Raw genomic sequence first — 57,236 nt, forward strand, 5'->3', positions numbered from 1 at the left:
GATGAACCCAATGATCTGTTCTTCGCTAAATCGACTCTTCTTCATTTCCGCCTCTCTTCAAAAGCGGACTTTACTAACTTCTAGATGGTACGGTCTATAGGGAGCAGGTCATTTCCTCCTTCTGCAGAGCAGACAAAGCACGGTCAAGTCTAGATTTTGAATGGACATATCGGAGTGAAAAGATTGAGCGTAGTGCATCAATAATTCTCAGTCTGGCCACTTCACGGGCCACCGCCTCTTCGAGCTCGCCGCTATGAGGTTGGATCGCCGATACCTTCATATCGCCATCTACAATTTCGTCGGGAAAATTCAGCGGCCTCATTTCGTCGCCTCCGAATTTTCCACCTTACGGTTAATTGATTCAGCCTTTGTGGGGCGGCCAACTCGGCGTGCATCAACTGATGCAGCTGCAAGATGCGGCCGTAAGTTCTCAATATACTCAAGCAGATCAACGACCCTCACCATCGGCCTGCCGCCAAATTCGACGGTCGGGATGGGATATTCCTCGTTGTAGATTTTGTTGTAGACCGTCTGTTTTGCCAAGCCACAGGCAAACCCAGCTTCAACACGTGTTAATAGAACTCGATTCTGAAGAAAATCGGGGCGCAGGTTTGCTGCCGATATATATGACATCGGTTGATTCTTGTTCGGATGTTTGTTCATGCCGCACTCCTAATAATTGGACGTGCGCGCGGCGCCGCGCGGAAAATATTTTTCGCACTTTGAATTCGACAAATTCGATTTGCAGAATGGATGCAACCGCCCAGCGCCGCGGGAGGAAGTCAGAAATTGATTCTTGATTAGAATCGCCGCCGAGAATTTAAGACGGACTGATTTGGGGAGCACGCAACTTGGTTGTAGCAAGCTGCAGCAGCTTTAGGCTTCTCGTGGGTTTATGCAGACCCACTAGATGTTAGATAACCAATCGCAAGGACCGGTGTACCTTTGTAAATCCCATCTGATGAGACTGGGATTTTGATGAATTGGGTATTTCTTTTGGGTAATTCTTGGGGTAAATCTATGTCGAGGCGAAAATCGACGGTAGCTATATTCTTAATTCTTGGCGTTCATGTCAACACCTTTCAACAACTTTTTTCGCCTTTAATTTCCCACGCCCTACCCTAATTTCTGCGCCAGTTTTTCGGCATGAAGATGCGTGTAACGTTGAAGCATCTTCAATGTCTTGTGCCCAGAAATACTGGCAATCTCAAGCATTGAGAGGTCACCGCGTTCCGATAACCTAGACAGTGCTTCATGCCTTAAGTCGTGGAAAGTGTAATCGTTGATTTTTGCGCGCTTAACTGCGGCAATGAACGCATGGTATAGCGTCATGCGTCCAAGATTGAATACCTTGCCGCTGTTGATATGAATGGGCAGGCTTTCCAGTATCGAAAGAGCTTGGCTTGATAAAGGAACCGGTCGGTCTTCTCCGTTTTTCGTTTCGCGCAGCAATGCCACACGGCGCTTTTTATTGACATCCTTCCACTGCAGATTAAGAAGTTCACCTTGGCGGGCCCCTAGTGCAACAGCGAGTTGGACACATGGCCACAAGCTGCGATTGCGACTGGCGCGGCACTCAATTTCCAGACGATCCCATTCATTTTCAGTCAGGCGCCGGTCGCGCCCCGCAGAATCTTTCGGCATGCGAACCTTTCTCACAGGATTGCCGCGAGGCAGATCAATGCCCTCTTCGATTTCCGCGAACCCCATCAGCTTGCTCAGCATGTTCAGTTCTTTTTTTACGGTGCTGCCTGAAATCGGTTTGCCGTGCCACATATCAGCCAGACGATCATCGCGATATTGCGCCACCACACGTTGATCGATAGCGGCCAGACAATATTTTCCGAGGCGCTTCTTGAGGTGTGCGCATTGGAATTTGTAAGCCTCTTTACCGTCCTCGCGTCGCTTGTATTGGAAAGGGGCATGCTCTTTCAGGAATGTGTCGATGAGATCGCCTAGGGTGGTTCGTTCCGCTTCTGATCGATTGAAGTAAATACCTTTATCCATCTTCGATTCGATGTCGCGCGACCACTTGATTGCCGCGTCTTCCGTTTCAAATGTCTTCGTTGCAGTCGGGAATCCCTTGCGACGAATTTGAACGTGCCACTGATAAGGACCTTTTTTTCGGATAGTTGCCATAGATGCGCCTCGCTGTGCCAAAAATGTGCCAAATACTCTTTTTTCAACCTAGCACAGCTTCGAAAAACCTATTTCCAATGGGTTTCAGGGCTTGAAATTACCCGGCTGGAAAGCGTGTGTGGGGTAATACCCCACCGCGGGTTCGAATCCCGCCCTCTCCGCCAGATACAGATCGCCCCATGTGGGCGATTTTTGTTTTCGCACACAGCAAGAGCGTATAGACTGGACCATGGTCCAGACTCTTGGAGTTCCGCGCTAATCCCATGTTTCAGTTGCAGGAGATCACAGGTCGCATGCCACTTCGGCTCCGCCTTGGCCGGACCGTGTCGGGCGTGTTCGCCCTATTCGCGTTAACCCTCTTGTCGATCGGAGAAGTCCACGCCGAATCCAGACAGATTCGGGTCGGTTTGTACGAGAATCCTCCCAAGATATTCAGTATGGCGGATGGCAAGGCTTCCGGCATCCTGGCGGATGTCCTGCGAGAGATCGCCCGGCAGGAGGATTGGGACATCGTCTTCGTCGCCTGCGAATGGCAGAGTTGTCTGGAGCTGCTCAGCAACGGCAAGATCGACCTGATGCCAGATGTCGCCTTCACCGAAGAACGGGAAACCCGCTTCGACTTTCACGCCACGCCGGCATTGCACAGTTGGACCCAGATCTTCCGCAACAAGCACACCAGCCTTTCATCCATGCTGGACCTGAACGGGAAGCGCATCGCCGTGCTCGATGGCGGCATGCAACAGGATCGGTTGGCGGGGATGCTGCTCAATTTCGGTATCAAGGCACAGCTCGTTCCGACGCGAAGTTATGAAGAGGCTTTCCAGCTGACGCAGGCCGGGAAAGCCGATGCGGCGGTCACCAACCACCATTTCGGCGAGTTCCAGGCGGGACGCTATTCACTTATCGATACTGGGATCTATTTCAACCCTGCCCGTTTGTATTACGCGACGGCCCACGGCAGGAATGCCGAGCTGTTGCAGGCTATCGACCGTCATCTGGTCGATTGGCAGACAGACCCGAATTCCGAGTATTTCCGGATACTCAAGCACTGGGTGGCACCCGATCCGACGGTCGTCGTTCCGGAATACCTGAAGCAATCGTTGTGGTTCCTCATCGCGTTGTTGCTGACGACGGGTGCCGTGGCGCTGGTGTTGCGGCGGCGCTTGAGGGCGCGCACCCGTTATTTGCGCGAGACCCGCTCGCAGTTGCAATCGACTCTGGATGCCCTGCCCGATCTGCTGTTCGAGGTCGATGCCGACGGCAAGTACCTCGACTATCACTCACCGCGCACGGAACTGCTGGCTCTGCCCAGGGAATCCTTCATCGGCAAACGTGTGGACGAGGTGCTGCCTCCGGCGGCGGCAGGGATCGTGAGTTCTGCCATCCTCGAAGCGGGTGAAAAAGGTTACTCCCAGGGGCGGCAGATCGAACTGGGACTATCGGATGGCACGCACTGGTTCGAGCTTTCCGTCTCGCGCAAACCTGCGGAGCCCGGGAAAACGCCGAGCTATATCGTGCTGTCGCGCGACATCAGCGGGCGCAAGGTGGTCGAAGGCAAGCTGCTGCGTATGACCAATCTTTACAACGCGCTCAGCCAATGCAACCAGGCCATCGTGCGGAGCAAATCCGAGCAAGAACTGTTCGACATCATCTGTCGGGATGTGGTGGAGCTGGGCGGGATGGAGATGGCCTGGATAGGCATGCTCGATACGAAGGATTCACTGATAAGGCCGGCGGCCGCGTTCGGCAACGGCACCGAGTATCTGGAAGGATTGGAGATCTCGGTGGACGCGGATGCGCCGAACGGGCGTGGCCCGACGGGCATCTGTGTACGCGAGCGGCGGCCGTACTGGTGCCAGGACTTCCAGCGTGATCCGGCGACTGCACGCTGGCACGAACGAGCGGCCTTGTTCGGCTGGGGGAGTTCAGCATCTTTGCCCCTCCTCTGCAAAGGGCAAGTCGTCGGCGCATTCTCGCTCTATGGCAAAGAGGTCAATGCCTTCGACGAGGCCGCCAGCGCGTTGCTGCTGGAGATGGCGATGGACATCAGCTATGCGCTGGACCGCTTCGCCGACGATGCATACCTCAGGCAAACGACCCGGGAGTTGCGCGACAAGGATGAGCTATACCGCACCGCATTCTTCACCAGTCCGGATGCGGTCAACATCACCCGTGTCCGCGACGGCATGTATCTGGATGTGAATGAAGGATTCGAGCGATTGACCGGCTGGCGCAGGGATGAGGTGATCGGCAAGACGTCGCTGGAGCTCAGCGTGTGGCACAAGCCCGAGGACAGGAAGCGGCTGGTGGAACGCCTTCAACAGGATGGCTACTGCGAGAACCTCGAGGCCGAGTTCAGGATGAAGGACGGCAGCACCATCATCGGCCTGATGTCAGCCAAAGGTGTGGAGATCAAAGGCGAACCCTGCATCCTGTCGATCACGCGCGACATCTCGCATCTGCGCCAGACCGAGTCCTCGCTGCTCAAGCTGTCGCTGGCGGTCGAGCAAAGCCCGAACACCATCGTCATCACCGATCTGGAAGCGCGTATCGAATACGCCAACCAGGCATTCAGCTCCGTCACCGGCTATACGCTGGATGAGGTCAGGGGCAAGAATCCGCGTTTCCTGCAGTCAGGGTTGACCCCTAAAGCGACCTACGACGATATGTGGGCACACCTTACTGCCGGCGAGGCCTGGCATGGCGAGCTGACCAACAAACGCAAGGACGGCACTATCTATATCGAGGCGGCGACGCTGTCGCCGGTGCGCCAGGCGGACGGACGCATCACCCATTATCTGGCGGTCAAGGAGGACATCACCAACCGCAAGAATGACGAAGCGCGCATCCTGCAGCTGTCCAACTTCGACCTGTTGACCGGACTTCCCAACCGCAGCCAGCTGAACGAACATCTAGCCTACGCGATCGGTTTTGCCCAGCGCAATCGCGAGAAACTTGCCGTGATGTTCCTGGATCTGGACCGCTTCAAGAACATCAACGACACACTGGGTCACAGTGTCGGCGACCAGTATCTGATCGAGATCGCACGCCGCCTGAAACACACCGTGCGCGAGGAAGACACCGTCTCCCGGCTGGGGGGGGATGAGTTCATCCTGCTGTTCCCCGGTGCGGATGGCGATGCGGCTGCGCAGGTGGCCAGCAAATTGCTGGATGCGGTCAGGCGGCCCTGCGTGATCGACAAGCACGAACTTACCGACACCGCGTCCGTCGGTATCGCGATCTATCCGGATGACGGCCTGACGGCGGAAGAACTGCTGAAGAATGCCGACACCGCCATGAACCGCCTCAAACAGGGCAGCCGCAACGATTTCCGTTTCTTCACGCAGGAGATGCAGGCGCACTCGGTCCGCAACATGCAACTGCTCAACGCCTTGCGCCAGGCTCTGGCGCGCGACGAGTTGCATCTGCATTACCAGCCGCAAGTCTCTTTGCTGGATGGCCGGGTCATCGGCGTGGAGGCTTTGCTGCGTTGGCACCATCCCGAGCTGGGGCCGGTCTCCCCTGCCGAATTCATCCCGCTGGCCGAGGAGAGCGGCATGATCATCCCGGTCGGTGAATGGGTGTTGCGCACGGCGACCAGACAGATGAAAGCCTGGCTGGATTCAGGCTTGTCTCCGATGATGGTCGCCGTGAATCTGTCGGCCATCCAGTTCCGCCAGCCCGCCTTGCCGGAACTGGTCACCCGTATCCTCGAGGAGACCGGGCTCGCTGCGGAACATCTGGAACTGGAACTGACGGAAGCCGTTGCGATGGACGATCCGCAATCAGCCGTAGAGATGATGGACAAGCTGCACGGGCTGGGCATACGCATGTCCATCGACGACTTCGGCACGGGCTACTCGTCGCTGAGCTATCTCAAGCGTTTCAAGGTATACAAGCTCAAGATCGACCAGTCTTTCGTGCGCGACCTGACCGACGATCCCGAGGACAAAGCCATCGTCACTGCCATCATCAATCTTGCCAGCAGCCTGGGCATGCACACCATCGCAGAAGGGGTCGAGACGGCTGGCCAGCTGGCTTATCTGCGCTTGCAAGGGTGTGACGAGGTGCAGGGGTACTACTTCAGCAAACCGCTCTCGGCACAGGATCTGGAAGCGTATCTGCGTCGGCAGTCGGCCTGACGCCACTAACGGAAGAGAATCGAATGAGCCAGAAACGTACCGCCTTCTTCGTATCCGACCGCACCGGTCTGACCGTGGAAAAACTGGGGCGCAGCCTGTTGTCACAATTCGAAGGGATCGAATTCGCGCGCATCACTCTGCCCTTCGTCGATTCGGCGGAGAAGGCACGCGAGGCGGTGCAACGCATCAATCAGACCGCACAGACCGACGGTCAACGACCCATCGTGTTCAGCACGCTGATCGTGCCGGAGATCCACGACATCATCGAAGAATGCGATGCACTCATCCTCGACCTGTTCGAGAGCTTCATCGTACCGCTGGAGAACGAGCTTGGCATGCCTTCCTCGCACGCCATCGGCCGATCGCACCAGACCGGCATGTATTACAACGAACGCATGGATGCAGTGAACTACGCGCTGAACCACGATGACGGCGGCGTCACGCGCGACCTCGGCCGGGCGGACATCATCCTGGTGGGCGTCTCGCGTTGCGGAAAATCACCGACCTCGCTCTATCTGGCCCTGCAGTTCGGTATCTTCGCGGCGAACTATCCGCTGGTACCGGAGGATTTCGAGAAGCATGCCCTGCCGCAGGCGCTCAAACCGCTGACCGGCAAACTGTACGGGCTGACCATCCAGCCTGAGCGCCTCAGCCAGATACGCGCCGAGCGCATGCCAAACAGCCGTTATGCGTCTCTGGAGAATTGCCGCAAGGAACTACAACAGGCAGAAGAACTGATGCAGCAGGCAAGGATCCCCATCCTCGATGTGACGACCATCTCGGTGGAAGAGATCGCCACTACCCTGCTCCATCTGACCGGACTGAAACGCTAACGTCTCTGGCGCGCCGCCTCGAACAGGCACACCGCAGCGGCGGCTGCAGCGTTCAACGATTCCACCTTGCCCGGCATCGGGATGATGAAGCGTTGCCGGGCTTTGGCTTGCAGCGCGGCGGTCAAGCCTGCCCCTTCGTTGCCGATGGCAAAGGCGATCTTGCCGCGCAGGTCGCAGTCGTAAAGTGACGTCTTCGCCTCCAGCGAGGAGGCGAAAAGGCTGCCATCAAAGCGCGAGGCGATATCAATAAGATCGCCAGATGCATTGATTCCAATAGTAAAGTGCCCGCCCATTGCGGCGCGCAGCACGCGTGGCGACCAGACATCGGCGCAGCCCTGAGACAGATAGACCACATCGCATCCGGCGGCGGCGGCACTGCGCAGGATGGAACCCAGATTGCCCGGATCCTGCACATCTTCCAGCAGCAAGGCGAAGTTCGCTTTGCTCGTATCGGCAGGCGGGATGTCGATCAGGGTCAGCAGGCCGTTCGGGGTCTTCAACTCGGAGAGCTGCTTGAACAATGCTTCGTCGAGCAGGGTGCAGGGGACGTTCGGACAATCCGCGCGCAACCGGCTGATCTCGACATCCTCCAGCGCCGCAGGGCTGATGAGGATGTGCGCAGGGTGTCGTCCGCTATCGAGCCAGGCGCGCAGCAGATGTGGCCCGTCCAGCAACGTCTGCCCCGCATCACGGCGTTCCCGCGACGAGGTCGTCAGTCTGAGTAGGGATTTGAAAAAGGTATTGTCGCGCGAGCTGATGCGCTTGAGGTCGGACATCAGTCGCGCGGGTCGCCGCTCTGGTCGATCAGGCTGCCCATCTCCTCCAGCGCGGGCAGTTCGCCCAGACTACGGAGATTGAGGTCGTCCAGCAGTTGTTGGGTGGTGGCATACAGCGCCGGTTTACCCGGTGTATCGCGGGTACCGATGACCTCGATCCAGTTGCGACCCTCCAGGGTTTTCAGTATCTGCGACGAAACGGCCACGCCGCGGATGTCCTCGATGTCACCGCGCGTCACCGGCTGGCGATAGGCGATGATGGCCAGCGTCTCCATCACTGCGCGGGAATAGCGCGGGGGTTTCTGCGGGTCCAGCCTGTCCAGGAATTCCTGCATCTCCGGGCGTGCACGGAAACGCCAACCGCTGGCGACGCGGGTCAACTCGATGCCGCTGTCATCATATTTCTCGCCCAGTTCCTGCATCAACACCTCGACCTGCCGATTCTCCAGCGCCACCCCGCTCAGGCGCTTCAGTTCCGCCGGAGACAAGGGTTCCTGCGTGGTGAGCAGCGCGGCCTCGAAGATGCGTTTGAGTTGGGCCATATCCATATCCACCACGGCCAGTTCACCACCGACCTCTTCGGTCAGCACCGGCAAGGATGGTGACTCCACCAGCGCTTCATCGCTCATGGCTGCTTCATTCTGCTGTGATGGCGCGACAGGTTCGGACATAGATGTTCCCCAGTGACTCGGTTTGTGTGATCTCGATCAGTGTCTCTTTGGCCAGTTCGAGGATGGCGATGAAGGTGACGACCAGCGTCGGGATGCCTTCTTCCAGCTCGAACAGATCTTCGAACTGCACGAAATCGGCATCGCGCAGACGGCGCAGTACCTTGGTCATCTGTTCGCGCACGGAAAGCTCCTCGCGTCTGACCTTGTGGCTGGCATGCACCTTGGCGCGCGTGAGCAGGGCCAGCCAGGCAGTGCGCAGGTCTTCCACGGTCACATTGGGCAGTCGTTCGACCACGGTGCGTTCAATAAGCACCTGTACCAGTTCGAAGTCGCGCCCGGCCTGCGGCATCTCGTTCAGTTTCTGTGCGGCCAGCTTCATCTGCTCGTATTCCAGCAGACGGCGCATCAGCTCGGCGCGCGGGTCTTCTTCGCTCACCTCGTCGCCCTGCTTGGGCGGGCGCGGCAACAGCATGCGCGATTTGATCTCGATAAGTACGGCCGCCATCAGCAGATACTCGGCGGCCAGCTCCATGCGGTGCTGCTGCATGGCCTCGATGTAGCCGATGTACTGCAGGGTGAGCTGCGCCATCGGGATATCGAGCGGGTCGAGATTGTGGCGGCGGATCAGGTAGAGCAACAGGTCGAGCGGTCCCTGGAACGACTCCAGCGCCACTTCCAGCGCGTCCGGCGGGATGAACAGATCGTGCGGCATCTCCGTCATCGGCTGCCCGTGGACGAACGCCACGGGCGTGGTCATCGGCAGATCGCTCTGGGAAAGCAGTTCGCTCACTTGTATTCCAGTCCCATCACTTCGCGCACATCGCGCATGGTGTCGATCGCCAGCTTGCGTGCCTTCTCGCAACCGTCGGCGATGATGTTGCGCACCAGCGACGGGTCGTCCAGATAGCGCTGGGCGCGTTCGCGCATCGGGCGTTGCTCGCTCAGCACGCCGTCGATGACCGGCTGCTTGCACTCGATACAGCCGATGCCGGCACTGCGGCAACCCTGCCGCACCCATTGCCGCACTTCGTCGTTCGAATAGACCTCATGCAGCTGCCATACCGGGCATTTGTCCGGATCTCCGGCATCGGTACGGCGGATGCGTGCCGGGTCGGTGGGCATGGTCTTGATCTTCTTCGCCACCTCGGCCTCATCCTCGCGCAGGCTGATAGTGTTGCCGTAGGACTTGGACATCTTCTGCCCGTCCAGCCCCGGCATCTTCGAGGCGGCGGTCAGCATCGCCTGCGGTTCGGACAGGATCATCTTGCCGCCGCCCTCCAGATAACCGAACAGTCGCTCGCGGTCGCCGTGCGACAAGTTCTGCTGCTCGTCCAGCAGGGCCTTGGCAGATTGCAGCGCCTCGTCATCCCCCTGCTCCTGGAAACGGGTACGCAGCTCGGCATACAGCTTGCCCTTCTTGCTGCCCAGTTTCTTCACAGCGGCCAGTGCCTTCTCCTCGAAGCCGGCTTCGCGGCCGTAGATGTGGTTGAAGCGGCGCGCGATCTCGCGCGTGAACTCGATGTGCGGCACCTGGTCCTCGCCTACCGGCACCTGGGTGGCGCGGTAGATCAGGATGTCGGCACTCTGCAACAGGGGGTAACCGAGGAAACCATAGGTGGACAGGTCCTTGCCGGTCAGCTTTTCCTGCTGGTCCTTGTAGGTCGGCATGCGCTCCAGCCAACCCAAGGGCGTGATCATGGACAGCAGCAGGTGCAGCTCGGCATGTTCCGGCACCCGCGACTGGATGAACAGCGTGGCATGCGCCGGATCGACTCCGGCCGCCAGCCAGTCGATCACCATGTCCCACACACTCTGCTCGATGATCTGCGGCGAGTCGTAATGCGTGGTCAGCGCGTGCCAATCGGCCGCGAAGAAATAGCACTCATACTCGTGCTGCATGCGCACCCAGTTCTTCAGCACACCATGGTAGTGGCCAAGATGCAGGTTACCTGTGGGACGCATCCCGGATAAAACACGATCAGCAAACATTATTTGGACTTCACATTCACAAGAAAAAGTTGATCAGATCGATCACCGCCATCACCGGTGGCGTCAATATCCAGCCCAGCAACGGCGTGATGGCCAGCCCGATGAGGATGAACAGGCCATACGGCTCGACACGCGAAAGCTGGTAGGCCTGACGATGCGGCAACAAACTGACCGCCACGCGACCGCCGTCCAGCGGCGGCAAAGGCAACATATTCAGCACCATCAGGATGACGTTGATTTTAACCCCGATCTGCGCCATTTCCATCATCGGTTCGGAAAAGTAGCCGTGCGGGAAGGTCCATGCCAGCTTGGCCACCAACGCCCACATGATCGCCATCAGCAGATTGCTGGCCGGGCCGGCGATGGCGACCCACAGCATGTCCTGTTTGGGGCGGCGCAGCGCCGAGAAGTTGACCGGTACCGGTTTGGCCCAACCGAACAGGATGCCGCCCAGCACCAGTGTCAGCAGCGGCAGCAGGATCGTGCCGACCGGGTCGATATGGCGCAGTGGATTGAGCGAGATGCGTCCCTGCTGGTAGGCCGTCATATCGCCGAAATGGCGTGCCACGTAACCGTGCGCCGCTTCGTGCAGCGTGATCGCGAACAACACCGGGATGGCCGCGACTGCGATGAGCTGGATCAGATGGTCCATCTAGTCTTCGATCCCGAACGGTGCCGCATCGCCGCGTCCGGCACGCAGCAACTGGGGCGTGGCCCCTGTCAGGTCTATCACCGTGGTCGGATCGATGCCGACGGCCCCGCCCTCGATGACCAGATCCACGCGATGCTCCAGCTGTTCGCGTATCTCGTCGATATCGGTGAGCGGGAAAGGTTCATCCGGCAGGATCAGAGTGGAACTCAGTAATGGTTCGCCCAGCTCCTGCAGCAGTGCCAGTGCCACCGGATGGTCGGGGATGCGTACCCCGACCGTACTGCGTTTGGGATGCTGCAAACGGCGCGGCACTTCCTTGGTGGCCTGCAGGATGAAGGTGTAGGCACCGGGCGTGTTGTTCTTGAGCAGGCGGAACTGCACGTTGTCCACCCGCCCATAGTTGGAAAGTTCGGACAGGTCGCGGCACACCAGCGTCATGTGATGCTGTTCATCCAGATCGCGGATCTGGCGGATGCGTGCCACCGCGTCCTTGTCGCCCAGATGGCAACCCAGGGCATAGCCGGAATCGGTCGGATAGACGATCACTGCGCCGTCGCGCAGCATCTCGGCTGCCTGCCGGATCAGGCGGGCATTGGGATTGTCGGGGTGGATATTGAAGAACTGTGCCATCAGGCTGCTTTCAGTTGTGTGTTGTGCTGCCAGTGTTCCCACACCGGGCGGCAGTTGTCCGGCAGGTCGGGCAGACGGCCGAGATCACGGTAGCTTTCCTGCGGGCCGTGGAAATCCGAGCCGCACGAGGACAACAAATGGAATTCCTCGGCGTAGCGGGAGAATTCCGCATATTGCGGCGGCGTGTGGCTGCCAGTCACCACTTCCAGCGCGCTTCCGCCCAGCTCCACGAACTCTTCCAGCAGCTCGTGCATGGTCTGCTTGCCCATGCTGTGACGGCCCACCATATAGCGTCCGGGATGGGCCAGCACGGCGATGCCGCCGCTGCCGCGTATCCACGAGATCGCCTCTCCCAGATCTGCCCATTGGTGCGGGACATAACCCGGCTTGCCACTCGCCAGATAGCGGTTGAACACGCTCTTCACATCCTTGCAGCGGCCGGACTCGACCAGAAAACGGGCGAAATGGGTGCGGCCGATCATGTTGGGATTGGTGGTGAACTTGTATGCGCCTTCCAGCGTACCGCCGATGCCGACCTTGGCCAGCTCGTCGGCCATCTTCTGCGCGCGCAGACCGCGTCCGCTGCGCACTGTCGCCAGCCCCGCAACCAGAGGCTGGTAGGTCGGGTCGATGTTCAGGCCGACCAGATGCAAAGTGTGCTTACGCCAGGAGACGGATATCTCGACGCCGTTGATGAAAGTCATGCCGATCTTTTCGGCCTCCGCCTTCGCCCTGTCCAGACCGGATATCTCGTCATGGTCGGTCAGCGCCAGCATGGTCACCCCGCGCTCCGCCGCACGCGCCACCAGTTCCTCCGGTGTCAGCGTGCCGTCTGAACAGCTGGAATGACAATGCAGGTCGATATCAAGCATCACCGCCGCCCTTCTTCATGACCTTGCCCTCTTCGGCGCGCTTCTTGCGCACCTCCTTCGGGTCGGCGATCAAGGGGCGGTAGATCTCGATGCGGTCCTTCTCGCGCATCACCACATCCGCCTTGCTCAGTTTGCCGAAGATGCCGTATTTGGCTTTTTCGGGATCGATCTCAGGATACTTGGCAAGGATGCCCGACAAGCGCACAGCATCACCCAGCGTGGTACCGACCGGCACCGGGAACTTGAGCAGCGTCTGCTCGTGCGGCAAGGCATAGACCAGCTCGATATCGATGTTTTCGGTGTTCATGCTGTGGCGTAGATCTTTTCTGCACGGTGGATGAAAGCATCCACGAAACTGTTGGCGATGTAATGGAACACCGGCCCCACCATCTTCTCCAGTAGCTTGCTGGAAAATTCATAATGCAGACGGAATTCTATTTTACAGGCTTCCTCGTTCAAGGGTATGAAACGCCAGCTACCGTCCAACTGCTGGAACGGTCCTTTTTTTAGCTTCATCATGATCAGGAACGGCGGCTCGCGCAGGTTCTCGGTGGAAAAGTGCTGTTTGATGTGGTGGTAATCGATATGCACCGTGGCATGCATGGTCGTTCCTTGCATATCGTCCACGGACGCGCCGCCGCACCAGGGCAGGAACTGCGGATATTCCTCGACACGATCCACCAGATTGAACATCTGCTCCGCCGTATGCGCCACGAGTACCGTCTTCTCCACCAACGCCATGCTTCAACTAGCCCGTCATCAAAGGCTGGTAGAATAGCGTAACCACAGGCAAAACACATCTTCCAATGAGTATCATCCAGAACAAAAAAGCCTTTCACGACTACTTCATCGAAGACAAACATGAAGCGGGCATCATGCTCGAAGGCTGGGAAGTCAAAGCCATCCGCGCCGGTCGGGTGCAGCTCAAGGAAGCGTATGTGCTGGCCAAGGACGGCGCACTTTGGCTGTTCGGCTCGCACATCAGTCCCCTCCTGAACGCCTCCACCCACATCCACCCCGACCCCGTGCGCACCCGCAAGTTGCTGTTGCACAAGCATGAGATCGACAAACTCATCGGCAAAGTGCAACGTGCCGGCTTCACCCTCATTCCCTTGGACATGCACTACAAAGGCGGCCGCGTGAAGCTGGAGATCGGGCTGGCCAAGGGGAAAAAAGAACACGACAAACGCGCTACGGAGAAAGAAAAAGAATCCAGACGCGAAGCTGCACAAGCTATGAAGAAAGAGCGGCGATAAATTGATTCGCAATGCCTTTATGATATTTCTTTTGGGCATCACCCTCCCCGCCTTCGCCCAACCGAAAGGAGCCCACATGCCCGACTCGACGACTCAAACCGCCTACCTTGCCGGTGGCTGCTTCTGGGGGATGGAAGAACTGGTGCGGCAGATCCCCGGTGTGCTGGAGACTGAGGTCGGCTATACAGGCGGCGATGTGCCGAATGCGAACTATGACATCGTGAAGACGGGGCGTAGCGGCCATGCCGAGTCGTTGAAGATCGTGTTCGATCCGGCCAGGCTGACCTATCGCCACCTGTTGTTCGAGTTCTTCCGCATGCACAACCCGACCACGCGCAACCAGCAAGGGAACGACCGGGGCACGCAATACCGGTCGGCCATCTTCTATGTCAGCGATGCACAACGCGATACCGCAGCAGAGGTTATACGCACCGTGGATGCTTCGGGCGAATGGGGTGCCAAGGTGGTGACCGAGGTCACGCCGTTCAAGGAGTTCTGGCCCGCCGAGGAATATCACCAGAAATATCTGGTAAAGAATCCGCGTGGCTACACCTGCCACGTCAACCGCGGTTACCGTCTGGGGGAATGAGCGTGAAGCTGCGTTTTCTGGATGGCACCGCCCTCACGCTCTGGGTCGGCAGTCTTTGGACGGTGGGTTATCTGGCCGTGCCCATTCTGTTCCAGGCGCAACCCGATAAACAACTGGCAGGCATGCTGGCGGGCGAGATGTTCCGCGTGCAGGGTTTCGTGGGGATCACTTGCGGCGTTTATCTGCTGCTGCGGGACGGAGTGAAGTTCGGCAAGCTGGCCTTGCGCCAACCCGCCTTCCTCGCCATCGCGCTGATGCTGCTCATCACGCTGGCCATCCAGTTCGGTATCCAGCCGTTGATGGCCGGGCTGAAATCCCAGGCCCTGCCGCTGGAGGTGATGAAAAGCCCGCTGGCGGATAGCTTCGCCATGTGGCACGGCATCTCCAGCATCCTGTACCTGATCGAGAGCCTGCTGGGACTTTCTTCCCTCTATCTTTTCCTGCGCAACGATCCGCGACACTGAGCCTGCGTTCCCGCATGCCCGCCATCATCCTCACCACGCTTAACGCGCGCTACATCCATGCCTCGCTGGGCTTGCGCTATCTCGCCGCCAACATGGGCGAGCTGGAGAGTGACACCGAGATCATGGAGTTCACCCTGCAGAACCGGGCTGAGGAGATCGTCGAGGCTTTGCTTGCAGCCCAGCCGCGCATCATCGGTTTTGGCGTTTACATTTGGAACGTGAGCGAGATCACCCGCGTGGTCGCCTTGCTGAAATGCGTGGCCCCGCAGATCACCGTGGTGCTGGGCGGGCCGGAGGTCAGTTACGAATGCGATGAACAGGAGGTCGTGCGCCTGGCCGACTACGTGATCACCGGCTGGGGAGACATCAGCTTCCCCAAGCTGTGCCGTGAGTTGATGCGGAAACATCCGCAGGCGCAAAAGGTCATCGCGGGCATCCAGCCGCCGTTGGACGAGATCAAACTGCCCTATGCGTATTACTCGGACAGCGACATCGCGCACCGCACGCTATATGTGGAAGCCTCGCGCGGCTGCCCGTTCAAATGCGAATTTTGCCTCTCGGCGCTGGACAAAACGGCCTGGGCTTTCGATCTGGATCGCATCCTCGACGAACTGGACAAGCTGTATCAGCGCGGCGCGCGCCAGTTCAAATTCGTCGATCGCACTTTCAACCTCAACATCAAGGACAGTGTGCGCATTCTAGAATTCTTCCTTGCGCGGCTGGACGACAGATTGTTCGTGCACTTCGAAGTCATCCCCGATCACCTGCCAGAGCAACTGAAAGCACTGATCGTAAAATTCCCCGCCGGCGCGCTGCAATTCGAGGTGGGCATCCAGACCTTGAACCCCGCCGTGCAGGCGCAGATCTCGCGTAAACAGGACACCGCCAAAGCTGAGGAGAACCTGCGCTGGCTGCGACAGGAAAGTCAGGCGCATATCCACGTCGATCTAATCATCGGTCTGCCCGGTGAAGATGTGGCGAGTATCGCGGCTGGCTTCGACCGTCTGATCGCGCTGAAGCAACAGGAGATCCAGGTCGGCGTGCTCAAGCGTCTGCGCGGCACGCCCATCACCCGCCACACCGAAGCGTACGCCATGCGCTACACCCCGTATCCGCCCTACGCCATCCTCGCCACCGACCGCATCGACTTTTCCACCATGCAAAGGCTGGTGCGCTTTGCGCGCTACTGGAATCTGGTGGGTAATTCGGGACGTTTTGCGAAGACGCTGCCTCTCTTGCTGGGCGAAACTCCGTTCGCCCGCTTCCTGACTTTCTCCGACTGGCTCTACGCCACCACGCGCAAGACGCATCAGATTCCGCTTCCGCTGTTGTTCGATCTGCTTTTCACCGGTCTGACCACCGCGCTTGCCGTGGCGCCGGAAACGGCACGCGCTACGCTGGAGCAGGATTTTATTCAGTCGGGCAGCAAAGAGATGCCGCCGTTCATGAGAAACGAGAAGGATCAGCCCCGCCAGAGCAGGACGGGCAATCCCGCGAAGCGGCAAGCGCGGCTGCAGGTGGAATAACACAACCTGTTGCCACAAATGAAAAGAGCCGCATGCGCGGCTCTTCCCTCGATCCAAACGTGTTGCTTTACGCTTTGAGCGCGACCAGCACCTCGTCCAGCATCTTCTTGGCATCGCCGAACAGCATGCGGTTGTTCTCTTTGTAGAACAGCGGATTGTCCACGCCAGCATAGCCGGAAGCCATGCTGCGTTTCATCACGATGGAGGTCCTGGCTTTCCACACTTCCAGCACCGGCATGCCAGCGATGGGGCTGCCGGGCTCTTCCTGTGCGGCCGGGTTCACGATGTCGTTGGCGCCAATCACGATGGAGACGTCGGTGTCAGGGAAGTCCGCGTTGATCTCGTCCATCTCCATCACGATGTCGTAAGGCACTTTGGCTTCGGCCAACAACACGTTCATGTGACCGGGCATGCGGCCCGCGACCGGGTGGATGCCGAAGCGCACGTTGACGCCTTTCTCGCGCAGGTACTGGGTGATCTCGTTCACCGTGTGCTGTGCCTGCGCCACTGCCATGCCGTAACCCGGCACGATGATCACGTTCTTGGCATCGCGCAGCAGTTCAGCCGTCTCCGCCGCACTGATGGACACCACTTCTCCCGCCGGTTGCGCTTCGCCGCCCGCCTTGGCCGGTGTGCCGCCGCCGGTGCCGAAGCCGCCCGCGATGACGCTGATGAAGTTGCGGTTCATCGCGCGGCACATGATGTAGGACAGGATCGCGCCGCTGGAGCCCACCAGCGCGCCGGTGACGATCAGCAGGTCGTTGTTCAGCATGAAGCCGGTCGCCGCCGCCGCCCAGCCCGAATAGCTGTTGAGCATGGACACCACCACCGGCATGTCGGCACCGCCGATGGCCATCACCATATGGATACCGAACAAAAGGGCGATCACGGTCATCACCGTCAGGGCGAACATGCCCGCGTCTATCGATTCGGCCTGCAGGAATATGTAGCCGAACGCGATGACGACCAGCAGGCCGATCAGGTTCAGGAAGTGACGTCCCGGCAGCAGCAACGGTTTGCCACCGATCTTGCCGGACAGTTTGCCGAAGGCGATGAGTGAACCGGAGAAGGTCACGGCACCGATCAGGATACCGATATAGACCTCAATCTCGTGGATGGCCTTTTCGGCACTCGACAGGTGCATCGACGCCATCGGGTCGATGTAATTGGCGAAGCCGACCAGGCAGGCCGCCAGACCGACCAGACTGTGCATCAGTGCGACCAGCTCCGGCATCTGCGTCATCTGCACCTTGCGTGCGGCGTACAGACCGATGCTGCCGCCCACCACCATCGCGCCGATGATCCAGGGCAGGCCGGCCATCGTGACACGCGGCCCGAACACCGTGGCCAGCACGGCGATGGTCATGCCGAGCATGCCGTAGAGGTTGCCGCGACGTGAAGTCTCGGGGTTGGAAAGACCGCCGAGACTGAGGATGAACAGGATCGTCGCGCCGATATAAGAGACAGTAGCCAAACTTTCAGACATCATGAAAATCCTTATTTACGGAACATCGACAGCATGCGCTTGGTCACCGCAAAGCCGCCGAACATGTTCACCGCAGTGAGCGCGATCGCCACCACGGCCAGCCCGCGTATCCAGTCGTCCGGGCGATCCAGGCCGAACAGCGTCGGCGGCGCGATCTGCACCAGCGCACCGAGGGCGATGATGCTGCTGATCGCGTTGGTGACGCTCATCAACGGGGTATGCAGGGCCGGCGTGACGTTCCAAACCACCATGTAACCCACGAAACAGGCCAGCACGAACACGGTGAAATGTCCGAGGAACTCGGCCGGGGCATACGCGCCGATGAGCAGGAACAGCAGCGCGGCAATGCTGAACAGGGCGACTATGGTTCCCGCAGAGGCCGGCGCACCGGTACTACCGTGGCCTTTTGCGGCGGGAGCGGGAGCCGGCTTGGCGGCAGGCTTGGCCGCAGCGGCGGGCAGTTTGGGTGCGGGCGCGGGCCAGGTGATCGCGCCATCCTTGATGACGGTCAGGCCGCGTATGGCATCGTCTTCCATGTTGACGTCGATGACGCCATCCTTGTTCTTGCACAACTCTTCGGCCAGACGGAACAGATTGGTGCCGTACAGTGTGGAAGACTGCTTGGCCAGTCGGCTGTTCAGGTCGGTATATCCGACGATGGTCACGCCATGTTTGACCACGGCCTTGCCGGGTTCGGTCAACTCGCAGTTGCCGCCTTGCTCGGCCGCCATATCGACGATGACGCTGCCGGCTTTCATGCTCTTCACCATCTCGGCGGTGATCAGTCGAGGCGCGGGTTTGCCGGGGATCAGCGCGGTGGTGATGATGATGTCGACTTCCTTGGCCTGTTTGGCGTACATCTCGCGCTGGGCCTGCTGGAAACCTTCGCTCATCACCTTGGCGTAACCGCCGCCACCGCCGCCCTCTTCCTCATAGTCGACCTTCACGAACTCCCCGCCCAGCGACTTGACCTGGTCGGCCACTTCGGCGCGGGTGTCATTGGCACGTACGATGGCACCCAGGCCGGCTGCGGTACCGATGGCCGCCAGACCGGCCACACCGGCACCGGCGATGAACACCTTGGCCGGCGGTACCTTGCCCGCAGCGGTGATCTGACCGTTGAAGAAACGACCGAAGGCATTGGCGGCCTCGATGACGGCGCGGTAACCGGCGACACCGGCCTGCGAGGTCAGCGCGTCCATCTTCTGGGCGCGGCTCAGCATGCGCGGCAAGGCGTCGATGGCGAGCACGGTGACTTTCTTTGCAGCCAGTTGCTGCATCAGTTCGGGGTTCTGCGCCGGCCAGATGAAACTCACCAGCGTGCTGCCTTCGCGCATCAGGGCGACTTCTTCCTTGCTCGGTGCGCGCACCTTGAACACGATGTCGGAACCTGCCCAAAGTTCGGCTGCGCCGCCGATTATCTCGGCACCGGCAGCGCGATAGCTGTCGTCATCGCAATTAGCCTGATCCCCGGCACCCGATTGGACCGCGACCTGGAAACCCAGCTTGATGAGCTTCTCTACGACTTCGGGTACCGTCGCAACGCGTTTTTCGCCTGCACTGATCTCCGCAGGAATTCCAATACGCATGTAACCCTCCTGTAAACCGCATACTGAAACGCCCGGTTGTTCCGGGCGCACTGAAATTGGCTTGCGATTATATACGAGCTTTGCGCCCCGCCCCAGCCCATTGATGTAACGAAAAGGCACGCCGAAGCGTGCCATGGAACCTCGCTGCGAAGAGGGATAATCAGGCGGCGATCTTCTTGCACTCCGCGTAACAGGCTGCGCAGGACTCCTTGCAAGCCTTGCACTCGGGGTGTTTCTCGGTCTTTTTGCATTCTTCTTCACAGACTTTGCACACGTCCATGCAGACCTTGGCCAATTGCGGCAGATATTTGGAATCCGCGGCTGCCATCTGCTGCAAAGCGCCGCACATGGCAATCACCTGACTGGAAGACTGCGCGCAGTTCGCCATACTCTTGTCGCCCTGTCCCAGCAAAACGATGCAATGCTGCAAACAGATGTTCGCCTTGGACACGCAATCTGCTGCGGCTGCGATGAGCTTGTCGTTTACCGTACCCATGACATGGTGCTCATGCCCCATATCCATATGTTCGTGGCTGGCACCGAATGCCGTACCGGCGGCGGCCATGGCTACAGCGCCAAGCAACAGGTCTCTGCGATTCATGAATATCTCCTTGAAGTGATAGGGCTGACCGACGGGGCGCAGTCTATCCATGACGACCTTATTTGGATAGGGTGATGAAAGAAAGCTTGGCGACACCGGCTTTCTGCGCCAGCGCCATCAAGGTCGCCACGCGTCCATAGGGCACGGCGCTGTCCGCTTCGATCTGCAACTGGAACTGCGGAACTGCGGATCGGGTGCGCAGCATCTCGGCCAATTCGCTGTCGTTCACCGGCTTCTTGTCCATTTCTATATTGCCCTGCGCATCGACCACCAGACTGACTTGCTGCGGCTTGTCGTTCTGTTGCACGGCGTCGGTCTTGGGCAGGTTGATCTTGAGCGACTGCGGTGCCAGCAAGGGTGCGGTGATGATGAACACCACCAGCAACACCAGCATCACGTCCACCAGCGGTGTGACGTTGATCTCGCTCATCATGCTGCCATCGTCCTGCTGTGAAGAGTTACCGAAAGACATGGCTCACCCTTTACAGTTTGAAATCATGCTTCTGCGCCAGACGCATGAAGTCGTGCGCGAAGTTCTCCAGGTCGGTCACATGCACCTTGAGGCGACGCAGGAAGAAGTTGTAGGCCAGTACCGCAGGCAGCGCGGTTGCTATGCCGATGGCGGTGGCGATCAGCGCCTCGCCGATAGGGCCGGCCACCACATCCAGCGAAGCGGAACCGGTGCGGCCGATGTCCTGCAGGGCATGCATGATGCCCCATACGGTGCCGAACAGACCGATGAACGGCGCGGTGGAACCGATGCTGGCCAACTCGGCCAGACCGCGCTCGTGATAGCGCTGGATGTTCTGCAACTGCTGGCGCAGCATGCGCTCCAGCACGTCCTGCGGTGCGCCGGAATGTTTCAGGTCCTGCTGTGCGGAATTCAGGTTCTTCAATTCTGAGAATCCGGCCTGTGCCAGTCTGGCGATGTCGCCTTTGCTCGATGTGCTGACCTTTTCCGCCCCGCTCCACTCCCGTGCAGCCCAGAACTCGCGGTTGAATCGCTGGTCGTGCTGGTGCGATTCATATTGCTTCCACAGTTTGAACAAGGCGATGGACCAGGTCGCGATGGACAGCACGATCAGCAGCAGCAGCGTGCCCGAAACGATAGGGGATGAAACAGAAAAGAGTTCGTTCATGCGGCTTATTCCTCTAAAGAAAATTTGATCGGCACCAGAAACCATTGCGTGACCGGCTGGCCGAAGCGCGTGGCGGGTGAGAACTTCCAGGTCTTGACTGTCTGTAGCGCGGCTTTGTCCAGGATGTCGTAGCCGCTGCTGGTCTGCAACTTCACTTCGCCGGCCCTGCCCTCGGCCAACACTTCGACATTCAACACCACCTTGCCCTGATATCCCATGCGCCGCGCCACCAGCGGATACGGCGGGCGCGGATTGTTCAGATAGTCGGCGCGGTAGTCCGGCTCGGCATCCAGTTGCACAGGGGAAGGCGGTGTCTGCACCGGCGGTGCGGCGACCTCCTCCACCGGCTCGGCGGAGGACTGCGGTGCTTCCGGTTCGATCACGCGCGGCTTGGGTTCCGGTTTCGGCTCGGGCTTGATCTCGGGTTGCGGCGCGACATCCGCCTGCTGCATCTGCACATTGGCGAAGGAGATGGACATCTCGTTGATCGCCGCCTGCGGCGGTTCCGGCTGCGCCAGCCAGAACACGAACAACAGCAGATGCGCGAGCACCACGATGCCGACCACGGTCAGCTTTTCGTACCAGGGCGATTCCTGTGTCGCGTCGTGTAACGCGTGCATATAGGTCAGCGGCAGATTGAGAACAAGGGCCGACATGCTACCAGCGCCCCTCCAGTGTCACCAGCAAGGAACGATGGCCGGTGCTGCGGCTGGACAATGTGTAGGTATCGCCGCCGTTCGTGAAGCGCGTGCGCTGCACCGAATCCGCTGCCAGCAGGTTCTTTGCGGTGGTGCGCAGATTGAACACGGGCGACAGCTTGTACAGCCAATAGCCGTCCAGCGTGGCGCGCGCGTCGGACACGGCATACATCTCGCCCGGGATGTCGGTCACGCTGCGTCCCGACAGTTGCAGCGACACGCCGTAACTGGACTTGAACCTTGGCAGGTTCTCGTCCAGTCCGGCCGAGAAGATGTAATTGGGCGTGTCGCGCGCCATGCGCGAGATGCCGAGGCGCGCGTCGTTCACCGCGGCATGCGGCAAGGTCAGATGCGCTTTGACGGTCGCGCCTTTCCAGCCCCAGGCATCGGTCTGCACCTTGCCCTCCAGCTCCCAGCCCCAGTGACGGGCGCTGCCCTCGTTCTGCGGTCTGTCCACCCAGCGCGCACCTTCCAGTTGTACGCGGCGTTCGGTGAAATCCTGCGTGCTGCGCGCATAGAAATTCAGTCCGAGCACACCGGTGTTGTCCGGCAGATAACGCTCCAGCACCGCTTCGAAGTTCACGCTGCGTTCGGGCCGCAGGTGCGGGTTGCCGCGTGTGTCGGCTTCCGTCGGCGTGTTCGCCGCCACGCTCAGCGTCGCGGCATCGCTGATCTCGCTCAGTCTCGGCATCTTCAACCCTGCACCCAGCGAGGAACGCAGCAGCCATTGTTCCTGCGGTACCCAGCGTATCGCCAGTGCAGGCATCACCTGTCCGTGCTGTTGCGTGCTGCTGCCGGTGTCCAGGTCGACGCGTTCGCCGCGCAGGCCGTAGGTGAACGTAGTCTTGTCGCTCAGCATCCAGTCGTCCTGCAACCACAGGATGTTCTGCTTCTCGCTGTTGGCATAGCCCGACGTCACGCCGGACAAGGTCTGCGTATCGCTACTGTTCAGAGAGGCGTGTTCCAGCCCGACCGCCAGCAGATGCTGCTCGCCCAGCGGCCTGTCCAGCCTGAACGCCATGCTGCGCTCGTTCTCGTTGCTGGCGGTGTCATCCGTGTTTGAATCGGCGGTGCCTGCCGCGTCATGCGACAGACGCACGACATGCACATCACGTGTGCCGTGGTTGAGCGAGATGCGTCCGGTCAGTTTGCTGTCGCCCAGATGTTTCTCGCCTTCCACGCGCAGACGTTGCAGGCGGCGGCGCATCTCCTCGCGGCTGCTGCGGTCGCCGTTGACCACGAAAGTGCTGCTGCTTGCCGGACTGGCGGCCGTCTGCGTCATGTCGCTGTTGCGCTTGCCCAGTCCGTCGAACAACAGGGGCGCGACGGTCAGGCTGTCGCTGCCCTGCTTCCAGGTCAGGCGCGGCGAGAGCACGAATTCGCGGAAGGTGAACAGGCCTTCGTCCTTGTCCTGTTCGTTCAATAACGTGACACCTGCGCTTTCGTTGCGACGTTCGATCACGCTGCCGGCAGGTCGGCGATGCATGTTGAGCGTGATCGGCAGCGTCCAGGCGAAACCGCCCTCGCCGCCGTTCTCGGTCCAGGTGAATTGGCCGGTCGGTTCGTCGCCGTTCATGCCAACGGCGACTTTCACGGCCGTGGCACGTTTGCTGACCGGTTTCTTCATCACCAGATTGACGGTCACGGAGGCCGCGCCGCCGTATTCCGCGGACGAACCGCGCAATATCTCGACGCGCTCCAGCTCCCCCGCGGGCAGGCGACCGACCACGCCTGCCACGATGCGCGAGCCGCCCGCCGGACGTTCGCCGTCCACCAATATCTGCACGCTGTCGCGCGACATGCCGCGTGCGCGGTGACCATCCCCTTTGACTTCCACGCCCGGCAACTTGCCCAGCACCTCGCCGATGGTCATCACGCCCATGTTCTCGATGTCCTTGCGGCCGACGATCACCTTTTGCGTGGTGGAATCACGGCGTGCCGCCACATCATCCTGCTTGCCGGTCACGGTGATCTCTTGCAGGGCGGGTCGGTCTTCGGCGCAGGCCAGAAGCGGGAGGAAGGCGAATAACAGACAGCTACGTTTCATCAGGCAGACTTGTTCGATCGGTTCAAAGGAAGAGAAGGATGCGGCGCAATCCCAGCACGATCAGCACCGCCGCCGCGCCCCAGCGTATCCAGCGCGTCAGCCAGTCGCGGTTCTCGCGCAACTGTTTGCCCAGCAGGCTGATCAGCGGCAATAGTATCAGCAGCGGTGTCAGCGCCGCACCCAATCCGAACATCACGCCGTTGGCCATGCCCAGTTGCACGCTGCCTGCCGCCGCACACACGGCGAGCAAGGATGCCAGTGGTGCGCACGGCGTAAGGCTGAGCGAGAAGCCGAGCAACAAAGGCGGTGTACTGCCCACCCGCTTGGACACCCCGCACGGCGCATGCGTCTTGCCGGTGCGCAACAGCCACAGCCCGGCGGCGATGGACGCGGCGCCGATGAACAGATTGCCGCTACCACCTTTCATCGCCTGCGACAGCCAACTGCCCGCCGCTGCCGCCAGCGCCCCCAGCATCGTGTAAGCCAGGATGCGGCCGCTGACGAACAGGCTGGTATCGCGCAGCGCCTGCATCTGACTGCCGCCGCGTCCCAATATCCAGGTACCCATGAACGGCAGGCAGGTGGCGGTGCAGGCGGTCAGGCCCAGCGAGGCACCGAGCAGCCACACGGTGAACAGCGTGGTCTGCTGCGACAGTTGCCACTCATCCATTTTCTTTGGCGCGCAGGATGGGGATCACGCGTTTCTTCGGTTGGCCTTCCGGCGTTTCGAACTTCACGCGCGCCTTGTAATAGTCGCGCGAGGAGCCGAACAGTTTGAAGCCGAAGAACTTGAGCTGGATCACATCGTCGTCCGGACAATATTCCGCGCAGCGTCCGCACAGCGTGCAGTCTTCGTGGAAGGCTTTGCTGCCGAACGAGGTACCGATCTCGTGGATGTCCATCGGGCAGGCTTTTTCGCACACGCCGCACTTGGCGCATTTGTCATGCGCGTCCTTTTTAACCAAACGCATCGGTGACAGTTTCTGGAACAGCGCGTTCCACGACAGCAGCGGGCAGATGCGGCAGAACGGCTGACGCACCGCCAGTGCGGCTATGATGATGAAGCCGAACAGGGCATTGCCCAGCGCGCCGAGGAAGAAGTTGATGCCCGTGCCGGTGCGCACGGCGAGCTGTTCGGTATCGGCGGTCAACAAGGTGGTGGCGATGCGCGAGGGACAGACCTGGCAGAACGGGTCGCCCAGTTCGTTGGCGACGGTGCCCATGCCCGCCAGTGTCGGCAGACCCAGCACCAGCACCAGCAACATGAACCACTTGACCGGACGTACTTTGCCGACGTTCTCCTGCTTGAAACGATTGAGCGGACGGCCGATGCGGCGACCGATCTTGTAGAGCAATTCCTGCACCGTGCCCAGCGGACAGACCCAGCCGCAGAACGCCTTGTTCAAAAAGAAAAAGAACAGGAAGAACACGCCTACCGACATCAACGTGGGGATGAACACGTTCAGCGCGACATCGCCCGCCTTGGCCAGCGCGGCACCGACGCGGTGGTGCAACTGGTGCTGGTTGACGATGAGGATGCAGTGGTCGCCGGTCATCTTGTCGTAGGCGCAGGACAGCGACGGCAATGCTTTGGAGATGCGATCCACGGTGTAACTGCCGAGCAATGCGCCGCCGTACACGGTGACGAACAGCATGATGATCTGCACGGTGAAGCGGAAACGCGCCAGCGTGGGGAATAGATTCTTAAGCATTGCTTGGCTCCTCATTCTTGGCGGCAGCCTGGCGCTTGCGCAGCAACGGTGCGGCGCCCAGCATGCCGAGCAGCATGAAGCCCAGCCCCATGGTCAGGCTGCGGTTGCTGTAGGCTTCTTCGCCGTAGCTGCTGTTGAAGGCGGTCAAGTATTGCTGGCCGCCATCGGCATGCGACACGGCCAGCACGAAATCGGCGCCGCGTCGCATGCCATGGCTCCCCGCCTTGCTTTGCACTGTTTCAGTGTTGAAATCGTCCGGCACATGTACGTTCGCTACGCCTGCCGCATCCGTCATGAATTCGGCGCGGCCGCCGTTCGATGTCTCCAGCACGACCTTCTGGCCTGCCAGCGGTTGGCCTTTGAAACGCACGGCGAACTGCCAGTCCTCATTGGCGCGGTAGCGGGAATGTTCGCGCGGATAAGGCTGCGGCACGATCTCCAGCTCGTGCTTGACCTGGTCGAACATGGCGGTCGGATTCTTGCCGCCGTGTTCGCCGAAATAATGCACGGTGGATGCGACGCGCACTGTATCGCCCTGCACTTCACGCGCGGTCAGCATCTGGAAACCGCCCGTGGCGGGTTTGTCCAGCGGCGCGCCGCCCATCTCCATGGATAACTGACGATGTCCGTTGGCATCATGCAGATCGTTGGACCAGGCTTCGATCGCCGCCGCCGCGATGTTCTGCGGCAGGATGCTGACGCTGCGCGATGCCATGTCCTGCCCTTTCATGCGCGGCTTGAGCAGCGGCAGTTGCGTCCAGAGCTTTGACTGGCTATGCATCATGGCACCGTGGTCGTGTTGCACTTCTGCGGCAACGGCTGTCCCGGCGCACGCCGCGAGCAGACATATGGAATAGAGGATTTTCATGGCCATCCTTAAAAGCTCAACGATGCGCCGACCGTCCACACGCGGCCGGGATTGACGGTGATGGACATGTCTTCGGTGTTGTACACGCCGTTGCCGTCGCCGTCCGAGCCGCCGCGTATGGTGGAGTAGTAATAACGGTCGAACAGGTTGTCGATACGGGCGAAGGCGGACCACTTCATCTTGCCGTCCCCCTTTAACTCATAGTTCGCCATCAGGTTGTAGGTGGTGCGTCCGCCGACCCAGACGATGTTCACCTCGTCCGCATAGATGCCGGACTGTGCATTCATCTCGCCGGTGAAGGTCCAGCCGTCCATGGGGCGATAGCGCGAAGTCAGGTTCAGTTTGTGCCTGGGCGTGCGCGGCACCACGTTGCCGGTGTTGTTGTACAGCACCGAAGGCAGGGAGCCGCGCGTCCCCATGGACATCCAGTAAGTGTCGTTGCGCGTGAAGATGGCGTTCAGGTAGGTATACGCCAGATCGCCGGACCATGCTTCGCGGCTATCGGTCTTGATGCCGGCCTCCAGTCCGCGGTTCCGCACGCCGCCGATGTTCTGGTACTGCTCCAGCGCATTGGTCAGTGTCGCGCCCGGCGTCGACTGATACTGGCCGCCGGTATTGAGGATGAAATCCTTGCGGTCGACCTGGAAGATCGCCACATCCGTATCCAGCGGGATACCCATCATCTCGGTCTTGCTGCGCAGGCCGATCTCGGCGTTGTAGGATTTCTCAGGTTGCAGGTTCGGATTGGGGGCGACCGTCCCGGTGGGTGTGATGGTGCCGCCATAGAGCTGCGACACGGTGGGTACGCGGAATCCGGTAGAGAGATTGGTATACAGCTCGCGTTCTTCCGAGAACGCGTAATTCATGCCTATACGCTCAGACCAGACGTTGAACGTCTTGTCGCCGGTGGTCACCCGTCCTTGGCTGATCTGCGTGGCCGTCAGCGGGATATTGCTGACGAAACCGGAAGCGATACTGTCATAACGCGCGTTGAAAGTGACGGTCACCGGGGCGCTCGGTTGCCATTTGAGTTCGCCATACAGTGCGCGCGTGTCGGAAGTTGACACACTGTCCTCGGTGATGGCACCGACCAGATTGAGCGGGTTGGCGACCCCGACTGCCGTGTTGCGCGAGGTGTAGTTGACCAGGTTCCTGGTCAGCGTGACGTCTTCGAAACGTTGCAGATCCAGACCGCCCATGAGTGCGACTGCTTCACCACCTTTGCGCCATTCAGCCTTGGCCCCGCTCTGCGATTGCCGGGTATCGCGTCCACTCACGTAGGCATCATTGAAAAGCTTCATGTCGCTGGCAGTGGCCGTTCCATACAGGAAGTTCCCAGCGGCATCGCGCAGGAAACCGTTCGGGTTCTGCCAGCCGTAGGTGTGATCCTTGAACAGATAGGTGTTCACCAGAAGATTGCTGCCGCCATCCATGTCCTTGGCATACGACAGATTCACTTTGTCCAGCGTCACATCATATTTACGTGCATAGTCCTTGCCTCCACTGACGCTGCGCGGATCGATCCAGGCATTGGTCACTCCGGTCACCGTGCCGTGGCTATCCTTGTTGCGCTTGGCATGTTCAAAACCGAAGGTCAGGTCGCTGGTCTCGTCCAGCATGTACTGCAATTTCCCATCCCAATAGTCACGACCATAGTCGCCCTGGTCGTGATAGCCGGAAGATTGCATCTTGGTCTTCTGGATATGTCCGACCCACTTGCCTTCTGCAAAGCCTGCGCGCAGCAGGCCTTTGTAGTAGTCGAAGCTGCCCTTTTCGGCTGCCACGGTCACCCCGGCCATCTTGGCACCACGCTTGGTGGTGATAAGCACAGCACCGGACAGCGCATCCTCGCCGAACAGGTAGGAAGCGCCACCCTTGATGACCTTGATCGACTCTATGTTATCGAGGTCGATGTTCACGCGCCCCGTACGTTCCTGTACCGGCACGCCGTCGATCACGATGGCCACCCCCGGCTTCTCGCCCATGTAACGTTGTGCTTCCACACCACGCAGCATGATCTTCACCGAATCGCCGCTCTGTACCTCGGCTGTCACGCCGGGTATCGACTCCAATACCTCGACGATGTTCGTCCCGTGTTGCTCATCCACACTCTTGCCGCTGATGATGTTCACATTGGATGGTTCCCCGCGCTTGGAATCGAAGCGGTCGTCGATGGTGGTGGACGAGACGGTCACTTCCGGCAAGGCGCTGATTTCTGCCCATGACGCCTGCGGTGCGACAAGTGCCCATATCACACAGGCTGCGATCTGTTTGCTGCATCTATTCACTGCTTCCTCCCTGAATATCCCTGTTGAGAAACGTGGCGGATTGTAGGAAGCGAAGCAGTGCGCGGGAATGTGACATGATGTCGCGCGGCGGAATGTCGCACCCCCTATCCGCTATAATCCGGCGATGCCTTCCATTCATCTGCTCCCCGACCTGCTCATCAACCAGATCGCCGCCGGCGAGGTCATCGAACGTCCTGCCTCGGCGCTGAAAGAGTTACTGGAGAACAGCCTGGATGCAGGCGCGACCGAGATCGCAGTTCAACTGGAAAGTGGCGGCATCAAGCGTCTGGTGGTGCGCGACAACGGCAAGGGCATCGCGCAGGAAGAGCTGCCGCTGGCGCTGATGCGCCACGCCACCAGCAAGATCGCCTCGCTGGAGGATCTGCAACGTGTCGCCAGCATGGGTTTCCGCGGCGAGGCGCTGGCGAGCATGGCGGCAGTGGCACAGGTCATGTTGACCAGCCGCACAGCGGACGCCGGGCATGCGTGGAAGGTCGAGGCGATCGACGGCACTCAAAGCGAAGCGGCACCTGCCGCCCATGCCCCCGGCACCACCTTCGAGATGCGCGAGCTGTATTTCAACACCCCCGCCCGGCGCAAGTTCCTCAAGAGCGAGAGCACCGAATACGCTTGGTGCGAAGAGACCTTCAAGCGCATCGCGCTGTCGCGACCGGATGTGGCGTTCTCCTTGCAGCACAACGGCAAGAGCATCTGGCAGTTGCCCGCACACGATCTGCCACAGCGCATCACCGCCATCCTCGGCACGACCTTCGGCCAATACGCGGTCAACGTCGAGCGCGAGATCGGCACCCTTCATCTGTATGGTATCGCCGCCCTGCCTGCCTATTCCCGCTCCACGCGCGACGAGCAATACTTCTTCGTCAACGGGCGCTTCGTGCGCGACAAGGTGGTGATGCACGCCGTGCGTCAGGCCTATCAGGACATTCTGCACCATCAGCGCCATCCGGCCTTCGTGCTGTTCCTCGATATGCCGCCGGAACAGGTGGACGTGAACGTGCACCCGGCCAAGAGCGAGGTTCGCTTCCGCGAGAGCCAGGGCATCCACCAGTTCGTGTTCCACGGTGTGCAGGACGCGTTGAGTGCGACCATGTCTGACAAGGAGGGAACACCCGTCGCTACACAACGCGAGTCAGCCGCAACGTTCACACCGATCCAGCAGCAGCCCATGCGTTTTGGCGCAGCCGAACAACAAGCGACGTATCGCGTTTGGGAATCGCAAAGTCAGTCATTAGGAACCAGGATTGAGGATCGAGTAAGCGATAGCAGTGAATCTCACCGCGTTTCTCAATCCTCAATCCCCGATCCTCAATCCTCACAAGAACATCCGCTCGGCTACGCCCTCGGCCAGCTCTCCGGCATCTACATCCTCGCCCAGAACCAGCAAGGCCTGATTGTGGTGGATATGCACGCCGCGCATGAACGTATCGTGTACGAACGGCTCAAGGCCGCATTCGACGCGCAGCAGATGCCCAGCCAGCCGCTGCTGATCCCCGTCACCTTCGGGGCCGAACCGCTTGCCATCGCCACCGTGGAAGAGGAACAGGATGCGCTGAACAGACTCGGTTTCGACATCGCACCGATCTCCACCCACACGCTGGCGGTGCGCGCCATGCCGGCCATGCTCAAGCAATCGCATGCCGAAGCGGCCGCGCGCGAAGTGCTGCACGAACTGCGCGAGTTCGGCGCTTCCCGAGCATTGACCGAACGTCGCAACGAACTGCTGGCCACCCTCGCCTGCCATTCCGCCGTGCGCGCCAACCAGCAACTCTCGCTGCCGGAGATGAACGCCATCCTGCGCGAGATGGAACAGACTGAGCGCGCCGACCAGTGCAACCACGGCCGTCCGACCTGGTTCCAGGTAACGTTGGCGGAGCTGGATGCGATGTTCATGCGCGGCCAATAATCATCATTAGTTGCACTGTGCGCCTGCCCGCAATGCCCGAAGAGCAGGCATAATGCGCACCTTTCCTGCCACAACTTGCAGTCTATTGCCATGAAACACATCGTCGACGACGTCCGCATCAAAGAGATCAAAGAGCTCACGCCGCCCAGCCATCTGGTGCGCGAATTCCCGGTCACCGATACCGCTGCCGAAACCATCTACACCGCGCGTGCCGCGATCCACCGAATCCTGCACGGTGCGGAAGACCGCCTGCTGGTGGTGGTCGGCCCCTGCTCCATCCACGATACCGAAGCGGCGATGGAATATGCCGCCAGACTGAAGGAAGAGGCGAAACGGCATGCCGCCGATCTGGTGATCGTGATGCGGGTGTATTTCGAGAAACCGCGCACCACGGTGGGCTGGAAGGGCCTGATCAACGATCCGCATCTGGACGGCAGTTTCAAGATCAACGAAGGGCTGCGGCTGGCGCGCAAGTTGTTGTGGGAGCTGAACGAGTTCGGTCTTCCTTGTGCCACCGAGTTCCTCGATGTGGTCACGCCGCAGTACACGGCCGACCTGATCTCCTGGGGTGCCATCGGCGCGCGCACCACCGAATCGCAGGTGCACCGCGAACTGGCCTCGGGTATCTCCTGCCCCATCGGTTTCAAGAACGGCACCGACGGCAATCTGCGCATCGCGGTGGATGCGATCAAGGCTGCCGCCAGCCCGCACCATTTCCTGTCGGTCACCAAGGCCGGTCATACGGCCATTTTCTCCACCAACGGTAACGAGGATTGCCATGTGATCCTGCGCGGCGGCAAGCAGCCCAACTATGACGCGGCCTCCGTCGATGCGGCTGGCAAGGAACTGGCCAATGCCGGATTGCCTGCGCGCGTGATGGTCGACTTCTCGCATGCCAATAGCCGCAAGGAGTATCTGCGCCAGGTCGAGGTGGCACAGGATTGCGCGGCGCAACTGGCGAACGGCGAAGAGCGCATCTGTGGCGTGATGATCGAATCCAACCTGAATGAAGGCCGTCAGGATCTGCAGCCCGGAAAACCGCTGAACAGGGGCGTATCCATCACCGATGCCTGCATAGGTTGGGACGACACCGTGCGCGTGCTGGACATGCTGGCCGAAGGCGTGCGCCAGCGCCGCATCAAACTGGAAGAACGTTGATCGCCATCCCGCTGCGATGAGTAAACTCCCGCCCGCCATCTTCCTGATGGGGCCCACCGCCAGCGGCAAGACCGGCGTGGCGGTGGAACTGGCACAACAGTTGCCTGTGGAACTGATCAGCGTCGATTCCGCGCTGGTGTTCCGCGACATGGACATTGGCACAGCCAAACCGGATGCCGCCACGCTCGCCCGAGCACCGCACCATCTGATCGATATCATCGATCCGACGCAAACCTACTCCGCCGCCGCGTTTCGCAAGGATGCGCTGCGCCTGATGGCAGACATCACTTCACGCGGCAAAGTGCCGTTGCTGGTGGGCGGCACCATGTTGTACTACAAGGCCTTGCGCGAGGGATTGAGTCCGCTGCCGCAAGCCGATGCGACCTTGCGTGCCGAGCTGGATGACGAGATCGCGCGGCACGGCATCGAAGCGCTGCATGCCAGACTGGCTGCAGTCGATGCCGAGACGGCGGCCCGGTTGCATGCCACCGACACGCAACGCGTGCAGCGCGCGATGGAGATCTACCGTGCTTCGGGCAAACCGATGTCGGAGCTGATCAAGCGGCAGGAACAAGACCCGTTGCCCTACGACATCCTCTCTATCGCGCTCCTCCCCTCGGACCGTTCTGTGCTGCATGACCGCATCGCTTCCCGTTTCGAGAAGATGCTGAGCGAAGGGCTGGTGGATGAATTGCGCGGTTTGCGTGACAGATATCCCTTGCATCGCGACATGACCTCGATGCGTTGCGTGGGCTACCGGCAGGCTTGGGAGTTTCTGGAAGGCGAGATCGACGAGGCCGGGTTGATGGAAAAAGGAATCGCCGCCACGCGCCAGCTGGCCAAGCGACAACTCACCTGGCTGCGAAGCATGCCGGAGAACATCGAGCTGGACTGTCTGGCTCCGTCTCTTTTTGAAAGTGTTCTGGCGAAGTTAGCCTCGGAAGTTGCCCTCAGTCCTTCTTGAGAATCTCTGTCGCGCCATTCTGTGCGAGCCAAAAATCCCGGTACTTCATGTCTTCGTTCAGCAGGTGCGCAACCAGTAGCTGTTTGACCTGCAGACCAGCTTTGATCCAGTCGGACTCCATCTCGCTTCGTTCGATACGCTTCATGACATCCGTGAAGACCTTGGTTGCGGCTGCGTGCTGGCGGGCATGTTGTTCTGCTTCGGGATAACCCCATTCGATGAACAGTGATTCCTCGTGGTCGAAATGGGACACTGCATCATCGATGACATCCTGCATGCGCTTGCGCACCTCGCTCAGCGACATGCGTTCCGCAATGGCCTCGTTCAGGGCATTGATGAGTTCGATGAAATGTCTGTGTTCGGCATCGATCTCCGGGATATGCACACTGAGTTCATGACTCCATTCCAGGCGCCAGGGCATGGGGTTATTGGGGGAGTTCATAGCCGTCCTCCTTGAACAATGCGGTGCAGGCATCCACCACTTGCGTGTCGAAATGGGTGCCGCGCCCGTTCCGCAATTCCTCCAGCGCCGCCTCGATACCCAGACCGGGCCGGTATGGCCGGTGCGAAGACATGGCTTCCATCACATCGGCCACGGCCAGGATGCGCGCACCAGGCAGGATCGATTCCCCCAGAAGTCCCTGCGGATAACCCGTGCCATCCATGCGTTCGTGATGCTGGTGGACCATCTCCGCGATCGGCCATGAGAAGTCTATCTCTTTGAGGATCTCGTAGCCGGCCTGCGGATGCATCTTGATGAAATTGTATTCCATCTCGTTCAGGCGGCCCGGTTTGCTCAGTATCTCGGCCGGGATCTTGATCTTGCCCAGATCGTGCACGATACCGGCCAGCCTGATCGCCAACCCCTCTTCCTCTGGCATGCCCATCTTCTGTGCGATAGCTTCGGCCAGTACGGCGACCCTGCGCTGGTGTCCGTAGGTGTAGGGATCGCGCATCTCGACGATGCTGGCGATGGCTTCGACCGTCTTCATCATATTGTTCTGCAGACGCTGCTCGTGCTCGCGATGGGCGGCCTTGACGCGCAGGGTGAGGATGCCGAAAGCCAAGTCGCCCGCCATCTCCTGCAGGAGTTGTACCTCACTCTCATCGAAGACATCCACCTTCTCGTCGAACAGCACCAATGTGCCGAAGGTCCGCTCCCCCTCCTTCAAAGGTAGTGCGATACAGGAGGCGTAACCGTATTGCCGCGCATTCTCGTGCCATGATTCCAGTTCCTGGGTGTTCAGGATGTCCGGCACTATGCTTGGTGATCCGCTGATGATGGACTGTCCGGCCGGACAGGAAGCATGCCTGGCTTCGTCCCATGTCAGCGGCGACGGATTCGGCCACCCCCTCTTGCTTCCGGATTGCGCCATCTGCACTATCGTCTTGTCCTCATCGTCGCGTGCAAAGCCTATCCATGCCAGACGGTAGCCGCCGAATTCGACGGCGACTTCGCACATCTCCTGCAAAAGGCTGCCTTCATCTGTCGCATGGATCAGCGCCTGGTTGCCCGCGCTGATGGTGCGCAAGGCGCGGTTGGCGCGTTGCATGGCGGCCTCGTGCTGTTTGCGTTCGGTGATATCGATGGTATAGCCCGCAAGATAGGTTCTTGCGCCCAGCGGTATCGGGAATTTGATGGTCAGATAACTGCGGCCGTTAAATGCCTCATCCAGATGCAGTACCTCGTTGCTGCTGACTGTTTGCCAGTCATCCGCAGTCATCTTCTTCGCGAACTCGGGCGGAAACAGTTCCTGCATGGTCTTGCCGGTCATCTCGTGACCGGGGATGCCGATCATCTCAGAAAAGTTCTCGCTGGCAGCCAACACTTTGCTTTCGGCAGGGCGGACTTCCTTGATGAAGGTGTAGATCGGAGAATGCGCGATGAAGGCCAGCAACAATTCCCAGTTCTCGCGCAATCTGTCCTCCATGTGCTTGCGCTCGGTCACATCCTCCATGGTGTGCACGCTGTACAAGTACTCACCTTTCGCGTCATGCACAGGGAAGGCACGCGAGCGGTAGGTACGATCCCCGTTGATGACCTCCTCTTCCTCGCCGTCCGCCCCCGCTTCGAGTGCGTGCAGACAGCCGGGCAAGGGGCCGGGCGATTTCGGGAACACTTCGTAATAAGGACGCCCGATGAATCCCTTGAACGGTGATCCGGCGCGCTGCTGATAGGCACGGTTCGCGCGCAGGATACGGAATTCCTTGTCGTGCACGAACACGGGGTCGTCGATGGCATCCAGAGCAGCCATCCATTCCTGCCGTACCTGCTCGATCTGTTTGAGGGCCAGCTCCAGGGCGTCCTGCTGGACGGCATGAGGTTCGCGCAGTGCAGCGAGCTGCGTCTGCAATTCTGCGATGGTGCGTCGGGCGGACTCCAGCTCGGTACGCGCTGTCAGGATCTCATCATTCATGACGAATCCCGAAAGAATGGACAGGAAAGTGGCACAGCAAGTGTTCTGCAGTGTCTGGGCACGGCAGAGCGTTGGGAAGCCTTAGCAGCTTGCCGAGAACGATACTCATCGCATCAGATCCCCTGCAACATTGCCGCCATAACATCTACTGCCGGAGGCGGAGGTCCGGCTTGATCATGGAGGTCAGTGTGGTTTGCCCAGATCGCAGGCATTTCCTTCGTCCGGAGTGACCAGCGCCATCGCATCGGTGGCCGGGATGCGCAACAGTTCGCCCAGTTCCTTGTAGTCGTCGGGCAAGGCAGCATCGTCCCAGCCGTTGGCGGAATGGCGCGCGAGGTTGACGGCCAGCACCACGTTGCGCACGCGGATCTTGCTCGCGTTCTCGTCGTCCATCAGGGTCAGCAGCAACTGGGGCAGGTTCCATTCCTTGACCAGTGATTTCTGCAGGTCATGCAGATTGAAGCCGAACACCTGCTCCTGCGCTGCCTTGCTGCGCAGGGTCTTGTCCTGTTTCTGCATGGTCCTGATCTTGAGCATCTCGGCAGGGGCATATATCCACATCAGCATCTCGGCCAGATCGTGCAGCAATGCGGCGATGCGCACCTCTTCGTAATGCAGGTCGTTCAACCGGACCGCCCAGTCGAACGCGTATTCGGCTGCGCGGTGCGAGCGATGTACCACATGGAGCAGATGCACCAGCGCTTCCGTCTGGCCTTTCAGGGCGTCCTGCACCAGCGGCGCGGGCGGCACCTTGTTGTAGAAAGTCTCGACCCCAAGCATCAACAGCGCCTGCTCGATCTGCACGACTTCGCTGGTCTGGCTGCGGCGTTTGTGCTGCTGCAGGTAGCGCAACAGTTTGACGGTCAGCATCGGATCGGCCGAGATGGCGTTGGCCACGTTACGTGCACTGAGTTTGTTGACGTCCTCGCGCAATGTGTCGAGTTCGCGCGCGGTCTGTTTGAGGACGGGAATGTCGGCCTGCGTCAGGAATGCGATCCTGGCACCTAGTTTGTCGGTTTTCTGCTCTGGCATGTTCCCTCCCCTGGGTACGCTTGCAGTGAAGTTTACGACAATTCGATGCGTTTCTTTAGCTTTGTATCGCCAGCGTGCCGCTGCGCCCTTCGATACAGCCCATTCTCACCTCGTGACGCGGCAGCGCTGCGAGATCCAGCCCCTGCAGGTATTGGCGCATGGACACCAGTTCATAGCCCTGTCCTTGCCAGCCCTGCAGCAGTTGCTCGAATATCGGCATCCACCTCTGGCCCTCGAGTTCGGCGTGCAGGGTGTAGACATGCCCGGTTGCCGACGGTGTGCGGGTCAGACCCAGCAGGTGGTCCGCGACGCTGTCCAGCGAGATACCGTCGCGACCTACCAATTCATCCAGCGTGGGCAAGGTGGTCGGCAGCTGCGGGCAGGCGATGATCTCGGCATCCCATGTCGGGATGAAAGGATGGGTGCCACGCGTATCGGAACTGTAGTCCAAGCCCAGACGCTGTGTCTGGCGCAAGGCGTAGCGGTTGGTCTGCCAGCCCGCGGCGGCATGGGCTTTCGGTGGCTCGCCAAATATCTCGGTATAACGATCCACTGCACGTTGCACCTCGCGTTCCGTCCATGCGGCATCCTTGCCGGCCACATGGTCCTGCCAGCGTATGTGATCGTAGCAATGGATGCCGACCTCGAAACCGGCATCGAGCACCGCGCGCATGATGTCGCCGCATTTCTTGCCGATGTCCGGCCCGGGCAACAGGGTGCCATACATCAATGTCTTGAAGCCATAATGTTCGAGCACCGAAGTGCGCGAGACTTTCTTCATGAAGCCGGGGCGGAACACGCGCTTGATGGCGCGCCCGGTATGGTCCGGGCCCAGTGAGAAGAAGAAAGTGGCTTGCGCGTGATGCCGTTGCAATGCTTCGACCAGACGCGGCACGCCTTCTCGCGTACCACGATAGGTATCGACGTCGATCTTGAGAGCGATCTGTTTCATTCTGGGATATTGGATACGGGATTCAGGATTCTGGTTACCTAATTCCAAAATCCCGCTTCCCAAATCCTGCTTTTAGTCGACCAAGCCCCTTGCTTCGGCGATCTGCGTACGATAGGCATCGTAGATCTTGCGCAGGGTGTCGGCCATGGTGGTGGTCGGCTTCCAGCCCAGTTCTTCACAGGTGTTGGTGATCTTGGGCACGCGGTTCTGCACGTCCTGGTAGCCCTTGCCGTAGTAGGCATCGGAGGTGGTCTCGACGATCTTCACCTTCTTGGCGGACTCGGCGTATTCCGGATACTCGGCGGCCAGCTTCAACATCATGTCGGCCAGGTCGCGGATCGCGTAGTTATTGGACGGGTTGCCGATGTTGTATATCTTGCCGGTTGCCACACCGTTCTTGTTCTCGATGATCTTCATCAGCGCGTCGATGCCGTCGTCGATGTAGGTGAAGGCGCGTTTCTGGTGGCCACCGTCGACCAGGCTGATGTTGTTGCCGCGGATGATATGGCCGAGGAACTGGGTCACGACGCGCGAGCTGCCTTCTTTCGGCGTATTGATGGAGTCCAGGCCGGCACCGATCCAGTTGAACGGACGGAACAGCGTGAAGTTCAAGTTGTCCTGCATGCCGTAGCCCCAGATCACGCGGTCCATGAGCTGCTTGGAGTTGGAGTAGATCCAGCGCGGCTTGTTGATCGGGCCGCAGATCAGCTCGGAATTGTCCGGATCGAATTCCTCGTCGTGGCACATGCCGTAGACCTCGGAAGTGGACGGGAACACCAAGTGCTTGTTGTACTTCACGGCCGCACGCACGATGGGCAGGTTGGCTTCAAAGTCCAGTTCGAACACACGCAGCGGCTGCTTCACGTAGGTAGCCGGGGTGGCGATGGCGACCAGCGGCAGGATCACGTCGCACTTCTTGACGTGGTATTCCACCCATTCCTTGTTGATGGTAATGTCGCCCTCGAAGAAATGGAAGCGCGGCTTGCCGATCAGGTCGGAGATACGGTCGGTGCTCATGTCCATGCCGTAGACTTCCCAGTCGGTGGTCTCAAGGATACGATTGGACAGATGGTGACCGATGAAACCGTTCACACCCAGGATCAGGACTTTCTTCATTTTTATAGCCTCAACGATTGAATTCAAATTCTTCGGTGCCGAATTTCTCGGCGAAATCTTGCGCAGTCATCTCGCTGCCGTCCAGCTCGAAACGCACTACGCGCAGCATTCCTGAGCCGCATCGCGCGTAGGCCTTGCCATCACGCACATAGAACGCCGCTTTCCCGCTTGTAGCGCCCTGCACCATCAAGGTCTGCAGGATGCGCATGGGCTTGCTCAGCAGTGTCGTAGTCGCACCCGGATACGGCGGAGCCACGGCGCGGACGAGATTATGAATGTTTTGGGCACTCTGTGCCCAGTCGATTTCGCCGTCCTGCGGTTTGCGGCCGCCGAAATAGCCGCCTTTGGATAGATCCTGTTTGGTGCGCGGCGCTTTTCCGGCCAGCAAGGCCGGCAGCACGCTGTTCAAGGCCATCTCGGCCGCGACCGTCACCTTCAGGAACACCTCGTGCGCCGTATCGTCGGGCAGGATGGGCACGGCCTGCTGCGCCACGATGTCGCCGTTGTCCGGCTTCTCGGTCATGTAGTGCAGTGTGGCACCGGTCTCTGTCTCGCCGTGGATGATGGCCCAGTTCACCGGCACCCGGCCGCGGTATTTCGGCAGCAAGGAACCATGCATGTTCAAGGCCCCACGCGAGGGGATCGCCAGCAGTTCCGGCTTCAGCATCTCGCGGTAGTAGAAGGAGAAATAGAAATCCGGCTGCAAAGCCTTGATCTGCGCGATCACTTCCGGCGTGTTCGGATTGTCCGGCGTGATGGTCGGGATGCCATGCAATTCGGCCAGATTCTGCACGCTGTCGAACCAGATGTTCTCGTTCGGATTGTTGCGGTGCGTTACCACCAGCACGACCTCAACGCCGTGCGCAAGCAGCACATTCAGGCAACGGAAGCCGACGTTGTGATACGCGAAGACGACCGCTCGACTCATTCTTCGCCGTCCGCGAACAGGTCGCTCGGTGTCGAACCTGTCTTGGGTTTGCGTGTGCGCCTGGGTTTCTCTTCTGTCTTCTCCAATACGGCTTCCACCAGATAGCGTGGCCTGTGGCGCACCTGCTGGTAGATACGGCCGATGTATTCGCCCAGCAGGCCGATGCCGAACAGCGCGATACCGATCAGGAAGAACATCAGCGCGAAAAGGGTGAACAGCCCTTCCGCCTCGGGACCGATGATGAGGCGACGCACCAGCAGGAAGACGAAGAACGCTCCGGATCCCAGAGAGATCAGCATGCCTGCCATCGAGAACCATTGCAGCGGCACCAGCGAGAAGCCGGTCATCAGGTCGAAATTGAGGCGGATCAGGCTGTACATCGAATACTTGGACTCGCCCGCCGCACGCTCTTCGTGCCCCACCACCACTTCTGCCGGATTGCGCGCAAAGCTGTAGGCCAGCGCAGGGATGAAGGTGCTGACTTCCTTGCAGCTGTTGATAGCGTCGATGATGTTGCGGTCGTAGGCGCGGAACATGCAGCCCTGGTCGGTCATCTTGATGCGTGTGATCTTCTCGCGCAAACCGTTCATGGCCCTTGATGCGACATGGCGCCACCAGCTATCGTTGCGCTGGCGGCGGATGGAACCGACGTAATCGTGCCCCTCATCCATCTTGGCCAGCAGCAGGTGGGTATCTTCCGGCGGATTCTGCAGGTCGGCATCAAGTGTCACCACGCGCGCGCCCTTGCTCTGTTCGAAGCCGGCCATGATGGCCATGTGCTGGCCGAAGTTGCCGTTGAACAGCACCACGCGGGTCACATCGGGGCGTTTCTGGAACTGTTCGCGCAGGATGGCAGCGGAGCGGTCGCGGCTGCCGTCATTGACGAAGATGACCTCATACGGTATCGCCAGCTTGTCCAGCGCGGGATAGAGCCGGTCGAACAAGGCTTGCAGCCCCTGCTCTTCGTTATAGACGGGAATGACGACCGAAAGTTGGATAGCGCTCATAGGGGCGGCATTCTACCGCAGCGGGGGGAATTGCACTAAATCGACAGTGAGGCACGGACGGCAGCGGCAACTCGTGCCACATCGGCCTCGCTCATGCGCGGGAACAACGGCAGGGTGACGATGCGTCGCCCCACGCTCTCGGCCACGGGGAACATGCCTTCCCTGAAGCCGCGCTGTCGGTACATCTGGAACAGGTGGATGGGCGGGTAATGCACGCCGCAGCCGATATTGTGCTGCTCTTTCATCTTCGCCATGAAGTCGCTGCGTTTCACGCCTTCCGGCAGTACGATCTCGAACATGTGCCAGTTGGTGTTGGCGAAATCCTTGACTGGCAGTTGGGTGCCAGCCTGTTTCTCGAAGTCTGCGCCGAAGGTATCGAAGTAATGTTTCGCGAGCGCATGGCGGCGCTCGGTAATCGCTTCCAGTTGCGGCAACTGGTGGAGACCGATCACGGCGGCGACGTCGGTCATGTTGTATTTGCCGCCCAGCACGTCCACCTCCATGCCGTCAAAGCCCGTACGCGTGACGCCCTGCAATCTGTATTTCTCGGCCAGGCGCGCTTCGTCCCCGTCGTTCAACACCAGACAGCCGCCCTCGGTGGTGGTGAGGTTCTTGTTGGCCTGGAAGCTGAACGACACGAAATCCCCGAAGCTCCCGATGCGCTTGCCGTTCCACTGCGAACCCAGCGCCTGCGCGGCATCCTCCACCACGCGCAGCTTGTGCTTCGCCGCGATGGCATACAGCCGGTCTCTGTCCACCGGCAGGCCGGAAAGGTCGACCGGGATGATGGCGCGGGTCTTCGGTGTGATGGCCGCCTCGACTTTATCGAGGTCGATGTTGCGCGTGATGGGGTCGATGTCCGCGAACACCGGCGTGGCGCCGACTTCGAGTATGACATTGGCGGTTGCGACCCAGGAGATGGGCGTGGTGATGACTTCGTCGCCGGGGCCGATGCCAGCGATGCGCAAGGCGATCTCCATGGTGCAGGTGCCGGAATTGAAGGTGCGCACCGGACGCCCGCCGAAGTATTCGGACAGCACCTTCTCGAAGGCCTGCACCTTGGGGCCGGAGGTTATCCAGCCGGAGCGCAGCACGTCGCCGACGGCGGCGATGGCGGCTTCATCGATATAGGGGCGGGTGAAAGGCAGGAATTCGGACATGTTCACGCTCTCGAGATGATGATGACGCCGATGATGATCACCCCCATGCCGACCAGCTTGGTGACGTTGAAATCCTCGCCCAGCAGATATTTCGCCGCAACGGCGTTTACCACATACGCCATGGACAGCATGGGGAAGGCGATGCTGACCGGCACCCGCGACAGCGCGAGTATCCACACCACCACGCTGATGCCGTAGCAGAACAGCGCGGTGACGATGTGCCACTCGGTCGCCAGCTTCCAGCCGACGGGAATGACATTGGCCAGGCTGAACTCGAAATGACCAATAGCGTTGGTGCCCGCCTTCATCAGGATCTGGGCGGCGGCGTTCAGCATCACGCCGATGAAGATCAGGCTGAAATTGAGCAGGCTCATGACTTGATCACCACCACGAGCTGATGGTCACGGTAGATCTCTTTCATGGGCAGGCCTTTCCTCTCCAGTTCGGGCAACACGCCCAGCGGCATGATCGCATAGGCTTCCCTGTCATCGAGCCAGCGCTGCGCAAACGTGGCGAGATCGGGTATCCACTTGTGCGGTTCCTGCCCGATGCCGAACGCCATCTCGTCCTTGAAGTCGACCAGGATGAAGGTGCGCTTCAGATAGAACGGAAGCGTCTGTTCATAGTTCCGGATCGAATAGAAAGGCACCTCCGGTTTGATCTGTGCGGCGATCGCCTCGGCGATGGGGTAGCCAGAGCGTTCGCGCGCGATGGTGTTGTAGCCGGTGATGCCGATCTGCGCCGCGAGCAGTGAAGCCAGCGCGAGCATCGTCAGCCCGAGCGCCACTTTTTCGCGGCGTATACCGTACAGCGCGGAAGCCGTCCCCACCAGCCAGATCGCGGCCGCGACCGTCAGCCATTCGGCGTAGGCGGAATACATCTCATGCTGTACCGGATTCTCGGATTGCTGGTCGACCAGCGGCCCCAGTCCGAACAGCAAGACCAGCAATACCGGCAGCACCGGTGCGATCAGCCAGAACAAGCGGCGTGTGGACATCGTCGCAAGCTGTTTTCCCATCAACAATGCCAGAGCCGGGAACATCGGCAGCAGGTAGGACGGAAGCTTGGAACTGGAGAGCGAGAAGAACACATACACGAACACTGCCCATACCAGCAGGAAGCGTTCGGCGCTGAAGTGCCGTGCCTGGGATGCGCTGTCGCGCCAGGTGCGCAGTACGGTATCGAACATCAGCAGCGTCCAGGGCAGCATGCCGAACAGCAATATCGGCACGAAATAATGCCAGGGCTGGTAACGGGCATGCACCTTGGTCAGGAAGCGCTCGAAATGTTCATGGATGAAGAAGAACTGGAAGAACTCGGGATTGGCCTGTATCACCAGCACGAACCAGGGCGCGGCGACTGCGAAGAATGCGAGCAAGCCGCTGATCCAGTGCATGCGCAGCCAGACCGACACATCCCGGTTGAACAGCGAATACAGGAACAGCGCAGCGCCGGGCAGGATCAGGCCCATCAGTCCCTTGCTCAATACCGCTAATGCCATCGCCGCCCAGGCCAGCATCATCCAGTTACGCCTGAATGGGATAGCTTGTTCATGCTGTGCCAGCAACAGCGAGAAGATGCCGAGCGTGATGAAGAAGGTCACACCCATGTCCAGCGTGTTCACGTGCGCCATCAGCACATAGAGCGTGCTGCTACCGAGGATCAGTGCGGCATATAGCCCCGCCGTCCTGCCGAACAGGCGCATACCGACGAAACCGGTGAGCAGGATGCCAAGGAAACCCGTCAGCGCCGTCCACAGGCGCGAGCTCCATTGGTGTTCGCCGAACACTTCGTAGGCGACTGCCGTGGCCCAATACTGCAAGGGGGGTTTCTCGAAATATTTGAAATCGTTCAGATGCGGTGTGACCCAATCGCCGCTCGCCACCATCTCGCGCGGGATCTCGGCGTAACGCCCCTCATCCGGCTTGATCAGCTTGCGGTATTCAAGATTGCCGAACCAGATGACGACCAGTGCCAGCAGCAACAGCCACAATGTGCGTTGTGAAAAGGGAAGGTTCATCTTGGGCAATTTTGTTTGGGGAAGCGAGCGCGGATTTTATCCTAAACCGCTTTCGGCTCTGCGGTTTCCTGCACCTGAACGCGTGCGCCCCCTTGCGCAAAGGTGATGTCCAGTACATCACCGGCGCTGACCCGACGGCTGTCGGACACGATGCCACCCTGCGCATCGCGCACCAGACTATAGCCGCGCGCCAGCACCCGGTTCGGATCGAGTAGCTGGAGATGTTGCCGCAGCGCCAGCAATCTGTCCGCGTGGCGTTCCATCTGCCGCGTCACGGCGGCCTGCATGCGTCGCGAAGTGGTGGATAGTTGATGCTGCGATCCCGTGACATCCGGGACAAGCACGCCGAGGCGCTGCATCAGCGAACGCAAGTGCCATGCCCGCTGTTGCATCAAGTTTCCTTGTGACAGATACATGCGGTGGCGCAAGGCAGCCAATCGATCCGTCTGCAGTTGTATGCGTTGCGCCGGGTGCACGAGTCTGCGCTGCAGATAGTCCATCTGCTGCATGCGACGCTCGATCTGTCGCATCAGTGCCTGAGATAACTGTTGCCCCTGCTGGCCCAGTTCGTGCAGCAAGGATTGCCGGTCAGGGACGGCAGCCTGCGCAGCGGCAGTCGGCGTGGCGGCGCGCAGGTCGGCTACGAAGTCGGCGATGGTGAAATCCGTCTCATGGCCGACACCGCTGATGACCGGGATCTCGCTGGCGGCGATGGCGCGCGCCACCACCTCCTCGTTGAACGACCATAGATCTTCGATGCTGCCGCCGCCGCGACAGACGATGAGCACGTCGCACTCGGCGCGCTCGTTGGCGGCGTGGATCGCCTGCGCGATCTTGCGAGCCGCACCCTCGCCCTGCACCGGGGTCGGGTACAGCACGACCGGTACACTGGGCATGCGGTTGGACAAGGTGCGCAAGGCATCGCGCAAGGCTGCCGCCTGGGGAGAGGTGACGATACCGATCTGGCGCGGGAATGCGGGCAATTCACGTTTGCGCGCGGCATCGAACAGCCCTTCTTCCGACAACTTCTCCTTCAGCCGTTCGAACGCCTCGTACAGCGCGCCCTGCCCGGCCGGACGCATGCGCTCCAGCGTCAACTGGAACTCACCGCGCGCTTCATACAGCGTGGCCAGGGCGTGCACCTCGACCAGCATGCCGTTCGTTGGACGAAAATCCAGATACTGTTGTTTGTGGCGGAACATCACGCAGCGCACCTGTGCCTGTTCGTCCTTGAGCGAGAAATACCAGTGGCCGGAAGAGGCCGCGACGAAATTGGATATCTCGCCACGCACCCACACCAGCGGCAGGCCGCCCTCGATCAGGCGCTTGGTGGCCAGGTTCAGTTCACGTACGGATAGTACGCTGTCGCTCGGGAATATCATTTACCGGCCGCGTGCATCACCCCAGCGCAGCGGGGTGCGGTCGTCGCCGATGTACCAGGTCGAGCCGGTACGGTGTTCGACACAGTATTTCGGCGAGACGATGGTCTCCTCGAACACCATGTCGTGGCTGATGCGGGTGTATTCCAGCAGGATGCTGCGGATGACCTTGGCATGCGCACAGATGTGCGAACCGCGTGTGATCCAGGTCGGCCCGATGATCTCCGCACCCTCTTCGATGCATACGCCGGAATCGATATAGACCGGACCTTCGATCTTCACCTTGTCCCAGTCGATACAGGTATTGATGCCGACCCAGACGCCTGGCTTGATCTCTTTGCCCGGCATCTGCATGTGGGCGACCTCGCCCCGCAGCACACGCTGCAGCACGCTCCAGTAGTCGGCGATATGCCCGATGTCGATCCAGTTGAAATGGCGCTTCTGCGCATAGAACGGCATGCCCTTCTCGGCCAGCATGGGGAACAACTGACTGCCGATGTCGAACACCTGCCCGGACGGAATCAGGTCTATCACTTCCGGTTCAAAGATATAGATGCCGGTACTGGCGAAATTGGAACGTGCTTCTTCAGGCTTGGGTTTTTCCTGGAACGCGATGATGCGTCCATCCTCGTCGGTCTCGACCACTCCGTAGTTGCCGACCTCGGAATTCGGCACTTCCAGCGTGACCACGCTGGCCATCGCCTTCTTGGTCTTGTGCTCCCACACGGCCGCGCCGATGTCGAGGTCGATCAGCGCATCACCGCACAAGACTATCGTGGTGGTATCGAAGAAACCGCCGAAATCCTGGATCTTGCGCATGCCACCGGCGGAGCCCAGCGATTTCGGCGTGATCTCGCCGTATTCATAGACACCTTCGAAGGAATAGCCGATGTCGACCCCCCAGGTGCTGCCATTACCGAAGTAATTCTCGATCTTCCAGTGTTTGTAGGCGACGTTGACCATGATCTCTTTCACGCCGTAACGTGCCAGATGGTCGACCAGATATTCCATGACGGGTTTGCCGAGGATGGGGATCATCGGCTTGGGCAAGTCTTGCGTCAGCGGCCTGACGCGCGTCCCCTGCCCGGCTGCCAGGATCATGCCTTTGATCTTTTCCACTACTCAGTCCTCCCTGATTCCTTGGCCTGCGATTCTACACTGTTAAAACAAAAGACCCGCCACGGTGGGCGGGTCTTTTAATATGTGGGGTGGCTGATCGGGCTCGAACCGACGACAACTGGAATCACAATCCAGGGCTCTACCAACTGAGCTACAGCCACCATTGAACTTTTTGTTTGGCGTGCCCGAAGGGAATCGAACCCCTAACCCCCAGCTTAGAAGGCTGGTGCTCTATCCGGTTGAGCTACGGGCACCCTTCTTTCGGTATGCACAACAAACTTCTACTACTTGTACCTGGTCGGGGTGGAGAGATTCGAACTCCCGACATCCTGGTCCCAAACCAGGCGCGCTACCAGGCTACGCTACACCCCGAGAGCGCGGCATTATACAGAGCGAATCCGAAAAATCAATTTTGATCGCGGGTTTTTTCCGAAATCTGCGGGATCGCCAGCATCAGGTAATACACCATCGACCACAATGTGAGGATGGCGGCCAGATAGATGAGTACCGTACCGACGGTGTCACAAGGGATACCGAACAAAGGTTCCTGATACAGCAGGAACATGATGGCCAGCATCTGGAAGGTGGTCTTGAGTTTGCCCAGCATGGAGACCGCGACGCTCTTGCTGCTGCCGAGCTGTGCCATCCATTCGCGCAAAGCGGAGATGGTCAGTTCGCGACCGATGATGATGAAAGCGATGATGGCATCCACGTAGCCGAGTTTGAGCAATATGACCAGCGCAGCCACCACCATCAGCTTGTCGGCGACCGGGTCGAGGAAGGCACCGAAGGCGGAGCCCTGGTTCAGCATGCGTGCAAGATAGCCGTCCAGCCAGTCGGTGATGGAGGCCAGCCAGAAGATGAAGGTGCCCAGCAGATGTTTGTGATGCAACGACAGCATCTCGTCCGGCACATAAAACACGGCGATGAACACCGGGATCAGGATGATGCGGAACCAGGTCAGGATATTCGGGATGTTGAGTGGCATGTCAATGCAAATGGTTATATATCTTCTCGGCAAGTGCAGGGCTAACGCCTTCCACTCGTGCCAGCTCTTCTACACTGGCTTGCTGTACGCCTTTCAAGCCGCCGAAGTGTGTCAGCAGGTTGCGGCGACGTTTCTCGCCTACCCCTTCGATCTCCTCCAGCGATGATGTGGTGCGCGTCTTGCCGCGCTTGGCACGGTGTCCGGTGATCGCGAAACGGTGCGCTTCATCACGGACCTGCTGGATCAGATGCAGGGCGGGATGTGCTGGCGGCAATTGTAGCGGCTTTTCCACCCCGGGTCGCAGCAATTGCTCAAGCCCGGCCTTGCGTTCCACGCCTTTCGCCACACCGACCAGGGCGATGTCGGACAAGCCGAATTCGGTCATCACTTCTACCGCCATCGCCAGTTGTCCCGCCCCGCCATCGATCAGAATAAGATCCGGCCGCTTCCCTTCCCCAGCCTGCAATTTCTGGTAGCGTTTCTGCAAGGCCTGCTTCATGGCGGCGTAATCGTCGCCGGGCGTGATGCCTGTGATGTTGTAGCGGCGATATTCCTGCGGACGGATCGCCAGATCGTCATACACCACGCAGGATGCGACCGTCGCTTCGCCCATGGTATGGCTGATATCGAAGCATTCGATGCGTTTCAGGTCCGGCAGCGCGAGTTCGTTGCGCAATGCATCGAGCCGCAGTGACTGTCCCGCTTGCATACCGGCCTGCTGTTTCAATCCGAGCAAAGCATTTGCCTGCGCCATCTCCAGCCACTGCCGCCGCTCTCCGGTCACCGCATGCCGTATCTGTACCTTGTGCCCTGCCTGTTCGCTCAACAAGGCTTCCAGTGCCTCATCCTGCACCGCCGGATGGGTGATGATGAGCGGCGGGACACTGCGTTCGAGGTAATGTTGGGCGATGAACGCCTCCAGCACCTCTACGCCATCCTGCCCCTGCACATCCGCCGGAAAGAACGGTTTGTCACCCAGATGACGCCCGCCGCGCACCACCGCCAGATTCAGGCATAGCGTCCCTTCCGCCTCGACCACGACCACGATGTCGGCATCCGTATCGCGGCCGCTCTCCACGAATTGTCTCTGCTGCACAGTGTGCAGTGCCTGCAACTGGTCACGCAGGGCGGCGGCATGTTCGTATTCCAGCGCTTCGGCAGCCTGTTCCATCGCGGCGCGCAAACGCTTCTCCACCTCATCGAACTTTCCGTGCAGGAGCAATGCGGCGTTGCGCACATCGGTGGCGTAATCCTCGGCGCTGATCAGTCCGACACAGGGGGCGCTGCAGCGGTGGATCTGATGCAAAAGACAAGGACGCGTGCGATTGTTGAAAACACCTTCGTCGCAGGTGCGCAGTTTGAACACCTTCTGCAGCAGATTGATACTCTCCTTGGCCGCCTGCGCATTGGGATAAGGACCGAAATACTGGTTGCGCTTGTCGGTCACACCGCGATAGTAGGTCAGGCGCGGTGACGGGCTGCCGGTGAAGACGATGAAGGGATAGGACTTGTCGTCCCGGAACAATATGTTGTAGCGAGGCTTCAAGGACTTGATGAGGTTGTTCTCCAGCAGCAGCGCCTCCGCTTCCGAGCGCGTGACCGTGGTTTCGATGCGCGCGATATGCGACACCATCAACTGGATGCGCGGCGACAGATTGCTCTTCTGGAAATACGAACTGACACGCTTCCTGAGCTGGTTGGCCTTGCCCACGTACAGCACGTGCCCCTGGCTATCCAGCATACGGTATACGCCCGGCTGCAGCGGCAGGCTGGCGAGAAAATCCTTGGGATCGAATGCTTCGTCTGCCATGTTCAGATCAGTGCCTGAAGTCCTCTTGAAAACTCGGCCGCCCCGCCGTTCGCGGGATGTCTGACCGCACCGGTGACCTTCACCCCCATGTCGCTCAGCAAACCCTCCGCCTTCTTGCCCACCGCAACGATCCTGGCCTGCGGGAACGCTGCGATCAGCAGGCGCATCGCCGGTTCACCCAGTTCGATCTCTTCCGGCTTCGGTGTCCTGTTCGACCATAGATCGTCGGCGCGATGCGGGTGGAGCTGCATCGCGTTCCACAGGATGGTACGCTCGGCGATGCCGAGGCGGTACAGCGTCTTCCACACGATGGTGGCGGACGGTTCGGAGAACGGCAAGCGCCGGGTAGACAAACGATCGGACAATGCCGCGATGCGGGGGATGGCCCCCTCGCCCAGCAATCGCTCGCTGGTGAAGGCGATGCCGCTGTAGCGGCACCCTTGATAGCCCGGTGCCTCGCCCGCCAGGATGAACTCTGGCTTGCAATCCAGATGGGCGGCCAGACGTGCCAGTTTGGCTGCCGGGCCATTCCCTTCGGCATCATGCGGGCAATGATCCGCCCAAGGGTTGAACAGTCCCGCCTTGCCCGATGGCAGGGTGGCGACCAGGCTGCGTGCCAGTGAAAGGCTGGAAGACGGCATGTTTATCCTTCGTCTGATCTTGCTGCTGCAATGAAAAGCCCCGCAGAGCGGGGCTGTTGACGACTTGTCGGCTCACAGCCCCGGCCTACCCCTTGCGGGTGCGCGGCGGGGCTCGTGCAGACTGCGGACTGCCTTATTCGGTAGCCGGTGCCGCAGCTTCGGGTTGTGACTGCAATGCCTTCATGCTAAGACGCATGCGGCCCTTGTCGTCCACTTCCAGAACCTTGACCTTGACGATCTGGCCTTCCTTCAGATGATCGGCCACGGCAGCGATACGCTCGTGCGAAATCTGCGAGATATGCAGCAGACCATCTTTGCCCGGCAGGATGTTGACCAGCGCGCCGAAGTCCAGCAGCTTGACCACCGGGCCTTCGTAGACCTTGCCCACTTCGACTTCGGCCACGATGTCCTCGATGCGCTTCTTGGCCAGCTCACCCGCCTCACCGCTCACGCATGCGATGGTGATGTTGCCGTCGTCGTCGATGTCGATGGTGGTACCGGTCTCTTCGGTCAGCGCGCGGATCACTGCGCCGCCCTTGCCGATCACATCGCGGATCTTGTCCGGATTGATCTTCATCTTGATCATGCGCGGCGCGAAGTCGGAGACTTCAGGACGCACGGTAGGCATCGCCTGCTTCATGATGCCGAGGATGTGCTTGCGGCCTGCCTGAGCCTGGCTCAGCGCGACCTTCATGATCTCCTTGGTGATGCCGTTGATCTTGATGTCCATCTGTAGCGCAGTGATACCGTTCTCGGTACCCGCCACCTTGAAGTCCATGTCGCCCAGGTGATCCTCGTCGCCCAGGATGTCGGTCAGTACCGCGAAACGGCCACCGTCCTTGATCAGGCCCATGGCGATGCCTGCCACGTGATCCTTCACCGGCACGCCTGCATCCATCAGCGACAGGCAGCCCCCGCAGACGGAAGCCATGGAGCTGGAACCGTTGGACTCGGTGATCTCGGAGACCACGCGGATCGCATAACCGCATTCTTCTTCGCTCGGCAGCACGGCAACCAGTGCGCGCTTGGCGAGACGGCCGTGGCCGATCTCGCGGCGTTTAGGTGTGCCGACACGGCCGGTCTCGCCTGTGGAGTACGGCGGGAAGTTGTAGTGCAGCATGAAGCGGTCGGAATATTCACCTTCCAGTGCATCGATCTTTTGCGCGTCACGCATCGAGCCGAGTGTAGCCACGACCAGCGCCTGCGTCTCGCCGCGGGTGAACAGCACCGAACCGTGGGCACGCGGCAGCACGCCGGTACGGATGGTGATCGGACGCACGGTGCGCGTGTCGCGACCATCGATACGCGGCTCGCCGCTCAGGATCTGACCGCGCACGATACGGGCTTCCAGCGCGCTGAACAGCTCGTTGATCTCGTTCTTGGAGACGTTCTCGAACTCGGGCACAGCCAGTGCTTCCATCACCTTTGCATGGATCTCGCCGACTTGCTGGGTGCGGGCCTGTTTCTCGCGCACGGCATAGGCAGCCTTCAGGTCGTTCTCGGCCAGCGCGTTGATGCGGGCGATCAACGCCTCGTTCTTGGGAGCCGGTGTCCAGTCCCAGTCGTCCTGGCCGACTTCCGATGCCATCTCGTTGATGGCATTGATCACGGTCTGCATCTGCTCGTGACCGAACACCACGGCACCCAGCATCACTTCTTCCGACAGTTGCTGCGCTTCGGATTCGACCATCAGCACAGCCTGTGCAGTACCGGCCACGACCAGATCCATCTGCGATGTCACCAGTTCATCCTTGCTCGGGTTCAACAGATACTGGCCGTTCGCGTAACCCACGCGCGCTGCGCCGATGGGGCCGTCGAACGGGATACCGGAGATCGCCAGCGCGGCGGACGCACCGATCATGGAGGGGATGTCGGCGTCGATCTGCGGATCCGAGGACATGACGGTCGCCACGATCTGCACCTCGTTGTAGAAGCTTTCCGGGAACAGCGGGCGCAGTGGACGGTCGATCAGTCGCGAAGTCAGGATCTCCTTCTCGCTCGGGCGGCCTTCACGCTTGAAGAAGCTGCCTGGGATCTTGCCGGCGGCATAGGTGCGCTCCTGATAATCGACGGTGAGCGGGAAGAAGTCCTGATCCGGTTTGGCATCCTTGCGCCCCACCACGGTGACCAGAACCGTGGTGTCGCCCAGACTGACCATGACTGCGCCGCTGGCCTGACGTGCGATCTCGCCTGTCTCCAAAGTCAGTTGATGATTACCGTAGCTAAGTGTTTTTTTATAGTGGATCAAAGTAGACCTCTCTTGAAGTTTGTGCGGATACGGGCGGACAGGCACGCCAAAACGAAGCGGGCCGCATTTGCGACCCGCTTTATTGCGTTATTACTTGCGCAGTTCGAGGCGCTGGACCAGTGCCTTGTAACCTTCTTCGTTCTTGCTCTTCAGATAGTCGAGCAGTTTGCGGCGACGGCTCACGAGGCGCAGCAAGCCGCGACGGGAGTGGTGATCCTTGTTGTGCTCCTTGAAGTGTTCGGTCAGGTAGTTGATACGTGCCGTCATCAGGGCTACTTGTACTTCGGGGGAGCCGGTATCGCCTTTGGCGCGCTGATAGTCAGTCACGATCTGCGATTTTTGAGCGGCGGTAATAGACATTGACTTCTTCTCCAGTTAAAAAGGTGCGGTAATAAAAAAAGTGCGGCATTCTACACTTGAATAGGGGTGCCGCTCAAGCTGATTTCGGCAGAGCTGCCATGCGGGCGACGCCGGATAGAAGGCGGATCGGGGACAATCTCCCGCAAACCAACTCACCCAAACCGATGAAGTCGCCCTCCGCATACAGGCGGCGCTTGCCGTCTGGATGCTGGTCCTGCATCGCCAGACGCTGCCCTTGCGCCAGCCGTCCGGCCTGCACGGCATCGAGAGTCAGGACCGGGAACCCACTGACCAGGCTATCCACCGGCAACAGCAAGGCATCGCGCCCAGCCCCATCCACGGCCTCGAGTTCCTGCAGGGTGTGCGCCTTATCCAGGCCGAACTCGCCTATGCCGGTGCGACGCAAGGCAATCAGATGCCCGCCGCAGCCCAATGCTTCGCCGATATCTTCACCCAGAGTGCGGATATAGGTGCCCTTGCTGCACAGCACATCTATATCCAGCTCGGTTCCCTCCCAGCGTTCCAGACGCAGCTCCCGGATGAAGACCTGCCGCGTCTCGCGCTCGACCATCTCGCCTTTGCGTATATATTCGTACAGCGGTTTGCCCTGATGCTTCAAGGCACTGTGCATGGGGGGGAGTTGCGATATCTCGCCGGTGAAACGGAGAAGGACTTGTCTGACCTGCGCTTCATCTGTCGTTACAGGACGCTCCTCGATGACCTCGCCTTCGGCATCACCCGTCGTCGTACGCTGACCGAGACGGATCGTAGCGCGATAACGTTTATCGGCATCCAGCAAGGCATGGGTGAATTTGGTCGCTTCGCCGAAGCAGATCGGCAACAGGCCGGTGGCGAGCGGATCCAGCGTGCCGGTGTGGCCGGCCTTCTCCGCGCCGAACAGCCCGCGCACTTTAAGCATCGCGCTGTTGGAGCTGAGCTGCAACGGTTTGTCGAACAACAGCACGCCGTCTATCTGGCGTTTGGTGCGGCGGACCTGCTCAGTCTTTCTTGTCACTGGCTACCGCTTGATCGATCAGTTGGGACAGGTGCGCGCCGCGTTCGATGGAGGCATCGTAGATGAAATGCAGCTGGGGGGTGATGCGCAGTTTCATGGATTTGGCGAGCTGGCTGCGCAAGAAGCCGGAGGCGCGCTCCAGGCCCGTTTGCAGCTGTTCGTTCCCACCTTCCAGGGATGTGTAGAACACCTTGGCATGTGCATGGTCGTTGGTGACGCTGACACCGGTCAACGTCACCCTGCTCACGCGCGGATCCTTCACTTCTAGGCGGATCAACTCAGCCAGTTCGCGCAGGATCTGCTCGGAGATGCGGTCGGTACGGGCGTAGTCCTTCGCCATCTATTAAAGGGCTCGCGCCACTTCGACGATCTCGAATACTTCCAGGAAATCGCCCACTTCCAGATCGTTGTATCCCTTCAGCGACAAGCCGCACTCGAAGTTGGACCTGACTTCCTTCGCGTCGTCCTTGAAGCGCTTGAGGGAATCCAGCTCGCCGGAATGGATCACCACGTTGTTGCGCAGCACGCGCACGCTGGAACCGCGTTTGATCATGCCCTCGGTGACATAACAGCCGGCCACGGTACCCACCTTGGAGATGTGATAGACCTGACGCACCTCGACCATGCCGATGATGCTTTCCTTCTTCTCCGGTGCCAGCATGCCCGACAATGCCGCCTTGATCTCGTCCACCATCGCATAGATGATGTTGTAGTAACGGATATCCACGCCCGCCGTCTCGGCCAGTTTGCGCGCCGAAGCGTCTGCGCGTGAGTTGAAACCGATGACGACGGCCTTGGAAGCCAGCGCCAGGTTGATGTCGGATTCGGTGATGCCGCCCACGCCGCTGTGGATGATGCTGACCTTCACCTCGTCGGTGGAGAGTTTCTGCAACGAGCCGGCGATCGCCTCGATGGAGCCTTGCACGTCCGCCTTCACGATCAATGGCAGGGTGCGCACTTCGCCTTCGCCCATCTGTTCGAACATGTTCTCCAGCTTGGCGGCCTGCTGCTTGGCCAGCTTCACGTCGCGGTACTTGCCCTGACGGAACAGCGCGATCTCGCGCGCCTTCTTCTCGTCTGCCAACACCAGGAAGTCCGCACCGGCGACCGGCACTTCGGACAAGCCCTGGATCTCGACCGGGATCGACGGCCCCGCTTCGTTCACGGCCTTGCCGTTCTCGTCCAGCATGGCGCGTACGCGACCGGAGACCGAGCCGACCAGCACGGCATCTCCGCGTTTCAGGGTGCCGGATTGGACCAGCATGGTCGCCACGGCACCCTTACCCTTATCCAGTCGCGCCTCGACCACCACGCCCTTGGCACTGGTGTTCCTGGCAGCCTTCAATTCCAGAACCTCGGCCTGCAGCAGGATACCTTCGAGCAGTTGGTCGATGCCCTGACCTGTCTTGGCCGAAACCTCGACGAACATGCAATCGCCGCCCCAGTCTTCCGGTACCACGCCTTCGGCCACCAGTTCCTGGCGCACACGCTCGGAGTTCGCCTCGGGCTTGTCGATCTTGGTCACGGCAACCACTATGGGCACGCCGGCCGCCTTGGCATGGTGGATGGCTTCTTTGGTCTGCGGCATCACGCCGTCGTCGGCAGCACAGACCAGCACCACGATATCCGTCGCCTGCGCACCGCGTGCGCGCATCGCCGTAAAGGCTTCGTGACCCGGCGTATCGAGGAAGGTGACCATGCCGCGCGGAGTATCCACGTGATAGGCACCGATATGCTGCGTGATGCCACCCGCTTCGCCGGATGCCACGCGGGTACGGCGGATATAGTCCAGCAGCGAGGTCTTGCCATGGTCGACGTGACCCATCACGGTCACCACCGGCGCACGCGGCTCAAGGACAGCATCCTCGTGTGCCACGTCTTCCATCAGGAAGGCATCCGGATCGTCCGGCTTGGCCTGAACGGCCTTGTGGCCCATCTCCTCGACCACGATCATCGCGGTCTCCTGATCTAGTACCTGGTTGATGGTCACCATGGATCCCATCTTCATCAGCGCCTTGATGATCTCGGCGGCCTTGATGGACATCTTCTGCGCCAGCTCGGCGACAGAGATGGTCTCCGGGATGGTGACTTCCTGCACGATCGGTTCGGTCGGCAGCGAGAAGGCATGCGCGGCCTCGGCCTTGCTGTGCTTGTCGTGTCGACCGGCGCGCAGCGAACCCGGGCGAGTCGTCACGCCGCTGCGGGTATCCGTCGTGCGCGATGTCGGGCGCTTCTTGTGACCGGCTTCATCCCACGGGCTGTCCTTGGGAGCGGCTTTCTCTGCTTTTCTGGAAGGTCTGGCCACCTTGTCACCCGGACGCAGGGCGGGTTTGTGCAAGGTACCCTCGGGCGCGGCGACAGCCGCGACGGGTGCGACCGGCGTCTCTGCAACAACGGGCTTTTCCTCGGCGACCGGTTCCGGTTTCGCTTCTGCGGCGACGGTCTTGCGCTTGCTGCGCGCCTGTTTGGCTTCCAGATCAGCCGCCTGACGCGCGGCCAGCTCGGCCAATTGACGGGCCTCTTCCTCGCGCGCCAGTTTTTCGGCCTCGTCCAGCACCTGCTTGGGCTTGACTGCCGTTTCTTCTACCACTTCGGGCACAACGACCGGCTTGGCTTCCGCCTGTTCGGCCATCGGTGCGATGGTGCGTTTCTTGCGCACCTCGACCTGGATGGTGCGAGATTTGCCCGTGCTGTCGGCTTTTTTTATCGCAGTCGTTTCGCGGCGCGTCACCGTGATCTTGCTCTTGCCGCCACCGTGCGCGCTGCGCAGGTGCTCGAGCAACTTCGCTTTATCTTGCTCGGATATCGGATCGGAGTCCTTTTGTTTGGCGACACCTGCCGACTGCAACTGTTCCAGCAGCAGCTCGACCGGGAGCCCCAGTTCCCCGGCGAATTGAGCGACATTGATTTTTCCCATTACTTTCCTTCAGCCCAAAGGCTCTGCTTATTCGAACCAAGGCGCACGCGCCGTCATGATCAACTGGTTGGCACGCTCACCGTCCATGCCGGTCATCTCCATCAGCTCGTCGGTATCGAGATCGGCCAGATCGTCCTGCGTGCCCACGCCTTTACCTGCCAGCGTACGGGCCGTATCGGCATCCATACCTTCGATCTTCAGCAGGTCCTCGATGTTGTGCTCGACCTGCTCTTCGTTGGCGATCGCGGCCGTCAGCAATGCGTTGCGTGCGCGGCTGCGCAGCTCTTCCACGGTCGCCTCGTCGAACGCCTCGATCTCCAGCATCTCTTCCAGGGGCACATAGGCCACTTCTTCCAGCGTGGAGAATCCTTCCTGCACCAGGATGTCGGCGACCTCCTCATCCACATCCAGCTTGGACACGAACAGGTCTCGGATCACGGCGAATTCCTGCTCGTTCTTCTCAGCAGACTGCTCGACCGTCATCAGGTTGATCTCCCAGCCGGCCAATTCGGAAGCCAGACGCACGTTCTGGCCGCCGCGGCCGATGGCCTGCGCCAGATTCTCTTCCTCCACCACTACATCCATGCTGTGCTTGTCTTCATCCACCATGATGGATGTGACTTCAGCCGGTGCCAGCGCATTGATGACGAAAGTAGCCGGATCGTCCGACCAGAGGATGATGTCCACGCGCTCGCCCGCCAGTTCGGTGGTCACCGCCTGCACACGCGAACCGCGCATGCCGACACAGGTGCCGATCGGGTCCAGACGCTGGTCGTTGGTGCGTACCGCGATCTTGGCGCGGGAGCCGGGATCGCGCGAAGCGCTGACGATCTCCAGGATGCCTTCTTCGATCTCGGGCACTTCCAGCTCGAACAGCTTCTTCAGGAACTCGGTGGTGATACGCGACAGGATGATCTGCGGGCCGCGCACGGTGCGATCCACACGCAGCAGATAAGCGCGGACACGGTCGCCGACGCGCAGGTTCTCCTTCGGGATCATCTGGTCACGCGGCAGCAGTGCCTCGATCTTGCCGAATTCGATGATGGCGTTGCCGCGCTCGATACGCTTGATCGTGCCGGACACCAAGTGCTCGTTGCGCTCCATGAAGTCAGCC

The 57,236-nt window shown here is 60.1% G+C and carries 52 protein-coding genes and 3 tRNA genes (1 of these 55 running past the window's edge); 9 read left to right on the top strand and 46 right to left on the bottom strand.

All coding sequences use genetic code 11. The features are described from left to right. Positions 1–318: 318 nt before the first annotated feature. Both ACYPYQ_RS11410 and ACYPYQ_RS11415 read right to left on the bottom strand, forming a co-directional pair. Positions 319–663, bottom strand: a complete 345-nt coding sequence (locus tag ACYPYQ_RS11410) for a hypothetical protein (RefSeq protein ID WP_459723967.1) — start codon at positions 661–663, stop codon at positions 319–321. A 453-nt stretch (positions 664–1,116) separates the two neighbouring features. Beyond that, positions 1,117–2,139, bottom strand: a complete 1,023-nt coding sequence (locus tag ACYPYQ_RS11415) for a tyrosine-type recombinase/integrase (RefSeq protein WP_459723968.1) — start codon at positions 2,137–2,139, stop codon at positions 1,117–1,119. A gap of 293 nt (positions 2,140–2,432) precedes the next feature. Between ACYPYQ_RS11415 and ACYPYQ_RS11420 the strand changes: the two genes are divergently transcribed. Continuing rightward, positions 2,433–6,281: an EAL domain-containing protein gene (locus ACYPYQ_RS11420; RefSeq protein WP_459723969.1), complete on the top strand. Its 3,849-nt coding sequence runs from the start codon at positions 2,433–2,435 to the stop codon at positions 6,279–6,281. Between the two features lie 23 nt (positions 6,282–6,304). Then, positions 6,305–7,114 carry a posphoenolpyruvate synthetase regulatory kinase/phosphorylase PpsR gene (gene ppsR, locus ACYPYQ_RS11425; protein ID WP_459723970.1) on the top strand — a complete coding sequence of 270 codons (810 nt, stop codon included), beginning with the start codon at positions 6,305–6,307 and terminating at the stop codon, positions 7,112–7,114. Here ppsR and ACYPYQ_RS11430 read toward each other — a convergent pair. From ACYPYQ_RS11430 to ACYPYQ_RS11470, 9 genes are all read right to left on the bottom strand, one after another. Then, on the bottom strand, positions 7,111–7,890 hold the full coding sequence (locus ACYPYQ_RS11430; RefSeq protein ID WP_459723971.1) for a TrmH family RNA methyltransferase: 780 nt from the start codon (positions 7,888–7,890) through the stop codon (positions 7,111–7,113). The two genes, ppsR and ACYPYQ_RS11430, sit on opposite strands and share 4 nt — an antisense overlap. Then, the gene (gene scpB, locus ACYPYQ_RS11435) at positions 7,890–8,438 is read right to left on the bottom strand and encodes an SMC-Scp complex subunit ScpB (RefSeq protein WP_459724096.1); all 549 of its coding nucleotides are present in this window, start codon (positions 8,436–8,438) and stop codon (positions 7,890–7,892) included. Before scpB ends, ACYPYQ_RS11430 begins: the two co-directional genes overlap by 1 nt. Before the next feature lie 88 nt (positions 8,439–8,526). Then, positions 8,527–9,318, bottom strand: a complete 792-nt coding sequence (locus tag ACYPYQ_RS11440) for a segregation and condensation protein A (protein ID WP_459724098.1) — start codon at positions 9,316–9,318, stop codon at positions 8,527–8,529. 29 nt (positions 9,319–9,347) lie between these two features. Next, complete coding sequence (locus tag ACYPYQ_RS11445) at positions 9,348–10,550, bottom strand: tryptophan--tRNA ligase (RefSeq protein ID WP_459723972.1); 1,203 nt, start codon at positions 10,548–10,550, stop codon at positions 9,348–9,350. 16 nt (positions 10,551–10,566) lie between these two features. Then, a complete protein-coding gene (locus ACYPYQ_RS11450; RefSeq protein WP_459723973.1) occupies positions 10,567–11,202 on the bottom strand; it encodes a site-2 protease family protein in 636 nt (211 codons plus the stop codon). After that, on the bottom strand, positions 11,203–11,832 hold the full coding sequence (locus ACYPYQ_RS11455; protein WP_459723974.1) for an L-threonylcarbamoyladenylate synthase: 630 nt from the start codon (positions 11,830–11,832) through the stop codon (positions 11,203–11,205). It lies immediately after the preceding gene. Beyond that, complete coding sequence (locus ACYPYQ_RS11460; RefSeq protein WP_459723975.1) at positions 11,832–12,704, bottom strand: 3',5'-nucleoside bisphosphate phosphatase; 873 nt, start codon at positions 12,702–12,704, stop codon at positions 11,832–11,834. The genes ACYPYQ_RS11455 and ACYPYQ_RS11460 overlap by 1 nt, the downstream gene beginning before the upstream one ends. Continuing rightward, positions 12,697–13,011: an RnfH family protein gene (locus ACYPYQ_RS11465; protein ID WP_459723976.1), complete on the bottom strand. Its 315-nt coding sequence runs from the start codon at positions 13,009–13,011 to the stop codon at positions 12,697–12,699. Before ACYPYQ_RS11465 ends, ACYPYQ_RS11460 begins: the two co-directional genes overlap by 8 nt. Beyond that, positions 13,008–13,445, bottom strand: a complete 438-nt coding sequence (locus tag ACYPYQ_RS11470) for a type II toxin-antitoxin system RatA family toxin (protein ID WP_459723977.1) — start codon at positions 13,443–13,445, stop codon at positions 13,008–13,010. The genes ACYPYQ_RS11465 and ACYPYQ_RS11470 overlap by 4 nt, the downstream gene beginning before the upstream one ends. Before the next feature lie 65 nt (positions 13,446–13,510). Between ACYPYQ_RS11470 and smpB the strand changes: the two genes are divergently transcribed. The 4 genes from smpB to ACYPYQ_RS11490 all read left to right on the top strand — a co-directional run bounded on the left by smpB (position 13,511) and on the right by ACYPYQ_RS11490 (position 16,539). Continuing rightward, entirely contained in the window at positions 13,511–13,960 is a 450-nt protein-coding gene (gene smpB / locus ACYPYQ_RS11475) for an SsrA-binding protein SmpB (RefSeq protein WP_459723978.1), read from the top strand. A 76-nt stretch (positions 13,961–14,036) separates the two neighbouring features. Further along, positions 14,037–14,549 (top strand): peptide-methionine (S)-S-oxide reductase MsrA, encoded by a 513-nt coding sequence (msrA, locus tag ACYPYQ_RS11480; protein WP_459723979.1) that lies wholly within the window; start codon positions 14,037–14,039, stop codon positions 14,547–14,549. Next, the gene (locus ACYPYQ_RS11485; protein WP_459723980.1) at positions 14,546–15,013 is read left to right on the top strand and encodes a DUF4149 domain-containing protein; all 468 of its coding nucleotides are present in this window, start codon (positions 14,546–14,548) and stop codon (positions 15,011–15,013) included. The genes msrA and ACYPYQ_RS11485 overlap by 4 nt, the downstream gene beginning before the upstream one ends. Positions 15,014–15,027: 14 nt before the next feature. Next, entirely contained in the window at positions 15,028–16,539 is a 1,512-nt protein-coding gene (locus tag ACYPYQ_RS11490; protein WP_459723981.1) for a B12-binding domain-containing radical SAM protein, read from the top strand. 67 nt (positions 16,540–16,606) lie between these two features. Here the strand turns inward: ACYPYQ_RS11490 and pntB are convergent, their stop codons facing one another. From pntB to ACYPYQ_RS11545, 11 genes are all read right to left on the bottom strand, one after another. Further along, entirely contained in the window at positions 16,607–18,025 is a 1,419-nt protein-coding gene (pntB, locus tag ACYPYQ_RS11495) for a Re/Si-specific NAD(P)(+) transhydrogenase subunit beta (RefSeq protein WP_459723982.1), read from the bottom strand. Positions 18,026–18,036: 11 nt separating this feature from the next. Further along, positions 18,037–19,614, bottom strand: a complete 1,578-nt coding sequence (locus ACYPYQ_RS11500; protein WP_459723983.1) for a Re/Si-specific NAD(P)(+) transhydrogenase subunit alpha — start codon at positions 19,612–19,614, stop codon at positions 18,037–18,039. 160 nt (positions 19,615–19,774) lie between these two features. Further along, positions 19,775–20,266 carry a four-helix bundle copper-binding protein gene (locus tag ACYPYQ_RS11505; protein WP_459723984.1) on the bottom strand — a complete coding sequence of 164 codons (492 nt, stop codon included), beginning with the start codon at positions 20,264–20,266 and terminating at the stop codon, positions 19,775–19,777. A 7-nt stretch (positions 20,267–20,273) separates the two neighbouring features. Further along, positions 20,274–20,687, bottom strand: a complete 414-nt coding sequence (locus tag ACYPYQ_RS11510) for an ExbD/TolR family protein (protein WP_459723985.1) — start codon at positions 20,685–20,687, stop codon at positions 20,274–20,276. 10 nt (positions 20,688–20,697) lie between these two features. Further along, complete coding sequence (locus ACYPYQ_RS11515; RefSeq protein WP_459723986.1) at positions 20,698–21,354, bottom strand: MotA/TolQ/ExbB proton channel family protein; 657 nt, start codon at positions 21,352–21,354, stop codon at positions 20,698–20,700. 5 nt (positions 21,355–21,359) lie between these two features. Further along, positions 21,360–22,010 carry an energy transducer TonB gene (locus tag ACYPYQ_RS11520; RefSeq protein WP_459723987.1) on the bottom strand — a complete coding sequence of 217 codons (651 nt, stop codon included), beginning with the start codon at positions 22,008–22,010 and terminating at the stop codon, positions 21,360–21,362. Position 22,011: 1 nt separating this feature from the next. After that, complete coding sequence (locus ACYPYQ_RS11525; protein ID WP_459723988.1) at positions 22,012–24,099, bottom strand: TonB-dependent receptor plug domain-containing protein; 2,088 nt, start codon at positions 24,097–24,099, stop codon at positions 22,012–22,014. A gap of 22 nt (positions 24,100–24,121) precedes the next feature. Beyond that, the gene (locus ACYPYQ_RS11530; protein ID WP_459723989.1) at positions 24,122–24,769 is read right to left on the bottom strand and encodes an urease accessory protein UreH domain-containing protein; all 648 of its coding nucleotides are present in this window, start codon (positions 24,767–24,769) and stop codon (positions 24,122–24,124) included. Next, complete coding sequence (locus ACYPYQ_RS11535) at positions 24,762–25,811, bottom strand: 4Fe-4S binding protein (RefSeq protein WP_459723990.1); 1,050 nt, start codon at positions 25,809–25,811, stop codon at positions 24,762–24,764. Before ACYPYQ_RS11535 ends, ACYPYQ_RS11530 begins: the two co-directional genes overlap by 8 nt. Further along, complete coding sequence (locus ACYPYQ_RS11540) at positions 25,804–26,679, bottom strand: hypothetical protein (RefSeq protein WP_459723991.1); 876 nt, start codon at positions 26,677–26,679, stop codon at positions 25,804–25,806. Before ACYPYQ_RS11540 ends, ACYPYQ_RS11535 begins: the two co-directional genes overlap by 8 nt. 8 nt (positions 26,680–26,687) lie before the next feature. Then, a complete protein-coding gene (locus tag ACYPYQ_RS11545) occupies positions 26,688–28,967 on the bottom strand; it encodes a TonB-dependent receptor (RefSeq protein ID WP_459723992.1) in 2,280 nt (759 codons plus the stop codon). 124 nt (positions 28,968–29,091) lie between these two features. Between ACYPYQ_RS11545 and mutL the strand changes: the two genes are divergently transcribed. The 3 genes from mutL (at position 29,092) to miaA (ending at position 33,013) form a co-directional block, all read left to right on the top strand. Beyond that, on the top strand, positions 29,092–30,891 hold the full coding sequence (mutL, locus tag ACYPYQ_RS11550) for a DNA mismatch repair endonuclease MutL (RefSeq protein WP_459723993.1): 1,800 nt from the start codon (positions 29,092–29,094) through the stop codon (positions 30,889–30,891). A gap of 90 nt (positions 30,892–30,981) precedes the next feature. Continuing rightward, positions 30,982–32,049 carry a 3-deoxy-7-phosphoheptulonate synthase AroG gene (gene aroG / locus ACYPYQ_RS11555; RefSeq protein WP_459723994.1) on the top strand — a complete coding sequence of 356 codons (1,068 nt, stop codon included), beginning with the start codon at positions 30,982–30,984 and terminating at the stop codon, positions 32,047–32,049. A 16-nt stretch (positions 32,050–32,065) separates the two neighbouring features. After that, positions 32,066–33,013, top strand: a complete 948-nt coding sequence (gene miaA, locus ACYPYQ_RS11560) for a tRNA (adenosine(37)-N6)-dimethylallyltransferase MiaA (protein ID WP_459723995.1) — start codon at positions 32,066–32,068, stop codon at positions 33,011–33,013. On the opposite strand, the gene ACYPYQ_RS11565 is transcribed toward miaA, so the two are convergent. The 24 genes from ACYPYQ_RS11565 to nusA all read right to left on the bottom strand — a co-directional run. Then, positions 33,000–33,455 carry a bacteriohemerythrin gene (locus ACYPYQ_RS11565; RefSeq protein ID WP_459723996.1) on the bottom strand — a complete coding sequence of 152 codons (456 nt, stop codon included), beginning with the start codon at positions 33,453–33,455 and terminating at the stop codon, positions 33,000–33,002. The genes miaA and ACYPYQ_RS11565 overlap by 14 nt on opposite strands. Beyond that, positions 33,439–35,430 carry an HD domain-containing phosphohydrolase gene (locus ACYPYQ_RS11570; RefSeq protein WP_459723997.1) on the bottom strand — a complete coding sequence of 664 codons (1,992 nt, stop codon included), beginning with the start codon at positions 35,428–35,430 and terminating at the stop codon, positions 33,439–33,441. Before ACYPYQ_RS11570 ends, ACYPYQ_RS11565 begins: the two co-directional genes overlap by 17 nt. A 183-nt stretch (positions 35,431–35,613) precedes the next feature. Then, positions 35,614–36,462 carry an HDOD domain-containing protein gene (locus ACYPYQ_RS11575; RefSeq protein WP_459723998.1) on the bottom strand — a complete coding sequence of 283 codons (849 nt, stop codon included), beginning with the start codon at positions 36,460–36,462 and terminating at the stop codon, positions 35,614–35,616. 55 nt (positions 36,463–36,517) lie between these two features. Next, the gene (locus ACYPYQ_RS11580; RefSeq protein WP_459723999.1) at positions 36,518–37,414 is read right to left on the bottom strand and encodes a polysaccharide deacetylase family protein; all 897 of its coding nucleotides are present in this window, start codon (positions 37,412–37,414) and stop codon (positions 36,518–36,520) included. Positions 37,415–37,486: 72 nt separating this feature from the next. Further along, positions 37,487–38,530: a bifunctional UDP-4-keto-pentose/UDP-xylose synthase gene (locus ACYPYQ_RS11585; protein ID WP_459724000.1), complete on the bottom strand. Its 1,044-nt coding sequence runs from the start codon at positions 38,528–38,530 to the stop codon at positions 37,487–37,489. Positions 38,531–38,540: 10 nt separating this feature from the next. Continuing rightward, positions 38,541–39,458: a formyltransferase gene (locus ACYPYQ_RS11590; RefSeq protein WP_459724001.1), complete on the bottom strand. Its 918-nt coding sequence runs from the start codon at positions 39,456–39,458 to the stop codon at positions 38,541–38,543. Continuing rightward, positions 39,455–40,465, bottom strand: a complete 1,011-nt coding sequence (locus tag ACYPYQ_RS11595) for a glycosyltransferase (RefSeq protein WP_459724002.1) — start codon at positions 40,463–40,465, stop codon at positions 39,455–39,457. The genes ACYPYQ_RS11590 and ACYPYQ_RS11595 overlap by 4 nt, the downstream gene beginning before the upstream one ends. A gap of 35 nt (positions 40,466–40,500) precedes the next feature. Next, complete coding sequence (locus ACYPYQ_RS11600) at positions 40,501–41,625, bottom strand: DegT/DnrJ/EryC1/StrS family aminotransferase (protein ID WP_459724003.1); 1,125 nt, start codon at positions 41,623–41,625, stop codon at positions 40,501–40,503. Between the two features lie 2 nt (positions 41,626–41,627). Beyond that, complete coding sequence (locus ACYPYQ_RS11605; protein WP_459724004.1) at positions 41,628–41,999, bottom strand: EamA family transporter; 372 nt, start codon at positions 41,997–41,999, stop codon at positions 41,628–41,630. Next, the gene (locus ACYPYQ_RS11610) at positions 41,996–43,645 is read right to left on the bottom strand and encodes a glycosyltransferase family 39 protein (protein WP_459724005.1); all 1,650 of its coding nucleotides are present in this window, start codon (positions 43,643–43,645) and stop codon (positions 41,996–41,998) included. Before ACYPYQ_RS11610 ends, ACYPYQ_RS11605 begins: the two co-directional genes overlap by 4 nt. 41 nt (positions 43,646–43,686) lie before the next feature. Beyond that, entirely contained in the window at positions 43,687–45,027 is a 1,341-nt protein-coding gene (gene xseA, locus ACYPYQ_RS11615) for an exodeoxyribonuclease VII large subunit (protein ID WP_459724006.1), read from the bottom strand. Continuing rightward, a complete protein-coding gene (locus ACYPYQ_RS11620; protein WP_459724007.1) occupies positions 45,028–46,143 on the bottom strand; it encodes a sugar phosphate nucleotidyltransferase in 1,116 nt (371 codons plus the stop codon). Between the two features lie 85 nt (positions 46,144–46,228). Further along, positions 46,229–46,304 (bottom strand) — tRNA-His (locus tag ACYPYQ_RS11625). A 16-nt stretch (positions 46,305–46,320) separates the two neighbouring features. Next, positions 46,321–46,397: transfer RNA gene (locus tag ACYPYQ_RS11630), tRNA-Arg, on the bottom strand. A 41-nt stretch (positions 46,398–46,438) separates the two neighbouring features. Further along, positions 46,439–46,515 (bottom strand) — tRNA-Pro (locus ACYPYQ_RS11635). 34 nt (positions 46,516–46,549) lie between these two features. Next, on the bottom strand, positions 46,550–47,131 hold the full coding sequence (pgsA, locus tag ACYPYQ_RS11640; protein ID WP_459724008.1) for a CDP-diacylglycerol--glycerol-3-phosphate 3-phosphatidyltransferase: 582 nt from the start codon (positions 47,129–47,131) through the stop codon (positions 46,550–46,552). A gap of 1 nt (position 47,132) precedes the next feature. Next, positions 47,133–48,941, bottom strand: coding sequence for an excinuclease ABC subunit UvrC (uvrC, locus tag ACYPYQ_RS11645; RefSeq protein ID WP_459724009.1), 1,809 nt, complete (start codon positions 48,939–48,941; stop codon positions 47,133–47,135). Between the two features lie 2 nt (positions 48,942–48,943). Continuing rightward, positions 48,944–49,582 carry a uracil-DNA glycosylase gene (locus ACYPYQ_RS11650; protein WP_459724010.1) on the bottom strand — a complete coding sequence of 213 codons (639 nt, stop codon included), beginning with the start codon at positions 49,580–49,582 and terminating at the stop codon, positions 48,944–48,946. 133 nt (positions 49,583–49,715) lie between these two features. Continuing rightward, positions 49,716–51,830 (bottom strand): polyribonucleotide nucleotidyltransferase, encoded by a 2,115-nt coding sequence (gene pnp, locus ACYPYQ_RS11655; protein ID WP_459724011.1) that lies wholly within the window; start codon positions 51,828–51,830, stop codon positions 49,716–49,718. A gap of 90 nt (positions 51,831–51,920) precedes the next feature. Beyond that, positions 51,921–52,190, bottom strand: a complete 270-nt coding sequence (gene rpsO / locus ACYPYQ_RS11660; protein WP_459724012.1) for a 30S ribosomal protein S15 — start codon at positions 52,188–52,190, stop codon at positions 51,921–51,923. Between the two features lie 73 nt (positions 52,191–52,263). After that, positions 52,264–53,205, bottom strand: coding sequence for a tRNA pseudouridine(55) synthase TruB (gene truB / locus ACYPYQ_RS11665; RefSeq protein WP_459724013.1), 942 nt, complete (start codon positions 53,203–53,205; stop codon positions 52,264–52,266). Beyond that, positions 53,189–53,545 (bottom strand): 30S ribosome-binding factor RbfA, encoded by a 357-nt coding sequence (rbfA, locus tag ACYPYQ_RS11670; protein WP_459724014.1) that lies wholly within the window; start codon positions 53,543–53,545, stop codon positions 53,189–53,191. The genes truB and rbfA overlap by 17 nt, the downstream gene beginning before the upstream one ends. A 3-nt stretch (positions 53,546–53,548) precedes the next feature. After that, entirely contained in the window at positions 53,549–56,122 is a 2,574-nt protein-coding gene (infB, locus tag ACYPYQ_RS11675; protein WP_459724015.1) for a translation initiation factor IF-2, read from the bottom strand. 27 nt (positions 56,123–56,149) lie between these two features. Further along, a protein-coding gene (gene nusA, locus ACYPYQ_RS11680) for a transcription termination factor NusA (RefSeq protein WP_459724016.1) crosses the window boundary here: on the bottom strand, positions 56,150–57,236 show its 3' portion. 389 nt of this gene lie beyond the right edge of the window; 1,087 of the gene's 1,476 nt are visible here — the last part of the coding sequence; the start codon falls outside the window, past its right edge — the gene reads right to left on this strand; it ends in the stop codon at positions 56,150–56,152.

The organism is Sideroxyarcus sp. TK5 (assembly GCF_054601595.1).

Excerpts from the sequence above, each read along its gene's own strand:
- ACYPYQ_RS11410 (WP_459723967.1), bottom strand. The coding sequence starts at position 663 with ATGAACAAACATCCGAACAAGAATCAACCGATGTCATATATATCGGCA.
- ACYPYQ_RS11415 (WP_459723968.1), bottom strand. The coding sequence starts at position 2,139 with ATGGCAACTATCCGAAAAAAAGGTCCTTATCAGTGGCACGTTCAAATT.
- ACYPYQ_RS11420 (WP_459723969.1), top strand. The coding sequence starts at position 2,433 with ATGCCACTTCGGCTCCGCCTTGGCCGGACCGTGTCGGGCGTGTTCGCC.
- ppsR (WP_459723970.1), top strand. The coding sequence starts at position 6,305 with ATGAGCCAGAAACGTACCGCCTTCTTCGTATCCGACCGCACCGGTCTG.
- ACYPYQ_RS11430 (WP_459723971.1), bottom strand. The coding sequence starts at position 7,890 with ATGTCCGACCTCAAGCGCATCAGCTCGCGCGACAATACCTTTTTCAAA.
- scpB (WP_459724096.1), bottom strand. The coding sequence starts at position 8,438 with ATGGATATGGCCCAACTCAAACGCATCTTCGAGGCCGCGCTGCTCACC.
- ACYPYQ_RS11440 (WP_459724098.1), bottom strand. The coding sequence starts at position 9,318 with ATGACCACGCCCGTGGCGTTCGTCCACGGGCAGCCGATGACGGAGATG.
- ACYPYQ_RS11445 (WP_459723972.1), bottom strand. The coding sequence starts at position 10,550 with ATGTTTGCTGATCGTGTTTTATCCGGGATGCGTCCCACAGGTAACCTG.
- ACYPYQ_RS11450 (WP_459723973.1), bottom strand. The coding sequence starts at position 11,202 with ATGGACCATCTGATCCAGCTCATCGCAGTCGCGGCCATCCCGGTGTTG.
- ACYPYQ_RS11455 (WP_459723974.1), bottom strand. The coding sequence starts at position 11,832 with ATGGCACAGTTCTTCAATATCCACCCCGACAATCCCAATGCCCGCCTG.
- ACYPYQ_RS11460 (WP_459723975.1), bottom strand. The coding sequence starts at position 12,704 with ATGCTTGATATCGACCTGCATTGTCATTCCAGCTGTTCAGACGGCACG.
- ACYPYQ_RS11465 (WP_459723976.1), bottom strand. The coding sequence starts at position 13,011 with ATGAACACCGAAAACATCGATATCGAGCTGGTCTATGCCTTGCCGCAC.
- ACYPYQ_RS11470 (WP_459723977.1), bottom strand. The coding sequence starts at position 13,445 with ATGGCGTTGGTGGAGAAGACGGTACTCGTGGCGCATACGGCGGAGCAG.
- smpB (WP_459723978.1), top strand. The coding sequence starts at position 13,511 with ATGAGTATCATCCAGAACAAAAAAGCCTTTCACGACTACTTCATCGAA.
- msrA (WP_459723979.1), top strand. The coding sequence starts at position 14,037 with ATGCCCGACTCGACGACTCAAACCGCCTACCTTGCCGGTGGCTGCTTC.
- ACYPYQ_RS11485 (WP_459723980.1), top strand. The coding sequence starts at position 14,546 with ATGAGCGTGAAGCTGCGTTTTCTGGATGGCACCGCCCTCACGCTCTGG.
- ACYPYQ_RS11490 (WP_459723981.1), top strand. The coding sequence starts at position 15,028 with ATGCCCGCCATCATCCTCACCACGCTTAACGCGCGCTACATCCATGCC.
- pntB (WP_459723982.1), bottom strand. The coding sequence starts at position 18,025 with ATGTCTGAAAGTTTGGCTACTGTCTCTTATATCGGCGCGACGATCCTG.
- ACYPYQ_RS11500 (WP_459723983.1), bottom strand. The coding sequence starts at position 19,614 with ATGCGTATTGGAATTCCTGCGGAGATCAGTGCAGGCGAAAAACGCGTT.
- ACYPYQ_RS11505 (WP_459723984.1), bottom strand. The coding sequence starts at position 20,266 with ATGGATAGACTGCGCCCCGTCGGTCAGCCCTATCACTTCAAGGAGATA.
- ACYPYQ_RS11510 (WP_459723985.1), bottom strand. The coding sequence starts at position 20,687 with ATGTCTTTCGGTAACTCTTCACAGCAGGACGATGGCAGCATGATGAGC.
- ACYPYQ_RS11515 (WP_459723986.1), bottom strand. The coding sequence starts at position 21,354 with ATGAACGAACTCTTTTCTGTTTCATCCCCTATCGTTTCGGGCACGCTG.
- ACYPYQ_RS11520 (WP_459723987.1), bottom strand. The coding sequence starts at position 22,010 with ATGTCGGCCCTTGTTCTCAATCTGCCGCTGACCTATATGCACGCGTTA.
- ACYPYQ_RS11525 (WP_459723988.1), bottom strand. The coding sequence starts at position 24,099 with ATGAAACGTAGCTGTCTGTTATTCGCCTTCCTCCCGCTTCTGGCCTGC.
- ACYPYQ_RS11530 (WP_459723989.1), bottom strand. The coding sequence starts at position 24,769 with ATGGATGAGTGGCAACTGTCGCAGCAGACCACGCTGTTCACCGTGTGG.
- ACYPYQ_RS11535 (WP_459723990.1), bottom strand. The coding sequence starts at position 25,811 with ATGCTTAAGAATCTATTCCCCACGCTGGCGCGTTTCCGCTTCACCGTG.
- ACYPYQ_RS11540 (WP_459723991.1), bottom strand. The coding sequence starts at position 26,679 with ATGAAAATCCTCTATTCCATATGTCTGCTCGCGGCGTGCGCCGGGACA.
- mutL (WP_459723993.1), top strand. The coding sequence starts at position 29,092 with ATGCCTTCCATTCATCTGCTCCCCGACCTGCTCATCAACCAGATCGCC.
- aroG (WP_459723994.1), top strand. The coding sequence starts at position 30,982 with ATGAAACACATCGTCGACGACGTCCGCATCAAAGAGATCAAAGAGCTC.
- miaA (WP_459723995.1), top strand. The coding sequence starts at position 32,066 with ATGAGTAAACTCCCGCCCGCCATCTTCCTGATGGGGCCCACCGCCAGC.
- ACYPYQ_RS11565 (WP_459723996.1), bottom strand. The coding sequence starts at position 33,455 with ATGAACTCCCCCAATAACCCCATGCCCTGGCGCCTGGAATGGAGTCAT.
- ACYPYQ_RS11570 (WP_459723997.1), bottom strand. The coding sequence starts at position 35,430 with ATGAATGATGAGATCCTGACAGCGCGTACCGAGCTGGAGTCCGCCCGA.
- ACYPYQ_RS11575 (WP_459723998.1), bottom strand. The coding sequence starts at position 36,462 with ATGCCAGAGCAGAAAACCGACAAACTAGGTGCCAGGATCGCATTCCTG.
- ACYPYQ_RS11580 (WP_459723999.1), bottom strand. The coding sequence starts at position 37,414 with ATGAAACAGATCGCTCTCAAGATCGACGTCGATACCTATCGTGGTACG.
- ACYPYQ_RS11585 (WP_459724000.1), bottom strand. The coding sequence starts at position 38,530 with ATGAAGAAAGTCCTGATCCTGGGTGTGAACGGTTTCATCGGTCACCAT.
- ACYPYQ_RS11590 (WP_459724001.1), bottom strand. The coding sequence starts at position 39,458 with ATGAGTCGAGCGGTCGTCTTCGCGTATCACAACGTCGGCTTCCGTTGC.
- ACYPYQ_RS11595 (WP_459724002.1), bottom strand. The coding sequence starts at position 40,465 with ATGAGCGCTATCCAACTTTCGGTCGTCATTCCCGTCTATAACGAAGAG.
- ACYPYQ_RS11600 (WP_459724003.1), bottom strand. The coding sequence starts at position 41,625 with ATGTCCGAATTCCTGCCTTTCACCCGCCCCTATATCGATGAAGCCGCC.
- ACYPYQ_RS11605 (WP_459724004.1), bottom strand. The coding sequence starts at position 41,999 with ATGAGCCTGCTCAATTTCAGCCTGATCTTCATCGGCGTGATGCTGAAC.
- ACYPYQ_RS11610 (WP_459724005.1), bottom strand. The coding sequence starts at position 43,645 with ATGAACCTTCCCTTTTCACAACGCACATTGTGGCTGTTGCTGCTGGCA.
- xseA (WP_459724006.1), bottom strand. The coding sequence starts at position 45,027 with ATGATATTCCCGAGCGACAGCGTACTATCCGTACGTGAACTGAACCTG.
- pgsA (WP_459724008.1), bottom strand. The coding sequence starts at position 47,131 with ATGCCACTCAACATCCCGAATATCCTGACCTGGTTCCGCATCATCCTG.
- uvrC (WP_459724009.1), bottom strand. The coding sequence starts at position 48,941 with ATGGCAGACGAAGCATTCGATCCCAAGGATTTTCTCGCCAGCCTGCCG.
- ACYPYQ_RS11650 (WP_459724010.1), bottom strand. The coding sequence starts at position 49,582 with ATGCCGTCTTCCAGCCTTTCACTGGCACGCAGCCTGGTCGCCACCCTG.
- rpsO (WP_459724012.1), bottom strand. The coding sequence starts at position 52,190 with ATGTCTATTACCGCCGCTCAAAAATCGCAGATCGTGACTGACTATCAG.
- rbfA (WP_459724014.1), bottom strand. The coding sequence starts at position 53,545 with ATGGCGAAGGACTACGCCCGTACCGACCGCATCTCCGAGCAGATCCTG.
- infB (WP_459724015.1), bottom strand. The coding sequence starts at position 56,122 with ATGGGAAAAATCAATGTCGCTCAATTCGCCGGGGAACTGGGGCTCCCG.